This window comes from Roseovarius sp. W115 (assembly GCF_032842945.2).
In the GTDB taxonomy this organism is placed as follows: Bacteria; Pseudomonadota; Alphaproteobacteria; order Rhodobacterales; family Rhodobacteraceae; genus Roseovarius; species Roseovarius rhodophyticola.
Map to the genome: position 1 here is coordinate 3,500,848 of NZ_CP146606.1, position 56,619 is coordinate 3,557,466.

Annotated in this window: 56 protein-coding genes and 2 pseudogenes (2 of these 58 cut by a window edge); 26 read left to right on the plus strand and 32 right to left on the minus strand. The window is 57.4% G+C overall.

Going from position 1 to position 56,619, the window contains the following annotated elements; all coding sequences use genetic code 11:
- The 5 genes in view from RZS32_RS17805 to RZS32_RS17825 are tightly spaced (at most 22 nt apart) and all read left to right on the plus strand, a layout consistent with a single transcriptional unit that may run on beyond the window.
- Positions 1-473: the 3' portion of a maleate cis-trans isomerase family protein gene (locus tag RZS32_RS17805; RefSeq protein WP_317054888.1), read on the plus strand. It extends 319 nt beyond the left edge of the window; the window shows 473 of its 792 coding nt (coding positions 320-792); its start codon lies beyond the left edge, outside the window; it ends in the stop codon at positions 471-473.
- A 22-nt stretch (positions 474-495) separates the two neighbouring features.
- On the plus strand, positions 496-843 hold the full coding sequence (locus RZS32_RS17810; RefSeq protein WP_317054889.1) for a hypothetical protein: 348 nt from the start codon (positions 496-498) through the stop codon (positions 841-843).
- Positions 840-1,376 (plus strand): phytanoyl-CoA dioxygenase family protein, encoded by a 537-nt coding sequence (locus RZS32_RS17815; RefSeq protein ID WP_317054890.1) that lies wholly within the window; start codon positions 840-842, stop codon positions 1,374-1,376. Before RZS32_RS17810 ends, RZS32_RS17815 begins: the two co-directional genes overlap by 4 nt.
- A gap of 3 nt (positions 1,377-1,379) precedes the next feature.
- A complete protein-coding gene (locus RZS32_RS17820) occupies positions 1,380-2,555 on the plus strand; it encodes a M24 family metallopeptidase (RefSeq protein WP_317054891.1) in 1,176 nt (391 codons plus the stop codon).
- Positions 2,556-2,568: 13 nt separating this feature from the next.
- The gene (locus RZS32_RS17825) at positions 2,569-3,396 is read left to right on the plus strand and encodes a phytanoyl-CoA dioxygenase family protein (protein WP_317054892.1); all 828 of its coding nucleotides are present in this window, start codon (positions 2,569-2,571) and stop codon (positions 3,394-3,396) included.
- A gap of 265 nt (positions 3,397-3,661) precedes the next feature.
- Here RZS32_RS17825 and RZS32_RS17830 read toward each other — a convergent pair whose 3' ends face one another.
- The 10 genes from RZS32_RS17830 to RZS32_RS17875 form a co-directional block, all read right to left on the minus strand.
- Entirely contained in the window at positions 3,662-4,441 is a 780-nt protein-coding gene (locus tag RZS32_RS17830) for an enoyl-CoA hydratase-related protein (protein ID WP_317054893.1), read from the minus strand.
- Between the two features lie 80 nt (positions 4,442-4,521).
- A complete protein-coding gene (locus RZS32_RS17835) occupies positions 4,522-4,977 on the minus strand; it encodes a cytochrome c-type biogenesis protein (protein ID WP_317054894.1) in 456 nt (151 codons plus the stop codon).
- Positions 4,974-6,947 (minus strand): heme lyase CcmF/NrfE family subunit, encoded by a 1,974-nt coding sequence (locus RZS32_RS17840; protein WP_317054895.1) that lies wholly within the window; start codon positions 6,945-6,947, stop codon positions 4,974-4,976. The genes RZS32_RS17835 and RZS32_RS17840 overlap by 4 nt, the downstream gene beginning before the upstream one ends.
- 58 nt (positions 6,948-7,005) lie before the next feature.
- Complete coding sequence (locus tag RZS32_RS17845) at positions 7,006-7,596, minus strand: holin family protein (RefSeq protein ID WP_317054896.1); 591 nt, start codon at positions 7,594-7,596, stop codon at positions 7,006-7,008.
- A complete protein-coding gene (locus tag RZS32_RS17850; RefSeq protein WP_317054897.1) occupies positions 7,587-8,198 on the minus strand; it encodes a holin-associated N-acetylmuramidase in 612 nt (203 codons plus the stop codon). The genes RZS32_RS17845 and RZS32_RS17850 overlap by 10 nt, the downstream gene beginning before the upstream one ends.
- Before the next feature lie 60 nt (positions 8,199-8,258).
- Positions 8,259-8,705 (minus strand): cytochrome c maturation protein CcmE, encoded by a 447-nt coding sequence (gene ccmE / locus RZS32_RS17855; RefSeq protein ID WP_317054898.1) that lies wholly within the window; start codon positions 8,703-8,705, stop codon positions 8,259-8,261.
- A gap of 18 nt (positions 8,706-8,723) precedes the next feature.
- The gene (gene argC, locus RZS32_RS17860; RefSeq protein ID WP_317054899.1) at positions 8,724-9,752 is read right to left on the minus strand and encodes an N-acetyl-gamma-glutamyl-phosphate reductase; all 1,029 of its coding nucleotides are present in this window, start codon (positions 9,750-9,752) and stop codon (positions 8,724-8,726) included.
- 82 nt (positions 9,753-9,834) lie between these two features.
- Positions 9,835-10,647, minus strand: coding sequence for a glutamate racemase (locus RZS32_RS17865; RefSeq protein WP_317054900.1), 813 nt, complete (start codon positions 10,645-10,647; stop codon positions 9,835-9,837).
- 24 nt (positions 10,648-10,671) lie between these two features.
- Positions 10,672-11,535 (minus strand): lysophospholipid acyltransferase family protein, encoded by an 864-nt coding sequence (locus tag RZS32_RS17870; RefSeq protein ID WP_317054901.1) that lies wholly within the window; start codon positions 11,533-11,535, stop codon positions 10,672-10,674.
- 76 nt (positions 11,536-11,611) lie between these two features.
- Positions 11,612-15,031 carry an indolepyruvate ferredoxin oxidoreductase family protein gene (locus RZS32_RS17875; RefSeq protein ID WP_317054902.1) on the minus strand — a complete coding sequence of 1,140 codons (3,420 nt, stop codon included), beginning with the start codon at positions 15,029-15,031 and terminating at the stop codon, positions 11,612-11,614.
- Between the two features lie 168 nt (positions 15,032-15,199).
- On the opposite strand from RZS32_RS17875, the gene RZS32_RS17880 reads away from it, so the two are divergent.
- Both RZS32_RS17880 and RZS32_RS17885 read left to right on the plus strand, forming a co-directional pair.
- On the plus strand, positions 15,200-16,111 hold the full coding sequence (locus RZS32_RS17880) for a LysR family transcriptional regulator (RefSeq protein WP_317054903.1): 912 nt from the start codon (positions 15,200-15,202) through the stop codon (positions 16,109-16,111).
- 211 nt (positions 16,112-16,322) lie between these two features.
- Complete coding sequence (locus RZS32_RS17885; RefSeq protein WP_317054904.1) at positions 16,323-16,778, plus strand: GNAT family N-acetyltransferase; 456 nt, start codon at positions 16,323-16,325, stop codon at positions 16,776-16,778.
- On the opposite strand, the gene RZS32_RS17890 is transcribed toward RZS32_RS17885, so the two are convergent.
- Positions 16,771-17,898: a M24 family metallopeptidase gene (locus RZS32_RS17890; protein ID WP_317054905.1), complete on the minus strand. Its 1,128-nt coding sequence runs from the start codon at positions 17,896-17,898 to the stop codon at positions 16,771-16,773. The genes RZS32_RS17885 and RZS32_RS17890 overlap by 8 nt on opposite strands.
- Positions 17,895-18,923 carry a pyridoxal-phosphate dependent enzyme gene (locus tag RZS32_RS17895; RefSeq protein WP_317054906.1) on the minus strand — a complete coding sequence of 343 codons (1,029 nt, stop codon included), beginning with the start codon at positions 18,921-18,923 and terminating at the stop codon, positions 17,895-17,897. Before RZS32_RS17895 ends, RZS32_RS17890 begins: the two co-directional genes overlap by 4 nt.
- A 130-nt stretch (positions 18,924-19,053) precedes the next feature.
- Here RZS32_RS17895 and purL point away from each other — a divergent pair, with 130 nt between their 5' ends.
- The 7 genes from purL to RZS32_RS17930 all read left to right on the plus strand — a co-directional run bounded on the left by purL (position 19,054) and on the right by RZS32_RS17930 (position 23,930).
- A complete protein-coding gene (gene purL / locus RZS32_RS17900) occupies positions 19,054-21,219 on the plus strand; it encodes a phosphoribosylformylglycinamidine synthase subunit PurL (protein WP_317054907.1) in 2,166 nt (721 codons plus the stop codon).
- Positions 21,220-21,308: 89 nt separating this feature from the next.
- Complete coding sequence (locus RZS32_RS17905; protein WP_317054908.1) at positions 21,309-21,881, plus strand: type III secretion system chaperone; 573 nt, start codon at positions 21,309-21,311, stop codon at positions 21,879-21,881.
- A 70-nt stretch (positions 21,882-21,951) separates the two neighbouring features.
- The gene (locus tag RZS32_RS17910) at positions 21,952-22,194 is read left to right on the plus strand and encodes a BolA family transcriptional regulator (protein ID WP_317054909.1); all 243 of its coding nucleotides are present in this window, start codon (positions 21,952-21,954) and stop codon (positions 22,192-22,194) included.
- The gene (locus tag RZS32_RS17915; RefSeq protein ID WP_317054910.1) at positions 22,194-22,430 is read left to right on the plus strand and encodes a hypothetical protein; all 237 of its coding nucleotides are present in this window, start codon (positions 22,194-22,196) and stop codon (positions 22,428-22,430) included. The genes RZS32_RS17910 and RZS32_RS17915 overlap by 1 nt, the downstream gene beginning before the upstream one ends.
- A 75-nt stretch (positions 22,431-22,505) precedes the next feature.
- Positions 22,506-23,033, plus strand: coding sequence for a hypothetical protein (locus RZS32_RS17920; RefSeq protein ID WP_317054911.1), 528 nt, complete (start codon positions 22,506-22,508; stop codon positions 23,031-23,033).
- Positions 23,030-23,392 carry a Grx4 family monothiol glutaredoxin gene (gene grxD, locus RZS32_RS17925; protein WP_317054912.1) on the plus strand — a complete coding sequence of 121 codons (363 nt, stop codon included), beginning with the start codon at positions 23,030-23,032 and terminating at the stop codon, positions 23,390-23,392. The genes RZS32_RS17920 and grxD overlap by 4 nt, the downstream gene beginning before the upstream one ends.
- A 34-nt stretch (positions 23,393-23,426) precedes the next feature.
- Positions 23,427-23,930, plus strand: a complete 504-nt coding sequence (locus tag RZS32_RS17930; RefSeq protein WP_317054913.1) for a GNAT family N-acetyltransferase — start codon at positions 23,427-23,429, stop codon at positions 23,928-23,930.
- On the opposite strand, the gene glnT is transcribed toward RZS32_RS17930, so the two are convergent.
- The 7 genes from glnT to ndk form a co-directional block, all read right to left on the minus strand.
- The gene (glnT, locus tag RZS32_RS17935) at positions 23,927-25,261 is read right to left on the minus strand and encodes a type III glutamate--ammonia ligase (protein ID WP_317054914.1); all 1,335 of its coding nucleotides are present in this window, start codon (positions 25,259-25,261) and stop codon (positions 23,927-23,929) included. The genes RZS32_RS17930 and glnT overlap by 4 nt on opposite strands.
- On the minus strand, positions 25,258-25,518 hold the full coding sequence (locus tag RZS32_RS17940) for a DUF3303 domain-containing protein (protein WP_317054915.1): 261 nt from the start codon (positions 25,516-25,518) through the stop codon (positions 25,258-25,260). The genes glnT and RZS32_RS17940 overlap by 4 nt, the downstream gene beginning before the upstream one ends.
- Positions 25,518-26,855 (minus strand): FMN-binding glutamate synthase family protein, encoded by a 1,338-nt coding sequence (locus RZS32_RS17945; protein WP_317054916.1) that lies wholly within the window; start codon positions 26,853-26,855, stop codon positions 25,518-25,520. The genes RZS32_RS17940 and RZS32_RS17945 overlap by 1 nt, the downstream gene beginning before the upstream one ends.
- Before the next feature lie 12 nt (positions 26,856-26,867).
- Positions 26,868-27,545, minus strand: coding sequence for a GXGXG domain-containing protein (locus RZS32_RS17950; RefSeq protein ID WP_317054917.1), 678 nt, complete (start codon positions 27,543-27,545; stop codon positions 26,868-26,870).
- A 1-nt stretch (position 27,546) separates the two neighbouring features.
- Positions 27,547-28,440 (minus strand): class II glutamine amidotransferase, encoded by an 894-nt coding sequence (locus RZS32_RS17955; protein ID WP_317054918.1) that lies wholly within the window; start codon positions 28,438-28,440, stop codon positions 27,547-27,549.
- An 86-nt stretch (positions 28,441-28,526) separates the two neighbouring features.
- Positions 28,527-29,156, minus strand: a complete 630-nt coding sequence (locus RZS32_RS17960; RefSeq protein WP_317054919.1) for a helix-turn-helix domain-containing protein — start codon at positions 29,154-29,156, stop codon at positions 28,527-28,529.
- Positions 29,157-29,568: 412 nt separating this feature from the next.
- Positions 29,569-29,991: a nucleoside-diphosphate kinase gene (ndk, locus tag RZS32_RS17965; protein ID WP_317054920.1), complete on the minus strand. Its 423-nt coding sequence runs from the start codon at positions 29,989-29,991 to the stop codon at positions 29,569-29,571.
- A 136-nt stretch (positions 29,992-30,127) separates the two neighbouring features.
- Here ndk and RZS32_RS17970 point away from each other — a divergent pair, with 136 nt between their 5' ends.
- The 4 genes from RZS32_RS17970 to RZS32_RS17985 all read left to right on the plus strand — a co-directional run bounded on the left by RZS32_RS17970 (position 30,128) and on the right by RZS32_RS17985 (position 33,776).
- Entirely contained in the window at positions 30,128-31,981 is a 1,854-nt protein-coding gene (locus tag RZS32_RS17970; RefSeq protein ID WP_317054921.1) for an ABC-F family ATP-binding cassette domain-containing protein, read from the plus strand.
- A gap of 41 nt (positions 31,982-32,022) precedes the next feature.
- A complete protein-coding gene (locus RZS32_RS17975; protein WP_317054922.1) occupies positions 32,023-32,604 on the plus strand; it encodes a retropepsin-like aspartic protease family protein in 582 nt (193 codons plus the stop codon).
- A gap of 130 nt (positions 32,605-32,734) precedes the next feature.
- Entirely contained in the window at positions 32,735-33,172 is a 438-nt protein-coding gene (locus tag RZS32_RS17980; protein ID WP_317054923.1) for a hypothetical protein, read from the plus strand.
- Between the two features lie 13 nt (positions 33,173-33,185).
- Positions 33,186-33,776 (plus strand): rhodanese-like domain-containing protein, encoded by a 591-nt coding sequence (locus RZS32_RS17985; RefSeq protein WP_317054924.1) that lies wholly within the window; start codon positions 33,186-33,188, stop codon positions 33,774-33,776.
- A 53-nt stretch (positions 33,777-33,829) separates the two neighbouring features.
- On the opposite strand, the gene RZS32_RS17990 is transcribed toward RZS32_RS17985, so the two are convergent.
- Both RZS32_RS17990 and RZS32_RS17995 read right to left on the minus strand, forming a co-directional pair.
- Positions 33,830-34,291: a DNA polymerase III subunit chi gene (locus RZS32_RS17990; protein ID WP_317054925.1), complete on the minus strand. Its 462-nt coding sequence runs from the start codon at positions 34,289-34,291 to the stop codon at positions 33,830-33,832.
- Positions 34,291-35,762 (minus strand): annotated as a pseudogene (locus RZS32_RS17995) (leucyl aminopeptidase). Before RZS32_RS17995 ends, RZS32_RS17990 begins: the two are co-directional and overlap by 1 nt.
- Before the next feature lie 194 nt (positions 35,763-35,956).
- On the opposite strand from RZS32_RS17995, the gene lptF reads away from it, so the two are divergent.
- The 6 genes and pseudogenes from lptF (at position 35,957) to rsmA (ending at position 43,450) form a co-directional block, all read left to right on the plus strand.
- Positions 35,957-37,093, plus strand: a complete 1,137-nt coding sequence (gene lptF, locus RZS32_RS18000; RefSeq protein WP_339106911.1) for an LPS export ABC transporter permease LptF — start codon at positions 35,957-35,959, stop codon at positions 37,091-37,093.
- The gene (gene lptG / locus RZS32_RS18005) at positions 37,090-38,181 is read left to right on the plus strand and encodes an LPS export ABC transporter permease LptG (protein ID WP_317054928.1); all 1,092 of its coding nucleotides are present in this window, start codon (positions 37,090-37,092) and stop codon (positions 38,179-38,181) included. The genes lptF and lptG overlap by 4 nt, the downstream gene beginning before the upstream one ends.
- Entirely contained in the window at positions 38,178-40,385 is a 2,208-nt protein-coding gene (locus RZS32_RS18010; protein WP_317054929.1) for an LPS-assembly protein LptD, read from the plus strand. Before lptG ends, RZS32_RS18010 begins: the two co-directional genes overlap by 4 nt.
- Positions 40,386-40,390: 5 nt before the next feature.
- Entirely contained in the window at positions 40,391-41,635 is a 1,245-nt protein-coding gene (locus RZS32_RS18015; protein WP_317054930.1) for a peptidylprolyl isomerase, read from the plus strand.
- Positions 41,635-42,608, plus strand: a pseudogene (gene pdxA, locus RZS32_RS18020) (4-hydroxythreonine-4-phosphate dehydrogenase PdxA). The gene RZS32_RS18015 and the pseudogene pdxA overlap by 1 nt, the downstream one beginning before the upstream one ends.
- Positions 42,605-43,450 (plus strand): 16S rRNA (adenine(1518)-N(6)/adenine(1519)-N(6))-dimethyltransferase RsmA, encoded by an 846-nt coding sequence (gene rsmA / locus RZS32_RS18025; protein WP_317054932.1) that lies wholly within the window; start codon positions 42,605-42,607, stop codon positions 43,448-43,450. The pseudogene pdxA and the gene rsmA overlap by 4 nt, the downstream one beginning before the upstream one ends.
- Positions 43,451-43,529: 79 nt before the next feature.
- Here rsmA and RZS32_RS18030 read toward each other — a convergent pair whose 3' ends face one another.
- The 3 genes from RZS32_RS18030 to prfA all read right to left on the minus strand — a co-directional run bounded on the left by RZS32_RS18030 (position 43,530) and on the right by prfA (position 46,193).
- Positions 43,530-44,081 (minus strand): DUF4167 domain-containing protein, encoded by a 552-nt coding sequence (locus tag RZS32_RS18030; RefSeq protein WP_317054933.1) that lies wholly within the window; start codon positions 44,079-44,081, stop codon positions 43,530-43,532.
- 226 nt (positions 44,082-44,307) lie between these two features.
- The gene (gene prmC / locus RZS32_RS18035) at positions 44,308-45,147 is read right to left on the minus strand and encodes a peptide chain release factor N(5)-glutamine methyltransferase (RefSeq protein ID WP_317054934.1); all 840 of its coding nucleotides are present in this window, start codon (positions 45,145-45,147) and stop codon (positions 44,308-44,310) included.
- Complete coding sequence (gene prfA, locus RZS32_RS18040; RefSeq protein ID WP_339106744.1) at positions 45,144-46,193, minus strand: peptide chain release factor 1; 1,050 nt, start codon at positions 46,191-46,193, stop codon at positions 45,144-45,146. Before prfA ends, prmC begins: the two co-directional genes overlap by 4 nt.
- A 62-nt stretch (positions 46,194-46,255) precedes the next feature.
- Between prfA and RZS32_RS18045 the strand changes: the two genes are divergently transcribed.
- The gene (locus tag RZS32_RS18045) at positions 46,256-46,483 is read left to right on the plus strand and encodes a hypothetical protein (RefSeq protein ID WP_338548370.1); all 228 of its coding nucleotides are present in this window, start codon (positions 46,256-46,258) and stop codon (positions 46,481-46,483) included.
- Positions 46,484-46,489: 6 nt separating this feature from the next.
- On the opposite strand, the gene RZS32_RS18050 is transcribed toward RZS32_RS18045, so the two are convergent.
- From RZS32_RS18050 to RZS32_RS18060, 3 genes are read right to left on the minus strand one after another with little or no spacing between them, the layout of a single operon-like run.
- Positions 46,490-46,897, minus strand: coding sequence for a DUF1499 domain-containing protein (locus tag RZS32_RS18050; RefSeq protein WP_317054935.1), 408 nt, complete (start codon positions 46,895-46,897; stop codon positions 46,490-46,492).
- A gap of 30 nt (positions 46,898-46,927) precedes the next feature.
- The gene (gene speB / locus RZS32_RS18055) at positions 46,928-47,905 is read right to left on the minus strand and encodes an agmatinase (RefSeq protein WP_317054936.1); all 978 of its coding nucleotides are present in this window, start codon (positions 47,903-47,905) and stop codon (positions 46,928-46,930) included.
- Positions 47,906-47,920: 15 nt separating this feature from the next.
- Positions 47,921-49,096, minus strand: coding sequence for a M20 aminoacylase family protein (locus RZS32_RS18060; protein ID WP_317054937.1), 1,176 nt, complete (start codon positions 49,094-49,096; stop codon positions 47,921-47,923).
- Between the two features lie 64 nt (positions 49,097-49,160).
- Here RZS32_RS18060 and mazG point away from each other — a divergent pair, with 64 nt between their 5' ends.
- Positions 49,161-49,973, plus strand: a complete 813-nt coding sequence (gene mazG / locus RZS32_RS18065; RefSeq protein WP_317054938.1) for a nucleoside triphosphate pyrophosphohydrolase — start codon at positions 49,161-49,163, stop codon at positions 49,971-49,973.
- A gap of 36 nt (positions 49,974-50,009) precedes the next feature.
- On the opposite strand, the gene RZS32_RS18070 is transcribed toward mazG, so the two are convergent.
- The 5 genes from RZS32_RS18070 to RZS32_RS18090 all read right to left on the minus strand — a co-directional run.
- On the minus strand, positions 50,010-50,816 hold the full coding sequence (locus RZS32_RS18070; RefSeq protein ID WP_317054939.1) for a DUF2189 domain-containing protein: 807 nt from the start codon (positions 50,814-50,816) through the stop codon (positions 50,010-50,012).
- A gap of 56 nt (positions 50,817-50,872) precedes the next feature.
- Positions 50,873-52,282: an amidase gene (locus tag RZS32_RS18075; protein WP_317054940.1), complete on the minus strand. Its 1,410-nt coding sequence runs from the start codon at positions 52,280-52,282 to the stop codon at positions 50,873-50,875.
- Between the two features lie 36 nt (positions 52,283-52,318).
- Complete coding sequence (prfB, locus tag RZS32_RS18080) at positions 52,319-53,449, minus strand: peptide chain release factor 2 (protein WP_317054941.1); 1,131 nt, start codon at positions 53,447-53,449, stop codon at positions 52,319-52,321.
- Between the two features lie 143 nt (positions 53,450-53,592).
- Positions 53,593-56,112: a penicillin-binding protein 1A gene (locus RZS32_RS18085; RefSeq protein ID WP_317054942.1), complete on the minus strand. Its 2,520-nt coding sequence runs from the start codon at positions 56,110-56,112 to the stop codon at positions 53,593-53,595.
- A gap of 88 nt (positions 56,113-56,200) precedes the next feature.
- Positions 56,201-56,619 carry the end of an N-acetylmuramoyl-L-alanine amidase gene (locus RZS32_RS18090; RefSeq protein ID WP_317054943.1) on the minus strand. It continues 799 nt past the right edge of the window, so the window shows 419 of its 1,218 coding nt (coding positions 800-1,218); its start codon lies off the right edge, out of view — the gene reads right to left on this strand; its stop codon occupies positions 56,201-56,203.

A 56,619-nucleotide genomic window follows, 5' to 3' on the forward strand; every position in this document is an offset into this window, starting at 1 on the left:
TGGTGATCGGCTATGAGGCCATTTCCGATCACATCAAGGCCGTTCGCCCCGAGGCAGCCTGCATCACGCCGATCACTGCATCTCTGGCTGCGCTCGACACCTTTGGCGCGCAAAAGTTGGCGGTTCTGACGCCCTATGTGGATGAGGTCAACGCGGTCATCGCCGACTATCTGCAAACGGCTGGCAAGCAGATCTGCGCCTTCTCGTCGTTTCGGATCGAAGACAACGAAGAAATGGCCGCCCTGACCGGTGAGGCGATTTTCAAGGCTGCGGTGAAATCCGACAGGCCAGAGACAGACGCCCTGTTCATTTCCTGCACTGCAATCCGTGCAGTCGAGGTTGTGGACCGCATAGAACAGGCCTTGGGCAAACCGGTTGTCACCGCCAATCAGGCCATGTTCTGGCAGGCCCTTCGGGCAGCGGGCTGTGAGGACAAAGTCGAAGGCTATGGCACTTTGCTACGGCAGTTTTAGTCTGCATGTCGGGAGGTATGCGATGAACCACGAACAAATTTTGTCCAATCCCCCACGGGTTCTCAGTCAGGAAGAGCGGTCCTTTTATTTCGAACAAGGGTATGTCGTTAAAGAACGCGCCATCGGTCAAAACTGGCTCGACCGGCTCAACACCGCCATGGCCACACTGGTTGAGACGACGCGCAGCATGACATGCTCTACCCAGACATATGATCTGGACGCGGGCCACACAGCCGAAAACCCACGGCTGCGCCGCATTGCCTATCTTGATGACCTCGATCCTGTGTTCTGGGATTTCTGCAGAGACTCCCCCTCACCGATCTGGCCGCTGATCTGCTTGGCCCGAATGTTCGGTTTCGCGAGTGCATGATCAACTTCAAATGGGCTGGAGGCGGTCAGGAGGTGAAGTGGCATCAGGATTTTCCCTTCTACCCGCTGACCAACACCAACGTGGCGCAGTTTCTGGTGTGCCTGAACGACATTGGTCCCGATCAAGGCCCTTTGCAGGTTGTCCCCAAAAGCCACGAAGGCCCATTCTACAGCCACTATGACGACGACGACAATTGGCTTGGTTACATCCCGGATGAAAGATTGGCGGAGGCCGGACTGGACACGGCGGTAGATTTGACCGGCCCGGCTGGCACCGTCACGGTCCACCATTGTGCGGCACTGCACGCCTCACGCGCCAACCTCAGTAAGCTGGGGCGGCCGGTGGTGATTGTCACCTACTGCGCCTGCGATGCCATCGGCTACACCGCTGTGACGTATCCCACGTCAAATTGCCTGAAGGTCGTGCGCGGTGAAGAGGCAAAGTACGCGCGCCTTGAGCCTATGGAAATGCGCATGCCGCCGGACTGGTCCGATGGCTACACCTCCATCTTTGAGCATCAGGAAAAGGCCTAGACTATGGCACCACCGTTTTCCCGCGAAGAATATGCGGACCGTCTGACCCGCGTCAGAAACGCCATGCAGTCCAAGGAACTGGACGCTCTGGTGATTGGCGATCCGGCCAATATCAACTGGTTGACCGGCTATGATGCCTGGTCGTTCTACACCCCGCAGATCATGGTGGTTGGCCTGGAGCTAGAACCAACTTGGATGGGCAGGGAAATGGATGCAGGCGCTGCCGCGTTCACAACCTATTTGCCACCAGAACAGTTGGTCCCCTTTCCCGAAACGCATGTGCAGCAGACGACGTTCCACGCGGCGCAGTACATGGGCGACTGGATGAAATCGAAGGGGTTGAACGGTAAACGGATCGGTTATGAGAGTGACGTCTACTTTTTGACACCCGCCGCGGTGGGTCATTTAATGGAGCGCACACCCGACAGCGACTGGAGCGATTGCGGCTTGCTGGTAAACTGGCAGCGCTTGACCAAAAGCCCCGCTGAGATCGCAATGCTGCAACAGGCCGCAATCATTGCAGGCAAGGCCATGCAAACGGCCTATGACGGCGTGCGACCGGGGGTACGGCAATGCGATCTGATGGCCGATGTCGTCGCCGCTCAAATCCGTGGCACGCCAGACTTCGGCGGAGATCAGACCGCATTGCACCCGCTGGTTCTGGCAGGCGAGGCCGCTTCGACTGCCCATCCCATGTGGACCGACGCGCCATTTGAGAAGGACCAGACCATCGCATTCGAGCTGGGCGGATGCCGCAAACGCTATAACGCGGGCCTTGCGCGCACCGTGCATCTGGGTGAGCCGCCAAAGATATTGATGGACACCGCCAAAGCCGTGGGCGAAGGCATGGACGAAGTTCTGTCCGCCATGAAGGCCGGGGCGCTGTGCTGCGATGTGCATGCCGCCTGGCAGGCGGTTCTGGATCAGTACGGGCTCGAAAAGAAAAGCCGTATCGGCTATTCGATCGGGCTTGGTTATTCTCCCGACTGGGGGGAACACACGATCAGTTTCCGCCCTGATGACAGCACTGTTCTGCCAGAAAACGCCGTCGTACATATCATCCTGGGGATGTGGATGGACGGCTGGGGCATGGAGTTGAGCGAAACAATCCATGTACGTGCCAACGATGCTTCATGTCTCACGCAATTCCCGCGCGATGTTCACGTGATCGACGTGTGAAAGGACAGTAGACATGGGGAAAAAACTCACCCAGGCCCAGATCGACGCCTTCCACCGGGATGGGTTCGTCTCGCCCATAGATGTGTTTTCCGAAGCAGAGGCCCTGCGCCTGCGCAAGGAACTTGAAGCCGCCGAAGAAAAATGGCCCGAAGCCTTTCAGGGGGCTGCGCGCAACAATGCTCATCTGAACCTGATGTGTCTTGATGAGATCGTGCACAACCCGATCCTTGTGGATGCGATTGAGGATCTGATCGGCCCTGACATCCTCAATTATGGAACGGTTCTTTTCATCAAAGAGCCCAAGGACCCCGGTTTTGTCAGCTGGCATCAGGACGCTCGTTACATGGGGCTGGAACCTCATGTCGGCATCACCGCCTGGGTGGCCTTGACAGAGGCCAATGACGAAAACGGGTGCATGCAGATGATCCCTGGCAGCCATGGCGAGATCAAAGATCACACCGACACATTCGGTGAAGAAAACATTCTGACCCGCGGGCAGGAAGTGGAAGATGTGGATGCCAGCAAGGCGGTGTCCACGCCCCTGCGCCCCGGCCAAATGTCAATCCACAGCGCCCGGGTGATCCACAGCTCGCAACCAAACCGCAGCAATGACCGGCGCATCGGGTTTGTCATTCAACCCTATATGCCGCCACATGTGCAGCAGATGATCACGCCAACCGGTGCACAAATGGTGAGAGGCCGTGATCCTTTTGGGAATTTTGAACACTTGCCTCGTCCTTCATCCGATATGGATCCCGGTGACATAGAGAAACGAGATTGGGTGAATGAAACATGGGCAGACATTCTCTATCATGGCGCCAAGATGCGGCGAGACTATTAGCAAGGTCAATGAAACGCCTGGCTTGGCACCGCAAAAGGTAACAGTGTCCACAAAGCCCCAGTTCAGTCACGCCTCAACTTCGCGAATGCCGCGAACGTCCAGTATGCGGGTGCGATTGCAGCATCAAGGTGATGTTGCCAAAGACGGCTTAGGGCCATCCAGACATGTGCCAATGTCAGCGAACCGCACTTCGCAGCCATCCTTGCAAGGCGTAACACCTGGAACTTTGGGCTCAAAGCCGACTTTACATAACTCGCGGAAGCACCTACCGCCCCTCATACTCCGCCGGGCGCTTTTCAATGAACGCCAGCACACCTTCCTGAAAATCGCGACTGTTCCCACAATCGCCTTGCAACCGCGCCTCAAGGTCAAGCTGAGCCGAGAGATCGTTGTCCCAGCTGCCGCGGATGGCTTGTTTGAGGTTGGCGTAGGCCAGCGTCGGCCCCTTGGCCAGATGCACCGCACGGTCGCGCCAGCGGTCTTCAAACAGCGCCTCATCGACCGCTTCCCAGATCATGCCCCAGTCATCGGCCTGCCGCGCGCTGATGGGTTCGGCGAAAAGGGCTGCCCCCATCGCCTTGGCCGCCCCCATCTGGCGCGGCAGCCAGAAGGTGCCGCCGGCATCCGGGATAAGGCCGATGCGCGTGAAGGCCTGCAGGAAATAGGCGTTCTCAGATGCGATCACCACATCCGCCGTCAGCGCCAGGTTGGCCCCTGCCCCTGCCGCCGGGCCGTTCACGGCGCTGATTGTGGGCACCGGGCAATTTCCGATGGCGTGCAGCATGGGCACGTATTCGTCACGCAGCACCCGCTCCAGATCAAGCTCGGACACACGGCCGGTATCCGACAAATCCTGACCGGAACAAAACGCCTTGCCATTGCCGGTCATCACCAGAACCCGCGCCTTGCGCCCGGCCACGCGTGCTGCATCGGTGATCTCGGCGCGCATCTGTGCATTGAGCGCGTTCATCTTGTCTGGCCGGTTGAGCGTCAGCACCGCGATGTCATCGGTGATGTCGAACGTGATCGTGTTGTAATCTTTCAAAGCTCTGCCCTCCGGCACGTCGAGTTCATTCGCGCGCCACTCAACCCTTAATCAGGATCAAAGGCAACGCCGACGCACAGTCACTTGTCGAGAATTTGCCGAAGCCGCGCTTCTTCATCTTCGCTGAGCTTAGCCGCGCCAACAGTCTCAGAGGTCGCGCGACGTCGAACATACCCCCAGCCAAGCGCCCCTGCGAGTAAGAGCATGCCGGGCCCTGCCAGCCAGAGCACAAGGTTTGACCCGCTGGTCAGCGGGTTGAGCAGAACATATTCGCCATACCGATCCACGACAAAGTCAACGACCTCTTCATCGCTGTCCCCGGCCACAAGCCGTTCGCGCACCAAGAGGCGAAGATCGCGCGCCAGATCAGCATGGGATTCATCAATGCTCTCATTCCGGCAGACAAGGCAGCGCAACCCCGCCGAGATGTCCCGCGCCCGCTCTTCAAGCACCGGATCATCCAGGATTTCATCGGGTTGCACCGCGGCCACGGGAGCTGCCAGCAGGCACAGGATCAAGGCAAGCGCATGTCTCATTCGGCTGGCGTCGCTTGGGGTGTTGTGCGCGTTTTGCGTGCGCCTGCGGCCACGCGGTAGCGCCTGTCACTCAACGACAAGGCCCCGCCCAAAGCCATCAGGATCGAGCCACCCCAGATCCAGTTGGCCAGCGGTTTGTAATAGCTGCGCACCGCCCAGCCGCCATTCACCTGCGGGTCTCCGATCACAACATAGATGTCGCGCAAAAAGCCGTTGTCGATGGCCGCCTCAGATGTCGGCATGGCCGCTACAGGGTAGATGCGCTTTTCCGGCTTGAGCGAGACGATCGTCTGCCCGTTTTGACCGACATCTATCACGGCTGTTGTGGAGAGATAGTTGGGACCTTCCACGTCTTTCACATCGGCGAGAGTAATCTCATATCCTGCGAAGTCATAGGTTTCACCGATCTGAGCGACACGAATGTCCTCCTTCTCCCAGGCCATCATCGCAGAGACACCTGCAATGGTGATGCCAAAGCCTGCATGCGCCACCGACTTGCCCCAGTCCGCGCGCGGCAAACGGCGCAGGCGGCCAAAGCGATCATCACCCCGGCCCGTGCGGCTCCAGAGATCAACAGCAGCACCAGCGACCAGCCATGCGGCCAAAAAGAGACCCACGGGTCCAAGCGCGCTGCGCTCAGTCTGCATCGCCCAGACCAGCAGGCCAACTGCAACAGCCAAAACAAACGCGCCAGTCAGTTGTTTGATGGCTCGCGACAGGACACCCCGCTTCCACGGCATAAGCGCCCCGACCGGCAGGATCAGACCCAAAAGGATCATGAACGGCGTGAAGGCCATGTTGAAGAATGGCGCACCCACGCTGAGCTTGCGGTCAAAGAAAAGCTCGGACACGAGCGGCCAGATCGTGCCAACGAAGACCACAAAGGTGGCAACGCCCAAGAGCACATTGTTGGCCACAAGGAAAGACTCGCGACTGACCAGCCCAAACACGCCCTTGGCCTGCATCACATGGGCACGCGCAGCAAAAAGCGTCAGCCCCACCATCATGAAGAAGCCAAGAATGAGCAATAGGAACATTCCACGCTCAGGGTCTGTGGCGAAGGCATGAACAGAGGTCAGTACACCGGAGCGCGTGATAAACGCGCCCACCATGGAGAAGCCGAACGCGATGATGGCCAGAAGAATAGTCCAGGCTTTGAGCGACTCGCGTTTTTCCACCACGATGGCGGAATGCAGGAGAGCAGCCGCAATCAGCCAGGGCATGAAGCTGGCATTTTCGACCGGATCCCAGAACCAGAATCCGCCCCAGCCAAGTTCATAGTAGGCCCACCAGGAGCCAAGCGCGATGCCGATGGTCAGGAAAATCCACGCAGCCAGTGTATAGGGCCGCACCCAGCGACCCCAGGCCGCGTCCACACGCCCTTCGATCAAGGCCGCAACGGCGAAGGAAAACGTCATCGAAAGGCCGACGTAGCCCAGATAGAGAAACGGCGGGTGGAAGGCGAGACCGGGGTCCTGCAGAAGCGGGTTGAGGTCTTGCCCGTCAAAGGGCGGCACTGGCAGGCGTAGGAACGGGTTGGACGAGAACAGGATAAATGCAAAAAATGCAACGCCAACAGACGCTTGTACCGCCAAAACCCGAGCTTTCAACGTAGGTGGCAGGTTGCCTCCAAACCAAGACGCAAAGGCCCCGAATAGGGTTACAATCAACACCCAGAGCAGCATCGAGCCCTCGTGGTTGCCCCACACTCCGGTCACTTTGTAGAGCATCGGTTTCAGAGAGTGACTGTTCTGAGCCACCAACTGCACGGAAAAGTCTGATGTGACAAAGGCATAGGTCAATGCCGCAAATGACAGCGCCGTCAGGCCAAACTGCAGGTTTGCGGCGGGTTCCGCCGTGGCCATCCAGGACGACCAGCGGTTATGCGCGCCCACCAGTGGCACGATCATTTGAAAGATCGCCACAAAGAAGGCGAGGATGAGTGCGAAGTGCCCGAGCTCTGTAATCATAAGTTGAATATAAACAGCCGTTCGGGACTGGCCAATGATTTTGGTTAAGCCGACCGGTTCACATTGTCGCGGGGTGCGCGCGCTGACGCAGCCAATCGTCAAGCGCCGGATTGTCTGAGGGCTGCACCGCCGCCAACGTCAACGTGGAATCTGACTGCGTTTGGGCCACGCCCGGGCTGCGCGCATCCAGCGCGCGCAGGTCTTCCACAGCGGTGATCACTTGCGGCACACGTGCCAGTGTTGCGGCGATAGAGCGCTGAAATTCCTGGCCTTTTGCCTGATGGCGCGCGCCGAAGTAAAAGCTGACAATCGCACCCAAAAGCCACCAGAGCGGCTCTGGTACAAGGGCAATGCCCTGCATGCGTTCGGCAAACCAGACCGGGTCAACCATCGCACTCAGGAAGAGACCAAGCGTTCCAAGCGCCATGGCAGGGCGTGGGATGCGGTTCAACCCGTCGATGAAGCGATCATACCAAGACACTTTGACATGAGCGAATTCCGCTGAAAGCTGATCGAGTGCGGCCCCCTGCAGGCTGGCTGCACGCTGATCCGCCGCTTCTGCGTTGACGCGAAAGACTTCGGCGGTTTCGGCAACGACGTTGCGTTCACCGCCAAAGAGCACGGACAGAACTCTGCCAATCAATCCCATGACGCTGTCCTTTCGCGAAATTCCATGTTGCTCAGGTGATAGCGCTGCGAAATGAATTCTTCCGCGCGCTTGATCCAGCCGCCTTTGTCGCCCGAACGGCTGCGCGCGAATTTGCGGGAGGCGGCGCGCCGGTCGGCCAATCGGAAATAATAGTTCCGCCGTGCAATCCCGTAAGCATCCGCAATATGATCAGGTGCCGCCTTCGCCGCCTTGCGCGCGGCAACAAGCGTTTGCGGTCCGATCATTCCATCGACCGTCACGTCGTGGTTCATCTGTCTTAACAGCCGTTGCAGAATTTTAACGGCATTGCCCCCCGCATTGACATACATGTCAAAGACGCTGGCCTGCAGCACATCTGGCAGGTCAGCGATGCGCGGTTTGTGAAAATAATGACGCAGAAAAATATCCACGGCCTGATCGGGACGCAAAGCGCGCACATCGGCGATGTCCACCTTGTCATCCCCGGTTAGATCAAGTCCGAGGCGTCTCAGCGTCCCTATCGTGACACCATGTTTCGTGGCCCCGCCAGGATCATCGGGGTCATTGACGAAGCCGCCCTCTCGGGCAACGATCTGTCTGGCAATTTCTTGAACATTGAGCATCGCGGCATTCCAGTTGTTCTGGGTCCGCAAAAGGCTCAGCTGAAGGGGTTAAGAAAGCCTTCAGCTATCGCCCGGCTCTTTGTAGACACCCTGCTCCTTGAGGCTCTCGATCACCTCTTTAGGCATGTATTCCTCGTCGTGCTTGGCAAGGATCTCCGTCGCCTTGAACACCCCATCCTCATAGGTGCCGGTGCCAACCATGCCTTCGTTCTCTGAGAAAAGGTCTGGCAATACGCCCGTATATGTGACCGGGATCACAGCTCCACCATCGGTCACGCTGAAGCTGACAGTTTCGCCTTGTCCGCGCACGATGCTGCCCTCTTCGACCAAACCACCGATGCGAAACACCTCCGTTGGCAAGGGTGGTTCCTCGACGATCTGGCTCGGGGATCGGAAAAAGTTTATCCCGTCTTGCAACGCATACCCAATCAGCCCTGTGGACAGCACAAGCGCCACAGTAGCGATGGCGATAATCTGAACGCGACGTTTTTTCTTCAGCGATTTCATCAGCCTACCACATTTCCTCTACGGGAACACGGGGGCCAGCATCAGCCCCACGGTTTCATCCTCACCTAACATCAGATTGGCGTTTTGCAAGGCCTGCCCGCTGGACCCTTTGGTCAGGTTATCCAGCGCAGCAACGACGATCGCGCGCCCTTCGATCCGGTCCCGGCTGACGCCGATATGGCAAAAGTTGCTGCCGCGGATATGCCGCGTGCTTGGGGCCTCGCCCATGGGCAGTACCTCGATGAACGGCTCATCGGCATAGGCGTTTTGCAAGGACGCATAAACCGCATCCGGGTCGCCTTTGACATAGCCCGTGGCCAGAATCCCGCGGTTAGCGGGAATGAGATGCGGGGTAAACTGAATTTTCACCTCACGCCCGGCAATGGCGGAAAACTCCTGATCGAATTCTCCCAGATGCCGGTGCGTCCCGCCCAAAGCGTAGGCGTGATACCCCTCTGACAATTCGGCATGCAGCAGGTTTTCCTTAAGACTGCGCCCTGCCCCGGACACCCCGCATTTGAGATCCAGAATGATGTCATCCAGGTCGATCACACCATCCGCAATCAAGGGCCGGAGCACGTATTGCCCGGTCGCCGCATTGCAGCCCGTGCCCGCCACCAGGCGCGCCTTGGCAATGGCCTCGCGATAAAACTCGGTCAGCCCGTAGACCGCTTCGCCCTGCATTTCCACGGCGCTGTGCGGATTGCCATACCAGGTCTCATACGCCTCCGGATCGCGGAGCCGGAAATCGGCGCTCAGATCCACAATCCGCAGGTCATGTGGCAAGGCCGAAATCACCTCCTGGCTGGTCTTATGCGGCAACGCGCAAAAGCACAGATCAACCTTGGTAAAGTCGATATCCTCGATCTTAACCAAATCCGGCAGGTCGAGATGCCGTAGATGTGGAAACACCTGCGCCATGGATTGCCCCGCCTTGGAATTGGCCCCAAGGGCGATGATGTCCATGTTGGGATGCGTCGCTATAAGCCGGATCAGCTCCGCACCGGTATAGCCGGATGCGCCCAGAATGGCGATTTTGTGGGTCATGGTGACCTCTTTCATATGGTATTTGGCGTTTAGAAAAATTCTTGTGGTCCGGCAAGGGACCGCGATGTCACAGGGCTTGGCCTCAGGCCGCCTCAAACGCGATGCGTCGTCGCAAAAACAGCGTGGCTCGGTCTGAAACCGTCTTGGGATCACCTGTGGTCAAAAACCGCGTGCCACTCCCCTCACCGACCATATCAGGCCGCCGGTCCAGATAGTCGCTGAGGCTGTCGGCGACCAGTTTCGGTTGCGAATAAACCGCAACGTCCGACCCAAGCGCATCCTGAAACACATGCTCCATCAACGGGTAATGTGTGCACCCCAGCACGGCAGCTTGCGGGTCGGGCATCTTGCGTTTGAGCGCATCAACATGGCTGCGCACCAATGCCTCGGCCAAAATCATGTCGCCCTCTTCGATGGCATCCACCACCCCGCCACAGGCCTGCGCCTCGACATCAACGCCAATCGCGCGAAAAGCCAACTCGCGTTGAAACGCACGGCTGCTGACAGTGGCAGGAGTTGCAAACAGAGCTGCGTGTTTGACCGCAACTTCGCGCGGAGGAGAGTTATCCCCCCATTGCCGTTCGGTCAGTGCTTCGATCAAGGGTACAAACACGCCCAAAACGCGCTTGCCCTCTGGCACCCCTGCTTCTTGCATGCGCCGCAACGCCGCGGCTGAGGCCGTGTTGCACGCTAGGATCACAAGGTTGCAGCCCTCATCCCAAAGCCTGCGTACATGTGCATCGGTGAGTTTGAAAATGTCATCCGCATCCCGCACGCCATAAGGCGTATGCGCATTGTCGCCCAGATACAAAAGCGGCAGATCCGGCAGCCGCGCCTCGATCGCGTCAAGCACGGTTAACCCACCCAGACCGCTATCAAAAATGCCAACTGCCATCAGATATGTGCGCCGATAGCGCCCTTATTCGAATTCAAACCCAAGCGCGTTGGGATCAACCGCGCCATTGGCAAGCTCATACGTCTTATGGCGCAAAAAGGCCATGAGGGATTTCGCGTCTGTGGCACGCTCAGCAAATTCATGTTGCGCAATCGGCTTACCGATGGCCACCTCAACAGGTGTGTCCACACGTTTCCCGAATTCCTTGATCAACAATCCCATACGCAAGGTCGAGTGCAGATGGCTGGCTACCTGGAACAATCGGCTGGTATGACCTTCGAAGTAGATAGGCACCACCTTGGCCCCCGATTTCGCAATCATGCGCGCCGTGAAACTGCGCCAGCTGGGATCAAGCGGTTGCCCAAAAGGGCGTGCGCCCGTGCTGACGGTACCGCCGGGGAAAATGCCGATGGCACCACCTTGACCCAAATAGTTGAGTGCAGTTTTTCTTGTCTGAAGGTTGAGGGCCACAGCCTCCTTGGTTTCATCAAAACTCACCGGAAGAACCACACGGTTGAGATCTTCGGCTTTGCGAAACACCGAATTGGCCAGAATGCGGAAATCACCCCGCGTCTGGCTCAGGATGTGGCCCATCATCAGGCCATCAAGAATGCCGTAAGGATGATTGGCGATCACAATAAGAGGGCCTTCAGCGGGAATGTTGGCAAGGCTGCCGCCTGTGACTTCAAGGCTCAGACCGTAGCGTTCAACCATCACCTGCCAGAAATCACGCCCTGCCGCGACCTCATGCTCATAACCTTCGGCGCGTTTGATCAGGCGGATGCGTCCCGTCAGGTTCTCCATCGTGCGGATCATCGCCCGACCACCGCGCGTTTGCGCGGAATAGGCGTAGCTGATGTCGCGTGCGATATGGCGATCCTGACGCATATCCGATCTCTGCTCGATTCGTTTGCCGGGTTATAGGCCCGTTTTGTCATGCGCCCCTATGAAAACTTTGTGACAGTTATTCCGCGGCTTGCGACAGCGGTGTGCCCCCGGACTGGATCAAGGCCAGCAAGTCCTCACGCTGTTTGGCCGCCTTTTGGGCATTTGCCTCTTTCACCGGGCCAAAACCACGGATTTGTAGGGGAAGCTCTGCCAGTGCAACAATGGCATCCCTCGTTTGGTCATCCAGCTTGGGCAGAACCTTGGCCATATCCTTCTGATATTGCCTGATCAACTTGCGTTCCATGCGCCGTTCACGGCTATAGCCAAAGAGGTCGAAAGGCGTGCCGCGCAAACCCTTCAGCTTGGTTAACAAACGTAGCGGCGTTTCAACCCACGCCCCAAATTCGCGTTTCTTCGGACGCCCGTCAGGCCCTTTGCCACCAAAGATCGGCGGCGCAAGGTGGTAGTTCATTTTGAAATCGCCGGAAAACTCTTCTCCAGCCTTCTGGCGTGACGACAACAAAAGCCGCGCCACCTCATATTCATCCTTGTACGACAAGAGCTTGTGATACGCTCGCGCAACGGATTCCTTCACCCGAGCATCTTCGATCCCGTCCACCAGCTTGCGATATCTCTTGGCCAAGCGCAGCCCCTGATAGGCCGCCAAATGATCGGCGCGGAACGTAATCTTTTCCTCAATCGTCTTGGGCTTTTGCACCACTTCAGCGGTGTACAGATTCATAGCATCATCAGGATGCGTGGCTGCCCAGCGACCGACCTCAAAGGCCCTCAAGTTTTGCTCAACCGCCGCGCCGTTCAACTCAATCGCTTCATCAATCGACGCTTTCGACAAAGGCACCAGCCCCTTTTGCCAGGCCGCGCCGAATACCAGCATATTGGCATAAATCGCATCCCCCATGCTTGCCCGCGCCAGTTCATGCGCATCAAAGAAATGCACGTCTTTTTGCAACCGCGCCTCCAGCGCGAGCTGCAGGCGATCCGCAGGAATGGTGAATTCCGTATCCTGTGTGAAGGCGCCAGTGATGATCTCATGGCTGTTAACCACGGCCCCAGTGCGCCCCTGGCGCGTCAGACCAAGGGTTTTTGCCCCCGCACTGACCACAAGATCGCCGCCGATGAGCGCATCGCATTCACCGGTGGCCACACGAATCGCGCTGATGTCCTCTGGGCTTTCGGCCAAACGGCAATGCACATGCACCGCACCGCCCTTTTGCGCCAGACCGGCCATCTCCATCATGCCCGCGCCCTTGCCGTCAATTTGGGCCGCCTGCGCCATCACAGCCCCGATGGTCACAACGCCCGTGCCCCCGACCCCGGTGATCACCACGTTATAAGTTCCCTTGATCTTAGGCAGCGCGGGCGGCGCGATATAGGGCAGTTCAAGATCAACAGCCGAATCCTTGCGGATTTTTGCGCCTTCCAGTGTGACAAATGACGGGCAGAAGCCCTTCACACAGCTGAAATCCTTGTTGCAGCTGGATTGATCAATGGCCCGTTTGCGGCCCAGTTCGGTATCTTTCGGCACGATCGCCACGCAGTTTGATTGCACGCCGCAATCCCCGCAGCCTTCGCAGACATCCGAATTGATGAACACCCGCTTATCAGGGTCCGGAAAACTGCCGCGCTTGCGGCGGCGGCGTTTCTCAGCGGCACATGTCTGGATGTAAACAATGGCCGACACGCCCTTGATATTCTGAAATTTTTCCTGAACCGCAGGCAGCTCAGCACGTTCATGCCAGCCAATGCCAGACGGGAAGTCGCTTTTGCGTGGCTCCTCCTTGGCATCAAACACCACCGCGACATGCTCCACTCCCATGGCCTGCAATTCCCGAGCAATGCGATCTGGGGACAAGCCCCCTTCATTGCCCTGCCCGCCGGTCATGGCTACGGCGTCATTGAACAGAATTTTGTAGGTGATGTTCGTCCCTGCCGCGAGGGTCGCGCGAATGGCTTGGACGCCGGAATGATTGTAGGTGCCGTCGCCCAGGTTCTGGAAGACATGGTCGCGCTTGGAAAACGGTGCTTCCCCGACCCAGTTGGCCCCTTCGCCGCCCATATGGGTAAAGCCCACCGTATCGCGATCCATCCATTGCACCATGAAATGACATCCGATTCCGGCATAAGCACGGCTCCCGTCAGGCAGCTTGGTCGAGCTGTTATGCGGACACCCGGCACAGAAATACGGAAGCCGCGATGCCATATCTTTGGCATTATCGGCTTTCTTTGCTTCCTCAATAGCTTGCAGGCCTGCTTTCACGCGATCCGTGCCGCGCCCTTCCTCGACAAGAATACCGCCAATCTTTTCGGCAACCATGACAGGATCAAGCGCCATACGGGTTGGGAAAAGCTCTTCTTCATGCAGACCGCCGGCCCCGCCTTTGTACCATCCGTAAACACGGCGCCCCTGACGATTATCGAAAATCGCTTCCTTGATCTGGATTTCAATGAGTTTGCGTTTTTCCTCGACCACGACGATGAGGTCCAGCGCTTCGGCCCACTCGTTGAACCCTTTCATGTCCATCGGAAACGTCTGCCCGACTTTATATGTCGTCAGACCCAGCCGCTCGGCCTCATCCGCATCAATGCCCAGCAAATCAAGCGCATGCACAAGATCGAGCCAGTTCTTACCCGCCGCAACAAAGCCGATCTTCGCCCCGGGTTTGCCCATCATGCGCCTGTCGATCTTGTTGGCATGGGAAAACGCCTCAGCGGCAAAGCGTTTGTGATCGATCATCCGCGCTTCCTGCGCGATCCAGTGATCGGCGAGACGGATGTTCAATCCACCTTCCGGCATCTCAAACTCAGGCGTGACAAAAGACATCCGGTCGGTGCGCCCGTCCACAACGCTGGTGACTTCGACCGTGTCCTTCATGGTTTTCAGCCCACACCAGACCCCCGCAAAGCGAGACAGCGCAAAGCCATAAAGGCCAAAATCGAGGATTTCCTGAACACCTGCAGGCGACAAGACCGGCATATAGGTATCGACCATCGCCCAGTCGGATTGATGACACACAGTCGAGCTTTCTCCGGTGTGATCGTCTCCCATCGCCATAAGGACACCCCCAAGGGGGGACGTTCCAGCCATATTGGCATGACGCATCACATCGCCAGTGCGATCCACACCTGGCCCCTTGCCGTACCAAAGACCAAATACGCCATCATATTTGCCTTCACCGCGCAACTCGGCCTGTTGGGTACCCCAAAGCGCTGTGGCCGCGAGATCTTCGTTGAGACCCGGCTGGAATGTTACATTGGCCCCGGTCAGGGTTTTTTCGGCGCGAGCCATTTGCATATCGACAGCACCCAGCGGAGAGCCGCGATAGCCGGTCACATAGCCAGCCGTGTTGTGACCCGCCGCCTTGTCCCGCGCGGCCTGCGTCAGCATCAGCCGCACAAGCGCCTGTGTTCCATTCAGCAAAATGGGTGATTTCTCAAGATTCAGCCGATCATTGAGAGATATCTTCTGATCGCTCATCGATGTCCTCCCTGCCAACGTCTCGCGGGGCCGTTGATATCTCCACAATAGGTCATAAATTGTGACCTACCAAGTAAATTCTCGAAATCGTTAACTCGAGGATAGGAACCGCTTGTCGTTTTCTGCTATTGCGCAGATTAACAAATTTCAGTTTCGAAAGTTGCTCAAATGGATTGGGATAAATTACGGATTTTTCATGCGGTCGCAGATGCCGGAAGCCTCACCCATGCGGGCGATCAGCTTCATTTGTCGCAATCGGCCGTTTCAAGGCAGGTGCGCGCGCTGGAAGAATCACTTAATGTGACGCTTTTCCACCGTCATGCGCGCGGGTTGATCCTGACCGAACAGGGCGAGCTTCTGTTCGACGCCACACGCGCGATGATGAAACGATTGGACGCAGCCACTGCGCGCATTCGCGATAGCGAAGAAGAGGTGTTTGGCGAGCTGCGCGTGACAACCACGATCGGCTTTGGCACGCTATGGCTAGCGCCGCGTCTGCCGAAGCTCTTTGAAAAGTACCCCGACCTGAATATTGACCTCATGCTGGAAGAACGCGTGCTGGACCTGCCCATGCGCGAGGCGGATGTCGCCATTCGGATGAAAGAACCAAGCCAGGCTGATTTGATCCGCAAGCGACTTATGAGCGTGCATATGTGCCTCTTTGCGACGCCAGAGTACCTGCAAGAAAATGGCACGCCCCAGGAGCAAAAAGACCTCAGCAATCACCGCATTCTATGCCAGAACCCGCGCTCGGCTCAGGTGGGCGCGGCCGCGACACTCGTGGCAGAGCTCATGACCAATGATGTGACTTCAATGCTGACCGTGAACAACTATTTCGGCGTTCTGCAGGGGGTATTGCACAATATCGGCATTGGCGTCCTGCCTGACTATCTGAGTCGCGACTTTCCCGATCTGGTACGTGTCTTGCCGGACGTGCATTCCGTAGAAGTCCCGGTTTTTCTCGCTTACCCAGAGGAATTGCGGCATTCGCAGCGCATCGCGGCATTCCGGGATTTTGTTCAAGAAGAGATCGTGATTTATCGAAAAACGATGAAAGCACAATCCCTTACGTCTGCGTAACACCAGTGCGTATCTGAGGTATGCACGACACACATAACGGGATTGCTGCCTGTGTGACCTGTTTTTTCTTGAAACGTGAATTGGCCCTCTCTACTTCCCAAACATGAAGGCGCGCACTGAGGTGTCGCGCCATCATACCTCCCTGTTGGACTAAGGCCGAGCTTAGCGCTCGGCCCTTTTTTTGGCCCATACCCCGTATAGATGCGGAGGTATGACCATCACGCTTAGAAAGCCGTCTTTGGATGAATTGCCCGCCCTTTCGCTACTCTGCCAGCGGTCAAAGGCGCATTGGGGGTATGACGCTGCCTTCATGAAGGCCTGCGAAGCAGAACTGACATTGAGTGACGACGCACTCGACCAACCAATCATGCTGGCAGAAACAGGTGATGAAATTGCGGGCGTGGCGCAGCTTGACTGGGAAGGGTCGGATATGGATCTCGACCGGCTCTATATTGACCCGCCCTTTATCGGCCAAGGTGTTGGACGTGTCTTGTTTGACTGGTGCGTAACCACGGCCAAAAGCATGGACGCCGCGCGGCTTTTGATCGATGCGGAACCAAGTGCCGTTAAGTTCTATGAGAAAATGGGCGCCGTTCAGATTGGGATGCGCCCGTCCGGCTCCATCCCAGGTCGGTTTCTGCCACAGCTGGAGTTTGTGCTTAGATAACGGTCAACTCGCTGCCCGCCAAAGGTGACAACAGCCGGGGGGCACCGGTTGTTATGACGATGTTTTCTTCATGCACCATCATACGCCCCTCCACCGTTTCAATCCCCGGCTCTAATGTAATCACCATTCCTGGCTTGAGCTCGGTTTCATCGGCCTGAATGAGCGAAAGCCCTTCGGTCAGTTGCAGGCCCAAAGCATGTCCCAGCCGTCCGGTAGTCTCCCCTCCGCCCACAATATCGGCCATCACGCGCCACAGATCACAGGCACAGGCACCGGGACGTGCGGTCTCCAACCCAGCGGCCACGGCCTCCATCAGACGGCTATGCGCATTTGCGGCTTCTTGTGAGGGCTGGCCCACGGAAAAGTTTCGGTCATAGTCGCAGAAGTACCCGTCCTTCATCGCCCCAGTGTCTAGCATGAGCACATCCCCTGCCTTCAGGGGCGTGTCACTGGCCGGTGAGATCACATCGTCATATCCGTCTGGCCCGGCGCCACCCGAAAGATACGGCACCCAGTCCGCGCCTTCTTCGAGCAAAAGACGTTGGAAGTTACGAAATACCGTTGAGAGAGGAACGCCTTCGCCTGCGATCTCACCCATACGTGCAAAGGCACGACCCGCCACCGAACAAATGGTTTCGATCTTGGCAATCTCGGCCTCGGATTTCACCGCACGTGCGTTTGCGAGTATGCCGTGGTCTGGGCCGAACGACATCTGCGTCTGTGCTTTCAGCGCCTCAAAATCTGCCAAGGGCATACGCAGATGCGTTTCCAAATGCGACGGAATGCCAACCGGCCCACCAACCTCTTTCAGCGTCTGCGCCAATAAGCCCACCCCATCATCCCCTGGCACAGGCGCAGGCCAGGTGCGAATATCCTCGATCCACCCCCGCCCCATAAGCGCCGCCCCGATGGATGGGATGACGGCAATGGGTTTGCCACTGGCCGGGACCAACAGATACCAGGGCCGCGTCGGGCTTTGCCAAAACCGGGTCAAAAAGCCGGTGAGGTACAGGATGTCATGTTCTGTCGTCAAAAGTAGCGCGCCAAGCTCATGTTGCGCCATGCCCGCCTGGATAACTTTGAGCCGCGCGGCGTATTCGGCGTCAGGAAACAGGCTCACTGCGCCATCTCGCTGAGAATACACAGGCTAACGGCGTCCTCAGGCAGGTCCATCAAACGCAAAGCGGCAACGCCTGCACCGCCGGATTCTGTTGTCGCCAGACTTTGGCTTGCCAGTTCAGATAAAACTTCCTCAGCTTCAGCTTCTGTGACTGTGACAAACGCATCGGCATCGCGTGACAGACCTTTCAGTGCGATCAAAGATGCTTCCTTGCAGTCCAGCCGCCCCATGGCCGACACGCCACCCTCAGCCGTGACGAATTGCCCGGCCTCGATCGCGGCCTGAAGTGCGGGGGCCTCTGATGGCTCCACCACTAGTATCTGAGGTGCATCGCCCCAAGCCTTGCGGAAGTAAGCCGCACAGGCCCCAGCCAAGCCACCGACGCCGGCTTGCAAAAAGATATGGGTGGGCACCACTGGCATCTGGCGCGTGGCCTCGGCGGCCATGGCCAAGTAACCTTCCATTAACCTGTGCGGGCGCATCACATAGCCGGGCCATGACGTATCAGACAAAAGCACCCAGTTGTTTTCTACCGCTGCCTTCATAGCGGCCTCGACGCTAGCCTCATATTCGGCCCCTTCCCGCACCACACGCGCACCTTTGTCACGCAGACGATTCGCAAAGCTTTCTGGCACCGTATCGGCAAGATAGATCACCGCATCCGCCCCAAAGATGTGCGCGCCCGCGGCGACCGACATGCCGTGATTGCCCGCGCTTGCCGTCACATAAGTGCGCCCGGTCAAAGAGGTGCTGAGATCCTCGGTCTCTGCTTCCACAGCTTCACATGCGATCACGTAGGCCGCGCCAAGCGCCTTGAAGCTGCCAAGGCCCATACGCTCACGCTCATCCTTGATCCAGACGGACCCCGGCAATCCGCTGGCCTTGACCAACGGCGTTTCACTTGCCGAGGGGCATTGCTTCAACAATGCCTCAACAGCGTCGCCATCCGTACTGGGCATCGGAATTTCGTTCAGGATGTCATCTGGCAAGGCTTTACCCCGCCACGGGTTCTGGATGATCTTCATATGCCCTCTCTTTCAGCGCACTGGACTGCATTTGTCCCATTCGGTCAACCGCCTTCCACATCCCTCTTTCCCCTGCGAGATGGATGGCCTAAAGAGACGCCAACAGGCCACTCTCGGGGGATAATGTCTGATGCAGGAACCGGCGATCACGCAGGAATTGATCGAAGCGCACGGGCTGAAGCCTGATGAGTATGACCGTATTCTCGACATCATGGGCCGCACGCCCACCTTTACCGAACTTGGCATCTTCTCGGCCATGTGGAACGAGCATTGCTCTTATAAGTCCTCCAAGAAATGGCTGCGCACCCTGCCCACCGAAGGGCCACAGGTGATTTGCGGTCCCGGCGAAAATGCCGGTGTGATTGATATTGGTGACGGGCAAGCCGTGATCTTCAAAATGGAGAGCCACAACCACCCGTCCTATATCGAGCCCTATCAAGGCGCGGCGACCGGTGTGGGCGGTATTCTACGTGACGTCTTCACCATGGGTGCCCGGCCCATAGCATCGATGAACTCGCTCAGCTTCGGCGAACCTGCGCATCCCAAAACACGCCAGCTTGTGCATGGGGTGGTTGAGGGCATCGGTGGATATGGCAACTGTTTCGGGGTGCCCTGCGCGGGGGGCGAAGTGCGGTTTGATCCGGCTTACAATGGCAACTGCCTGGTGAATGCGTTTGCCGCGGGTCTCGCGGATGCGGACAAGATTTTCTATTCCGCCGCCTCGGGCGTGGGTATGCCCGTGGTCTATCTGGGGGCCAAAACCGGCCGCGATGGCGTCGGCGGGGCCACAATGGCCTCGGCTGAATTTGACGAGAGCATTGAGGAAAAGCGCCCAACGGTGCAGGTTGGCGACCCTTTCACCGAGAAACGGCTGATGGAAGCCACGCTGGAGCTGATGGCCACCGGTGCGGTGATTTCAATTCAGGACATGGGCGCGGCAGGCTTGACTTGTTCAGCGGTCGAGATGGGCGACAAGGGCGGGCTTGGCGTCAAGCTCAACCTCGACGCCGTGCCACAACGCGAAGAGAACATGACCGCCTATGAGATGATGCTCTCAGAGAGCCAGGAGCGGATGCTGATGGTGCTCAAGCCCGAGCTTGAGGCCGAAGCGCGCGCAGTTTTCGAGAAGTGGGACCTCGATTTCGCTATTGTGGGCGAGACCATCGCCGAAGACAGGTTTCTGATCGAGCATAAGGGTGAAATCAAAGCCGATCTGCCACTGGCCACGCTTTCAGGCAGCGCGCCGGAATATGACCGGCCTTGGGTTGAACCCGAGGCCGCCGCACGGCTGGACATGGCCAGTTTACCCCAGATTGACCCCATCGATGGCCTCAAAGCGCTCATCTCTGCGCCAAACTACTGTTCGCGCCATTGGGTCTATGAGCAATATGACACCATGGTCATGGCCGATAGCGCACGTTTGCCCGGTCAGGGCGCCGGGCTCATCCGCGTGCATGGCACCGACAAGCTTTTGGCCTTCACCTCGGATGTCACACCGCGCTACGTCAAAGCAAATCCCAAGGAAGGCGGCAAACAGGCGGTGGCCGAGGCCTATCGCAATCTCACCGCCGTGGGCGCAGTACCACTTGCCACAACCGACAACCTGAATTTCGGCAATCCTGAAAAGCCCGAGATCATGGGCCAGTTCGTGATGGCCATCAAAGGCATTGGCGAGGCTGTCGGTGCACTCGACATGCCCATCGTGTCGGGCAACGTGTCGCTTTATAATGAAACCGACGGCTCTGCGATCCTGCCGACCCCAACGATTGGCGCGGTGGGTCTGATCAAATCGCCTCAAGACGCAATCACAGGACAGGCTCAAGAAGGGCATGTCGCCGTCGTGATCGGGGAAACCTCCGGTCATCTGGGCCAATCCGCGCTTCTGGCCGAACTTCTGGGCCGGGTTGAGGGCGACGCCCCCGCGGTGGATTTGGCCACCGAAAAACGCCATGGCGATTTCGTCCGCGCGCAACGCAACAAGATCGTCGCCTGCACCGATCTGGGGGATGGCGGCTTGGCCTTGGCCGCGTTCGAGATGGCGGAAAGCGCCGGTGTCGGCGTTGAGATTGACACAGGAGACGCGGATGCGCTCTTTGGCGAGGATCAGGCGCGATACCTTCTGGCCACGACACCTGAACATGCCGAAACCCTTATCGCCGTGGGAGCAGACGCGGGCGTGCCTGTTGCAAAAGTCGGTCGGTTCACCGGCAACTCGGTCAGCTTCGGTGATGCATCTGCGCCATTGGATGACCTCAGCGCTACATTCCGCGAGGCATTTGCCAACACATTCGCCTGATCGCGAACTCTCACGATTGCATGAGTGGCGTTGGCGCGGCGCGTTCGGCATGCCATCGTCGGGGGACGCAACATGAAAGGTGCCCGCGCATGTCCCGCTTTCTATTCACTCTCGCCTTTATTGCCTTTCCGCTGTCTGTGACAGCACAGGAGGTCGAGCCAGACACAAATCCTGAGGAGACTGCTCCTGAGGTTCAGGCGGAGTCCGAAGCGCCTATGACCCTTGAGCGACTGGATGTCATCGTGCGCGCGCTTGACCCCGAGGCGGCGTCGGACGGACGGCGCTGGCGTCTGATGATCGCGGATGTACCGGTGTTGATCATCACCGATCCCAACAACGACCGAATGCGTGCCTTGGCCCCCGTGGAAAAAGTAGAAGACATCGAGGAAGGGGCGCTCAAACGTATGATGCAGGCCAACTTTGACAGCGCGCTGGACGGGCGTTACGCCATCGCCAACGACATGGTTTGGGCCACATACATCCATCCTCTCGCCGCCCTGGAGAAAGATCAACTGATCTCCGGTCTCGGGCAGATCATCAATCTTTCGAAAACATACGGCACTCTATACTCGGGCGGCGCCATGCAGTTTGGTGGCGGGGACAGCGGCGCTTTGCAGCGCGAACTGATCGACGAGCTGTCAAAGAAAGGTCAGGAGATCTAGGGCCTGCCATGCCTTGCCATCGGACACGTGGCTCTCTACATCTTGGACAAAGACCCAAGGAGTGCTCCGCATGCCGATGCAAGCGCAGGAAATCGAAGACCTGATCCGCGAAACCTTTCCCGAGGCGAAGATCACCATTACCGATCTGGCCGGAGACGGGAACCACTATGCCGCCGAGGTTGTCGATGAGAGCTTTCGCGGAAAAAACCGCGTGCAGCAGCAACGCGCCGTCTATGCCGCGCTCAAAGGCAAAATGGACGGCCCATCCGGCGATCTGCACGCCTTGGCACTGACCACGAAGGCGCCTGATTGATGGAATATGGGCTGCTTATCATAATTGGATTGATTGCGTTGGCCATAGGCGCTTTAGCGGTTCTGGGACAGCGTAAAGACCCCGGACGCCTGGGCAGCGACCCTGGCGAGGGTGATCATATTCTTGAGTCCGACTATCAATCCGGTGTGGGCGGAGGCAATGTCACACGGTGGACCGTTCCCAAAGATCCACAAGCCTACGCCAAACGCTTTGTTCCAAGGAACAAAACCAAGTGAGCGCCCTGCTCGTCTTCAGGTCTGACAGCCCGGTCCGCGTCATTTCACCAACTGTTGTTTTCAGGGACTAGGTCTGTGTCTCCATTGTTAAAGGCGCTTTTGATCGGCGCATTTGCGTTCAGCGTTCTGTTGGTTTTTGCTGTGCGAAATATCAATCGACGTAATGCTGCATTTCAAAAGGAACTGGACGCGCCCAAAGGCCATGTCTCACCAGCCCTTCTTGAAACTGCGCTATTTCAGGCCGAAACCCATCTTCAGACTGCGCGCGCCGGAAGTAACGTACGGTTTGAAGCGGCAGATCGGGGCGTGCTCACAATCATTCGGAAGCGTGATCGCGGCGGAAACGCAGGCTACACGCTTCGGTGCGAAGACCGGCGTGAGGACATGGTTTTTCTCGACGCCTTACGCGCCGCCGCCGAAGCGCAGAACCTACCTACCCAAGAGCTGTCGCAAAACAAACTGGAAATCACCTTCCCGGATGACTACTTGCGTTTGGAAACGTTTGTCGAAAGCACCTGCGACACGCTTGACCAGGACGACCTGCACACAGTACTAACTTGGGTCTGCAAAGGCCTGCGAACACAAGAGGATGCCGCGATATGAGCGACGCGAAGACCCAGATTGACGAGACCATCAAAGCCAATGATGTGGTGCTTTACATGAAAGGCACCAAGAGCATGCCGCAATGCGGGTTTTCGAGCCGTGTGGCAGGCGTTCTGAATTACATGGGCGTCGACTATCTCGACGTGAATGTGCTGGCCGATGACGCCATTCGTCAGGGCGTAAAGGATTTCGCGGACTGGCCTACTGTGCCCCAGCTTTATGTAAAAGGCGAATTTGTCGGTGGTTGCGACATCATCACCGAGATGACCCTTTCGGGTGAGCTGGACACGCTCTTTGAAGAGAACGGCGTCAACTATGACAAGGATGCGGCGGATAAAATCCGCGAGGCCAACGCCTGATACACGACCCTGCAGACCGTAGAGCCTGCTCGACGTGACCCGCATCCATCTCTCTCAGATCGAAACGCCTGACCAGATCAACGCTGTGCGCGATCTGGTCCGGGAGTTCTTTGATTTTGCCCTGACGCAGGACCCGGATGCCGGAAAGGCGCATGCGTTCGATGGCTTGGAAGATCAACTCGCTGCCCTTCCAGGAATGTTTGCGCCGCCCTCCGGAGGTTTTCTATTGGCCACTGTCGGCGAAGCCCCGGCAGGATGCGTTGCGTTCTTTGGTCATGACGCACAGATATGCGAGGTCAAACGCATGTATGTGCGCCCCGAATTTCGCGGATTGCACCTTGGGGAGACTTTGATTTCAAACCTGATCTCAATGGCGCGCACACAAGGCTATCAGAAGATCATTCTTGATACGTTTCATACACTCAAGGCGGCGCAGCACCTCTATGAGAAGGCCGGGTTCACTTTCGTGCCGCCACGTATCACCCTGCCCCCAGAACACGAGGGCAAAGTGGTTTTCATGGAGATGACGCTGACCTAAATGTCCAGCGTATTGTCCTTTTCCCACTGGCTGAAATGGGACGTAAAGGAATTCCATTCCTGCGTTTTCATCTTGATATACGCCGCCGAGAATTCGTCGCCTAGCATGGACTTGAGTTCCTTGTCCTTGTCATAGGTACGGATCGCATCAAGCATGTTGAGCGGCAGTTTCGGCGCGCCGCGCACTTTGTGACCTTCGGCATACATGTCGATATCGTGGCGTTTGCCCGGATCCGCCTTGGAACGCACACCGCTCAGCCCTGCGGCGATAATCACCGCTTGCAAGAGGTACGGGTTCACCGCCCCATCCGGCAGACGCAGCTCAAAGCGGCCCGGTCCGGGCACGCGCACCATATGCGTGCGGTTATTGCCGGTCCAAGTGACCGTATTGGGGGCCCATGTGGCCCCTGACATGGTGCGCGGGGCATTGATCCGCTTGTAGCTGTTGACCGTCGGGTTCGTGATCGCAGCCAGCGCACTGGCGTGTTTCATGATCCCGCCCAGGAAATGCGCGCCTTTTTCCGAGAGGCCCAGTTCAGCGGTCTGGCTTCCGCTGGTCGAGTCGGTGGCAAAGACATTGGTCTTGGCCTTATCGCCCGGCGCGTCCCAGACCGAGATATGTGCGTGACAGCCATTGCCTGTCAGCCCCTCAACCGGCTTGGGCATAAAGGTCGCGCGGAAGCCATGCTTTTCGGCCACTGATTTGGTCATGAATTTGAAGAAGGAATGCTTGTCCGCTGTCCGAAGCGCGTCATCAAATTCCCAGTTCATCTCGAACTGGCCATTGGCATCCTCATGGTCGTTCTGATACGGGCCCCAACCCAGATCGAGCATGTAGTCGCAAATCTCGCGCACCACATCATAGCGGCGCATCACCGCCTGCTGATCATAGCAGGGCTTTTCGGCGGTATCGAACTCATCGCTCAATGCCGATCCATCGGGGGTCAGCAGGAAATACTCCGCCTCAATGCCGGTTTTGACATGCATCCCCTCGCCTGCCGCTTCGTCAATTAGACGCCGCAGCACGTTGCGCGGGGCTTGGGCCACGTCCTCATCTTCCATGACCGGGTTGGCTGCAACCCACGCGACCTCGGGTTTCCAGGGCAGCTGGATAACAGAGCTTGGGTCCGGCACCGCGAGCATATCGGGATGTGCCGGGGTCATATCGAGCCAGGTGGCAAAGCCGGCAAAACCTGCTCCTTCCTCCTGCATATCTGCAATCGCCTGTGCCGGAACCAGCTTGGCCCGCTGTCCACCGAAAAGATCGGTGAAGGAAATCATGAAATACTTCACACCGCGTTCAGCGGCAAAAGCGGCAAGGTCGGTTGTCATCTCTGTCTCCCCGTGGGTTTTTCTTTTAGTTTTATAACTTCAAAATTCACCAGATCGTCCCAATTCGCAATCCAGCTGTCAAAGGTTTCGGGCGTTTGCGTTTCCATCAGCTGATAGCAGACATCATCATCCGCGCTGAGCCAGCTGTCGATATATCGCAAACCTTCGGGCAACATGCGGCCCTTTTCATGGTATCGCGCGTATACCGGGCCAGACTGCCCGGATTTGAATCGCTCAATCACCATGAAACGCGGCATCACATCCCGCCCTGCCCCGGAATCCAGGTTGTTCCAGCAAGAGGAACCTTGGCCATGGCTGCGGCTTCGACAGTCAAAGCCTGCAAATCTTCCGGCTCAAGGTTGTTGACGTGGTTCTTGCCACAGGCCCGCGCCAACGTCTGCGCCTCAAGCGTCATCACTTTGAGGTAGTTGTTAAGCCTGCGCCCCGCTTCCACGGGATCAAGCCGCTTGGCCAATTCCGGGTCTTGTGTTGAAATCCCTGCCGGGTCACGGCCTTCATGCCAATCGTCATAGGCGCCTGCGGTGCTGCCCAGAGCCTGATATTCGGCTTCCCATTTGGGGTCATTGTCCCCAAGGGCGATCATGGCTGCCGTGCCGATGCTGACCGCATCAGCCCCAAGCGCCAACGCCTTGGCCACATCCGCGCCCGAGCGGATGCCGCCCGAGACAATGAGTTGCACCTCACGATGCATATTCAATTCCTGCAGGGCCGCGACGGCCTCTCGGATGCAGGCCAGCGTCGGGATGCCGACATGTTCAATAAACACATCCTGTGTCGCTGCGGTGCCGCCTTGCATGCCGTCAATGACGACAACATCGGCTCCCGCTTTCACAGCCAATGTGGTGTCAAAGAAGGGACGCGCCGCGCCGACCTTCACATAAATCGGTTTCTCCCAGTTGGTGATCTCTCGCAGCTCCAAAATCTTGATCTCAAGATCATCCGGCCCCGTCCAATCGGGATGACGACAAGCCGATCGCTGGTCAATGCCCTTGGGCAACGTTCGCATTTCGGCCACGCGGTCAGAAATCTTTTGACCCAAGAGCATGCCGCCGCCGCCCGGCTTTGCGCCCTGGCCCACGACGACCTCAATGGCGTCCGCCTTGCGCAAATCAACGGGGTTCATGCCATAGCGGCTGGGCAGGTATTGATAGACCAACCGCTCGGATTGACCACGCTCTTCAGGGGTCATGCCACCGTCGCCCGTCGTCGTGGACGTACCCGCCATGGTCGCGCCGCGCCCCAGGGCTTCTTTTGCCTGTGCGCTGAGCGCACCAAAGCTCATCCCCGCAATGGTGATCGGAATTTTCAGCTCAATCGGCTTTTTGGCGAAGCGTGTGCCTAATGTGACCGATGTTTCACATTTTTCGCGATACCCTTCCAATGGATAGCGCGACATCGACGCCCCAAGGAACACCAAGTCATCAAAATGCGGCACCTTGCGTTTGGCGCCACCACCCCGAATGTCGTAGATCCCCGTCGCCGCCGCGCGCCGGATTTCGGCATTCACTTCGGGTGTGAACGTATTGGAATAACGCGGTAAAGTCTGTGGTGCGGTCTTGTCATCCTTGGCCATGATCGCCCTCTCTCAATACGCGTTGTCGATGTTGAAATTGTAAAGTTGCCTTGCTGAACCGTAGCGTTTGAAATCAGCCGGATCAGCATCCACGCCCGCAGCATCCAAAAGCTCGGTCAGTTTGGCGATATGCTCGGGGCGCATCTCTTTTTCGATGCAATCGGCTCCCAACGATTTCACGGAACCGCGCACAAAGAGTTGGGCCTCGTAGATGGAATCGCCCAAAGCGTCGCCCGCATCCCCGCAAACCACCATATGCCCTGCCTGCGCCATGAAGGCCGACATGTGACCGACATTACCACCCACGACAATGTCGATACCTTTCATGGAAATCCCACAGCGCGAGGATGCATTGCCCTTGATCACCAAAAGCCCACCATGCCCGGTGGCCCCAGCATATTGGCTGGCATCGCCATCCACGATCAGCTTACCGCTCATCATGTTCTCAGCAGCACCAGGTCCGACATTGCCTTTCACATGCACAGTGGCCTGCTGGTTCATGCCTGCACAGTAGTAGCCAGTTGAGCCATTCACCGTGACCTCAATGGGCGCATCCAGACCAACGGCAATCGCATGGCTGCCTCGAGGGTTGATCACATCCCAGGCGGTCTCATTGGTGGTCTGTGCTTGCGCCTGCAAGGTTTCATTCAGGGCGCGCAGGCCGTTGGCTTCAAGATCAAATGTCTGCATATCAGTGCTTCCAGAAATAAACGGTGGCCGGTTCAGGCTCCCAAACCTTGGCGTCCTCAATCCCTGGCAGATTCACCAAGGCGCGGTATTCGCTGCCAAAGGCCACATATTGATCGGTTTCAGCCATGACCGCTGGCTTGCAGGCAATCGGGTCCCGCACCACGCCAAAGCCATCTTTTGTGCCGACCACAAAGGTGTAGAACCCGTCGAGATCATCAATCCCCGCCTCCAGCGCCTCTCCAAGAGTGGCCCCTTCCTGCATCTTCCAAGTGAGATACGCGGCGGCCACCTCAGTGTCGTTCTCAGTTTCTACCGTCACGCCCTCACGCGCCAGTTTGCGGCGCAGAGAGTTATGGTTGGAGAGCGACCCGTTATGGACAAGACATTGATCCGCCCCAGTGGAAAACGGGTGTGCGCCCAAGGTTGTAACAGCACTTTCCGTTGCCATACGGGTATGGCCAATGCCATGGCTTCCGGTCAGTTCAGGAATGTCAAACCGCTTGGCAACCTCCCCTGGAAGGCCAACCTCCTTGTAAATCTCGATCACCTCACCGGCACTCATCACGCGCACATCCGGGCGCAGGTATTTGACCGTCCCTCGCACCTGAGCCAACTTGTCTTCGGGCAGGTCGAGCACGGCATGGGTGTCAATCGTCCGAAGTTTGACCGCGACACCACACTCATCCTCAATCTCACCTGCAAGGCCGTTAAAAAGAGCTGGATCTGCAGCTTGCAGTGTCAGCTTGGCACGTCCTTCATGATCCTCTCCATAGACCGCAATGCCCGCACTATCCGGCCCACGATCTGACATGGTGATCAGCATATCAGTCAACATCGCGCCAAGCTTTGGCTCCAGCGCCTTGACCTTGAGAAACAGTCCAACGATTCCGCACATGGCAGCCTCCAAAACCCGTCTGAACAAAGGCTAGTGCGGACGGCACAAGGTTTCAATAAGAGAATTTAATATTCTTACCAGGAAAATTATCCATTCCCCTGCGGATACGAAATCACCGACAGATAGCGCGCCGGAAGCTGGATCAGTTCTTCTGGTCCATGTGGCGCATCCGCGTCGAAAAATAAGCTGTCTCCGGGCTTCAAGTGAAAGGTTTCATCCCCGTGGCGATAAAGCACCTCACCGTCGAGCATATAGAGCAATTCGATACCTTCATGTTGAAAGGTGGGAAACACGTCCGATTCCTCGTTAAGCGAAATCAGGTATGGCTCAACCACAACACCACTGTTGTTGCCGCCGATATGGCCCAAAAGGTTGTACTGATGGCCCGCACGCGTGCCCTCTCGCTCGATCTCAAGCGCTTCACCCGCTTTCACATGCACCGCTTCGCGGCTTTCCTCGAACCGGCGGAAAAAAGCGGTGATCGGAACACTCAGCGCTGCCGATAAAACTTGAAGCGTGGTCAGAGACGACGATGTCACCCCGTTTTCAATCTTCGACAGCATGCCCACCGAAAGCCCAGTCGCCTTGGCAAGATCGGCTACAGTCATGTTCCGCCCTTTGCGAAACTCGCGCACCGCGCGTCCAATGGCTGTTTCAAGGTGCTTTTCCTTGGCTTCCCGCAGCTTGTGCGGATCTTGTTTCAACGAAGACGCCATGTGCATGTGCCCTTAAGACTATGTTCATTCTCAGCGCCGTCCCATTTGGGAATGCGCAACTGCCCGAACCGCCAATCTATAGCTTTTTAACAACACTTTCCATGGACTGCGCGTCTATGCCCCAATTTAGCCACAATTCGCGCAGAGCCTTGCCAAGCGGGGCGTTAAGACCCCGGTGTATTGTATGCCGGCGGTAGTGTCGGTGACAGAAAGTGCAGGCAAATGGCAATTTCAGCTTCAACCCCATCTCAGGGCGCGTCCACGTCCAGTTCAGCGCCTAAACCCGCCCCCGCGGCTCCGCCCAAAGTGATCTCGCGACAGGTTTTCAACGACTTTGCCTCTCTCTGAGAGACAATAAAAAACGGCGCGACCAGAAATGGCCACGCCGTTTTGGACATGCAACTCTTCGGGCTTAGCCGACGAGCTCTAGCCCCGAGAAAAAATATGCAATCTCGACTGCTGCGGTTTCTGGTGCATCAGAACCGTGGACGGAATTTTCACCGACGCTTTCCGCAAACTCGGCGCGCACCGTGCCAGGTGCCGCATCGGCAGGGTTCGTCGCCCCCATGACTTCACGGTTCTTGGCAATCGCGCTTTCGCCTTCCAGCACCTGTACCACAACTGGCTCAGAGGCCATGAACTCGCACAACTCATCGTAAAACGGACGCTCGGCGTGCACGGCGTAGAACACACCGGCTTGCGCCTTGGTCAGATGAATGCGCTTTTGCGCCACGATCCGCAGACCTGCGTCTTCGAACTTGGCGTTGATCTTACCGGTCAGGTTGCGTTTGGTGGCATCGGGTTTGATGATGCTGAGCGTGCGTTCGACAGCCATGAGAGCCTCTTTATCCTTTGGGAAATCCGGCCCAGGCCCCACGCCTGTGCCGCAGAATTGGCGCCCCACTAACATGCACGCCCCGCTTTGAAAAGCCGCGATTGACCTCCCCTCTGCGATAAGGCACCCAAGGGCCATGCTCAGGTTCGACAACATAAGCTACGCGGTTGCCGGGCGCCCTTTGATTGAAGGTGCGTCTGCTGTCATACCGGACGGCCACAAAGTTGGGCTTGTGGGTCGCAACGGCACAGGAAAAACCACGCTTTTCAAGCTGATCCGCGGCGAACTTGCGCTCGAGACGGGGGAAATTTCCCTGCCGTCCCGCGCCCGTATTGGCGGGGTGGATCAGGAAGTTCCAGGCAGTGACGTATCCCTTATCGACACAGTTCTGGCCGCGGATACCGAGCGCGCTGCACTCTTGACCGAATCTGAGACGGCCGTAGACCCGACGCGCATTGCGGATATTCAAACCCGGCTTGCTGATATTGATGCCTGGAGTGCCGAGGCGCGTGCGGCGTCGATCCTCAAAGGGCTTGGATTTACCAATGATGAACAATCCATGCCCTGCTCTGCCTTTTCCGGCGGGTGGCGCATGCGTGTGGCTTTGGCCGCTGTGCTCTTCACCGCTCCTGATCTTCTGCTCCTCGATGAGCCGACCAACTACCTGGATCTGGAAGGCGCGCTCTGGCTTGAGACCTATCTGGCGCGTTACCCGCACACAGTCATCGTCATCAGCCATGATCGAGGACTTCTGAACCGCGCGGTTGGCTCGATCCTGCATCTCGAAGACCGCAAGCTAACCCTCTATCAGGGGGCTTACGATACATTCGCCGAAACCCGCGCCGCGCGGCTGGCCAATGCCGAAGCCGAGGCAAAGAAACAAGACGCACGTCGCGCGCATCTGCAATCCTATGTGGATCGCTTTCGCTACAAGGCCGACAAGGCCAGACAGGCGCAGTCCCGCATCAAGGCTTTGGAGCGGATGAAGCCCATTTCGCGGCCACAAGAGGCAGCTTTGCGCCGGTTTACCTTTCCAGAGCCCGAAACACTCTCACCGCCCATCCTGCGCCTTGAGGGGGCCGCAACCGGCTATGGTGGCGAACCGGTTTTGCGCAAACTTGATCTGCGGATCGATCAGGACGATCGCATTGCGCTTTTGGGTCGAAATGGAGAGGGAAAATCCACACTTTCCAAACTCTTATCAGACCGCCTTGATGTTCTTGAAGGCAAGAAACACAACGCTTCCAAACTGCGTGTGGGCTATTTCGCCCAGCACCAAGTCGACGAATTGCGCATCAATGAGACCCCGCTGGATCATCTGCGCCGCCATGTCGATGAAACCGCACAAGCCAAGCTGCGAGCGCGTCTCGGGGGCTTTGGCATAGGCGCGGACCAGGCCGACACCAAGGTGGCGCAACTCTCTGGCGGGCAAAAAGCGCGATTGTCACTCATGCTCGCCACGCTTGATGCGCCGCATATGCTCATCCTCGATGAACCTACCAACCACCTGGATATCGAAAGCCGCGAGGCGCTGGTCGAAGCCCTGACCGCCTATACCGGCGCGATTGTTCTGGTGAGCCATGACATGCACCTGCTCAGCCTCGTGGCAGACCGGCTCTGGTTGGTCCATGATGGCACGGTGATGCCCTATGAGGGCGACCTGCAAAGCTATCGCGCGATGCTGTTGGAGCAAAAACCAAACGGAAAACCCAAGGCCGACGTCCCACCCAAACCCAAGCGCCCGTCGCGCGATGCCATTCTGGCTCTACGCCAAGAAGTTAAAACCTGCGAAGCACGCGTCGAAAAGCTAAACGATATGCGCGACCGGATATCGGCAAAGCTGGCCGACCCGGCCATGTACGACGACGCCAGCACCTCAGACATGGAGGCCTGGCAACGCAAATACAGCGAAGTGATGGAGGGCCTTGACCGCGCGGAAGCGCTTTGGATGGCGGCTCTGGAACGGTTGGAGGCGGTCGACCCACGATAAAGACGCTGGTGGCGCGCAAAAAGAGACCTTATATCAAACTCATGAGTGGTGACGATACAGCCCGCCTTTTGTACCTGGTCCTTCTGGGATGTGCCGTTGTGGGGTGGTTTTTCGCCCAGAACCGCACGTCCTGGGGCAAGAACGCGCAATATGCCGTGATCTGGGGGCTGATTTTCATCGGCGTGATCGCCGGTGTTGGGTTGTGGGGCGACATTCGCAACACCGTCTCCCCGGGCCAGTTCACCACTGTGGGCGAAAATCAGGTTGTGCTCAAACGCGATCTGGATGGGCATTATTACGTCACCGCCGATATCAACGGTCAGCCAGTGGATTTCGTCGTCGACACAGGTGCCACTCTCATCGTTCTGACACAAGAGGATGCGGACCGCGTTGGGCTCAGCACCGATAGCCTTGCCTTTGTCGGGCGCTCCAGCACAGCCAATGGCATGGTCACCACAGCACCAATCCGCCTCGACAGTTTCGTGATCGGCCCCATCGAAGACCGCGGCATCGCCGCCAGCGTCAATGGCGGCGAACTGGATCAATCCCTCTTGGGAATGAGCTACCTGGAACGCTTTTCCAGCGTCGAGATACGCGATGGTCGTCTGATCCTGACGCGTTAAATTCTCCCTTATATATATTCATATTTTTGAATTCGTTTGACTTAAATCAATGCCGACACGTACTCGGCACGCCTATCCTTGAGGACGTATCTCTTTCTTCACGCGGATACCCCAAAACAGGAGATTACCCATGCGACCAATCCTTACAGCATGTCTTTTGGCCGCCGCGACGGTCGCTTCCGCACCGGCACAGGCAGACGATCAGAAGAACCTTGTGACCATCGTGACCACTGACGAGCCGCAAACCCAGTTAATGAGCATGGTTCTGACCATGCAGTCGATCCAGCAAGGTGTCCGGTCCCACATTCTTTTGTGCGGCCCAGGCGGAGATCTGGCGCTCAAGGATCCGCCTCAGACCGCAACGGCCCCGCAGGAACCGAAAGGTATGAGCCCGCAAGGGTTGATGCAAAAGATCATGGCCGCGGGTGGCACTGTGGAGGTGTGCGCAATCTACCTGCCCAATAAGGGAACTGATGCCAGCGCGCTGATCGACGGTGTCGGTATGGCCAAACCGCCTGCCATGGCGGCACGGCTTTTGGCCGATGACACACGTATCATGTCGTTCTGACTAGGGGTTCATCATGACACGCATCACACTCGCCACTATTCTGAGCCTCGTGTTGTTACAGCCCGTGACAGCGCTGGCTGCGCCAGAGCCGGAAGACCCCAACAAACAGACCAGTTGGGGCTTGTACCTGACGGCGAAGGAAGCCTTCGACATGAAACAGAGCGAAGGCGACGCCGTTTTGTTTCTCGATGTCAGAGAACCCATCGAGATCATGTTTGCCGGCTATACCGACATGATCGATGCCAACGTGCCCTTTTTGCTGGTCAACCCGGCCAAATGGCACCCGGAGAAGCCAAGATTCGCGATGGAACCGAATCCAGATTTTGCCGCCGGTGTCATGGCGGCGTTGGAGGCGCGTGGACTGAGCAAATCAACACCGGTGCTGGTGATGTGCCGGTCGGGTGGGACGCGCGGCGCACCAGCCGCCAACGCGCTGGCACCGCTGGGGCTTGAAAAGGTTTACGTGGTGGTTGACGGGTTTGAAGGCAGCACGGTCGAAGACCATCCGAACGGTCCTTGGCGACTGAAGAACGGATGGAAGAATTCCGGCTTGCCGTGGAGCTATGACCTGAATCTGGAAAAAGTGTACACACGCCCAGAATAAAAGGCGCCGCGCCTGTCTGGCCGGTCGTTCACAGGCAGGCGCTTTTTTTTGGCTCAGACCTCAGCCTTCTTCTCCCAACGGCCTGATGCCTCAGACCAGTATTGCGCGGCACACCCCGCTTCTGTCAGAGTCTTCCACTGCCCGCGGGCATGGTCGAGCGCGCTTTCATCATTGCCATCAAAGAGAACACAGGTCCGCTCTAACGCATCCACTTCCTCAGCGCTGACCTCGGCGCCATCAACGGCCATGAGACACTGCGCGCTATTGGCCGATTGCCCAGTCTCACGACTGAGCAAGATTGGCTGACGGGCATCATGCGGCCCACCGGCCCGGCCATGAGGCAGAAAGCTTTCGTCCGGCCCAAGCCACAGTTTTTCATCCAGCCAGTCGAGACGTGCATCCTCGACCCCGCGCACCAAAACGCGCCATCCGGCACCACGCGCCTTGCCTAAAAGCTGCGGCAAGGTCACTTCCAGCGGGTGCCGTGTCAGATGATAGAAGTAAACGGCCCCCATCACGCGCCTTCGAAATGGTCCGCCACAAGCCGGTTGAGCGTCATCACACCCCAACCGGTCGCGCCCTTGGGGGCGAAATCCGTGTCCTTGCTGACCCGCGCTGTGCCCGCGATATCCAGATGGATCCACGGCATACCTTCCTCGATAAAGCGTTGCAGGAACTGTGCCGCTGTAATCGAGCCTGCGGGCCTGCCACCTACATTCTTCATGTCGGCAATGTCGGATTTGAGCTGCTTGTCATAGGCCTCTCCCAAGGGAAGGCGCCATGCCCCCTCGCCCTCGGCCTCAGCGGATTTCAGCAGTTTGTTGCAAAACCCGTCATCATTGGAAAAGACGCCTGTGTTTTCATGCCCCAGGGCGATGATCACGGCCCCGGTCAGCGTGGCCAGGTTCACAATCGCAGCGGGGTTGTACGCCTTTTGCGCGTGCCAGAGCACATCCGCCAACACCAAACGCCCTTCGGCATCTGTGTTGATGATCTCCACCGTATCGCCTTTCATCGACGTTACAACATCTCCGGGTCGCGTCGCCTGCCCCGATGGCATGTTTTCCACGAGCCCAACGAGACCCACAACATTGGCCTTCGCCTTACGCAAAGCCAGCGCTTTCATCGTGCCAACGACAACGCCTGCGCCGCCCATGTCCATGGTCATTTCTTCCATGCCTGCGGCCGGTTTGAGGGAAATACCGCCGGTGTCAAAGACAACACCCTTGCCCACCAAAGCCAGTGGCGCATCGCCTTTCTTGCCACCCGACCATTCCATGATCGCCACTTTGGAGGGCGTGACAGATCCATGCCCGACCGACAAAAGCAGGTGCATGCCGAGCTTTTCGAGGTCTTTTTCCTCCAGCACAGTGATCTTCAGCCCCAGATCAGCCAGCCCCGAGATACGGTTGGCAAATTCCACTGTTGTCAGATGGTTGGCTGGTTCCGACACCAGATCACGTGTCATCAACACGCCTTCTGCCACGGACAAAAGCGGCGCCGCAGTATCGCTGACGTCATTGGCCTGAGTGACCATCATTGTAACGGGTGCCTGCAATTTCGGTGGCTTGGATTTGCGCTCTGTAAAGGCATAGGCGCGCAGCGCGATCCCTTGGGCCAAATCCGCAGCACGTCGGACTTGGGGCGCTACAACCAAAAGCGCGTCTTCGCCCTTGGATTTGGCCAGCGCCGCGCCCCCTTGCGGGCCTCAATGTCGCTTGCGTTCCGTTCAAGACAGAGCACATCCAACGCCTTGGCCCCCAAGCCGACGGGCCATGCGAGCGTTGTGACTTCTCCGTCCTTGGCCTTTTCCCAGGCCTCACTTTCCAAAAGCCGCTTCAACGCGTTTTTCGTCAATCGGTTCACGCGGCGCGCGCCTGCGTCCATTTTACCAGAAGCCGGAATGACCACCGCAACACGGCCTTCAAAACTGGCAATAGCCTCAAGGTCGAGTTCAGAAAATTCAATGGAAACGGGTTGGGTCATGACGGCAAATCTCCCGGGCGCTGTCTGGTTGTTGACCCTAGACCTAGCCTGTGCGCTGACCCTTGACCAGAGCCTCTCCGCCAGCGACTAAAAACGTGAAGGATTGACGGTTTCCCCCGCCTTGCAAATCCATTACTTTGCTTCCCAGTACGGCTGAGTTTGGGGGATTGTTTGTGACCAGATTCGACAGATACATGCTGTCGCAATTCATGGTGCTCTTTGGGTTCTTTGCCCTTATCCTTGTGTCGATCTTCTGGATCAACAAGGCAGTGCGTATGTTTGACCGTCTCATCGGCGACGGCCAGCCTGCTTGGGTATTCCTGGAATTCACCGCTCTGACCCTGCCCGGCGTGATCGGTGTTGTCCTGCCCATCGCGGCTTTTGCTGGGACGGTTTATGTCACCAACCGGATGACCACGGAAAGTGAACTGACGGTCGTACAGGCGACGGGCTATTCGCCTTGGCGGCTCATTCGTCCGGTTCTGATCTATGGGATTTTCATCGCGTTGATGATGTCGGTCCTGAGCCACTATCTTATTCCCAAAAGCCTGGGCCAACTGAAACTTCGTCAGACTGAGGTGAGTCAAAACATCACCGCCAAGCTTCTGACCGAAGGCGAATTTCTGCACCCTGCGCCAGGCATCACATTCTATATTCGTGAAATCACCCCTGAAGGTGAACTTCAAGACGTCTTCCTGTCAGATCGCCGAAACGAGGAAAACCCGGTCACATATACCTCTACCCAAGCCTACCTTGTTCAAGAGGGCGGCGGCACGAAACTCGTGATGGTCGACGGCTTGGCGCAGAATTTGCGCGGCGACGGAAACCGCCTCTTCACCACACATTTTGACGATTTTTCTTACGACATCAGCACGCTGATCACCCGGGATCCAACGAATCTTAATCGTGTGACCTTTACGCTCACCAGTGACCTGCTGTTTCAACCAGATGTGGTTGCTGCTGCAACAGGTGCGACAGAGCCGCAGATTCTCTACGAGGCGCATGGCCGGTTCGCACAGGCTCTGATGTGTATTGTGGCTGCCCTGATAGGCTTTGCCATGTTGCTGGTCGGCACTTACAGCCGTTTTGGCGTCTGGTGGCAGATCGTTGCAGCCTTCACTCTATTGATCTTTATCAAGCTCATTGAAGGCGGCGTCAGCGGTGCGGTTTTGGCCCGGGCCAGCGCGTGGCCTTTGATGTATCTGCCAGCCGCTACAGGTGCGTTGCTGACCGTTATTCTTCTCTATCTTGCAGCACGGCCTGGTATGCTGCGCCGGATTTGGCGAGGACGGCACAATACCAGTCCCCCCTCTGCGGAGGGTGCGGCATGATCTTGCACTACTATTTCGCACGCAAATTTTTCTGGATTTTCATGGCGATCACGACGGTCTTTGTGATCCTCCTTGCGCTGATAGACCTCGTGGATGAGCTACAGGATTTCCCGGAGCTGCCCTTTGGTGACGTGCTGGAAATCGTACTGCTCAACATTCCTCACGCAAATTATGAGATTCTACCGCTTGTGATGATCCTTGCGGCTGTTGCGCTCTTTCTAAGACTGGCGCGGTCATCCGAACTCGTTGTCGTGCGAGCCGCAGGGCGTTCAGCCTTGCGCAGTCTCCTTGCACCCGTCGTTGTGGCCGCGTTGATCGGTGTGCTGGCGATTACCCTTTTCAACCCGATCGTTGCCGCGGCTTCGAAACGCTACAACGACGTCGTCAGTGGGCATCTAGGTGGAGGCACGAGTGTTTTGGCAATTGCCTCAGAAGGCCTCTGGCTTCGCCAAGGCAGTCGTGATGGGCAAACCGTTATTCATGCTGTGCGCGCAAGCTCGGATGTCAGCACACTTTTTGGCGCGACCTTCATCAGCTTTTCAAGGGACGGCCAGCCTGAGGAACGTATCGTGGCAGAAACGGCGCGGCTGGCGGACGGCGAATGGCAACTGTCGAACGCCAAGGTTTGGAACCTTTCTCAGGGTGTGAACTCTGAAGCTGAAGCAGAGATCAAATCAAGCCTCTCAATCCCTTCTGCCCTTACGCAGGACCGCATAATCGACAGTTTTGGAAAACCCGAATACATTGCCCTTTGGGACATGCCCCGGTTCATCAACCAGCTTGAAGAGGCCGGGTTTTCCGCACGTCGCTATGCTGTATGGTTCCAAATGGAACTCGCCAGACCTCTCTTTCTCGTGGCGCTGGTGATGGTCGCAGCCGCCTTCACGATGCGTCACTCGCGTCTGAGCAATACCGGGCTGTCGGTGCTTATTGCTGTTATGCTGGGATTCACCCTGCATTACATTCGCAATTTCGCGCAAATCCTAGGAGAAAATGGCCAAATCCCAATTTATCTCGCGGCATGGGCGCCACCTTTGGCATCTTTCATGCTGGCAATTGGGATTTTATTGCATATGGAGGACGGGTGAGAATCCGGATCATCATATCCTGCCTTGTGGCCGTCTTGCTGTTGTCTGCGCCTGCCGCTTTGGCGCAATCCGAAACGCTTGAAACTGCACCTCAACCTCCCAGCCCGGCGATCCTGGTCGCGGACGATGTCTATCTTGATGGTAGCGAGCAACTGGTTGCGACCGGCAATGTCGAAGCGCTTTACAATGGCCGTAGGCTCTATGCGAGCGAAGTGGTTTATGACCGAACCCAGGAGCGGTTGATTATCAAAGGCCCGATACGCATTGAAGAGGCGGATGGAAGGTTCTTCGTGCTCGCCAACAGTGCAGCCCTGGACCGAGATTTGAACAATGGCATCTTGCGCGGCGCTCGCATCGTGATGGACGATCAGATCCAGCTGGCTGCCAATGAGATTGCAAGGGTCAACGGGCGGTATAATCAACTTTACAAGGCAGCAGTGACCTCTTGCCGAGTCTGTGAAACCGGTCGTCCACCGCTCTGGCAGATTCGTGCGCGACGGGTTGTGCATGACCAGCAGGAAAGACAGCTCTACTTTGATGATGCGCAACTGCGCGTTCTGGATACGCCAATCCTGTATCTGCCGCGTTTGCGCTTACCGGACCCAACGTTAGAACGCGCCACCGGGTTCCTCGTGCCGTCGATCCGCAATTCTTCGCTTTTGGGTTTTGGCGTGCGCGTACCCTATTTCATCAAGATCGGGGATAATAAGGACCTGACGCTCACACCATATCTCGCAACGCAGACGCGCACACTTGAATGGCGCTACAGACAAGCCTTTGCCAACGGCAACATAGAATTCAATGGTGCGTTCAGTAATGACGACGTCGGACCGGATGAAAACAGAGCCTATGTGTTCGCCAATGGGACCTTTCAGCTCCCGCGCGACTTTGTTCTCAGGTTTGATATCGAAGCAACGAGCGACGACACGTATCTTCTGGACTACGATTTTTCTCAAAAAGACCGCCTAGACAGTGAGCTTGAGATCGAGCGCGCACGCCGAGATGAATATATTCGCGGTGCAATCACCGTGTTTCAGTCTTTACGCGACGGTGAGAGCAATGAAACCCTGCCCACCGGTGTGATCAATGCCGAATACGAACGCCGCATACCTGTCAACTACTCAGTGGGCGGCGAAGTGCGGCTTGGCTTTGAGGGTCACGGACATTTCCGCAATTCCGGCCTCAACATTGACGGGCCTGATTTTGATCCTTTCGCTGACGGTCGGGACGTTGCCCGAATGACTTTTAGCGCGGAATGGCATCGCGCCTGGACTTTGCCAGCAGGCGTTCTCGCCGAGGTTGAACTAGGTTTATCCGCCGACTTCTTCCGCATTCAGGACGTCGGCATCACCAGCAGTTCTGACGCCTCGGAACTCACGCCAGAAGCGGCTGTTCAACTCCGCTGGCCTCTGCTCAAGACAACCCAGGCCGGATCGACACATATCATTGAACCGGTGCTGCAAGTGGCCTGGGTCGGCGGCAGCAATCCTTTTGTGCCCAATGATGAAAGCACGCTGATTGAATTCGATGAGGGCAATCTCTTTGCCACGTCTCGTTTCACGGCCCCCGACCGTCGAGAACGCGGATTGAGTGCCGCCTACGGTTTGAGCTGGACGCGATATGGTGTGGACGGGTGGCAGACATCCTTAGCAGTGGGTCAAGTGATACGAGACGAACTCCAGGTGGATCCAGCGGGCGGCACAGCCTTCACCAACTCTTCGGGCCTGCAAGATCGTTATTCTGACCTGTTGGTTGCTGGACAAATCAAAACGGACAATGGATTGACGCTCACCGCGCGTGGTTTGTTTGATGACGATCTCTCGACCACCAAGGCAGAGGCCCGTGCCAGTCTGATCAACAAGGTTGCGAGTATCGGAGCCACATATATCTGGTTGCGCGAGGATCCTGCAGAAGACCGACCCGGCAACGTCTCAGAATGGGCTTTTGACGCAAATTATCGCATCTCAAAACATTGGTCAGGCCAGGCAGATTGGCGCTTTGACGTGGCCAGTGATGAAACTGTCTCGGCAGGTCTTGGAATCACGTATGCAAACGAATGTGTTGACGTGACACTTTCGGCCTCGCGTCGCTTCACCTCTTCCACTATTCTTGAACCAACAACCGATATCAATCTTACCGTGGGGCTTCGCGGCTTCACCACAAAAACACGCGATAAAAGCTACGTGCGAACATGCGAAAACTGAATATCATGAAACATACACCCCAAACGGCTCTGAAACGACTGGCAGTTGCTGCGAGTTTCGTCTTCGTCGGAGCAATGTCCTTTGCTTCAATGGCGCAGGCGCAAAACCTTTTCGATACCGCGATTAAGGTCAACGATCTGTCCATAACGCAATATGAGATCGACCAGCGGGCGCGCATGCTTTCAGTGTTTCGTGCACCCGGTGATCCAGTGAAACTGGCACGGGAACAATTGATCGAAGACCGGTTGAAGATTGATGCTGCGAATTCTCTGGGGTTTCAGCTTGAACCGGAACAAATTGAGGCCGGTATGGAAGAATTTGCCTCCCGGGTGAACCTCTCTTCCGAAGAGCTGATTCAGGGTCTTTCGCAACAGGGCGTTGACCCCCTCACATTTCGCGAATTTGTCGCGGCAGGTTTGACCTGGCGTGAATTTACCCAAGCCCGTTTCGGATCGCGCGTTTCTGTAGACGAAGACGATATTGAGCGTGCGCGCAATGCAACATCCGGGACATCTGGTGTTCGCGTTCTTTTGTCTGAAATCATCTTGCCGGTTCAACCTGGTCAAGAGCAGCAAGTCCAAGAACTTGCAAACCGGATCAGCGAATTCACATCAGAGGCGCAGTTCGCTCAGGCCGCTCGCGAGTTTTCGGCGTCACGCACCGCAGCGCAAGGTGGGCGCATGGACTGGATTCCGATTACACAGCTGCCTCAAGGACTGCAGGCCGTCGCCCTCGGATTAGGTCCTGGCGATGTGAGCGATCCGTTGCCCTTGGAAGGAGCAGTTGCCCTCTTTCAGTTGCGCGATATTCAAGAAACTGAAGCTCCAAACCCAGAATACGAAGCCATCGAATACGCCGCCTATTACATCAATGGCGGGCGCAGTGATCAGGCATTGGCACGCGCACGTCAAATCGCCAACGATGTCGATACCTGCGATGATCTATATGGTGTCGCCTTTGGCCAACCACCGGAAGTGTTGGAGCGCGGGAGTAAAGCGATCAATGAGATTCCGTCTGATATTGCTTTGGAATTGGCCAAGCTGGATCGCGGCGAAGTTTCGTATTCTCTGACACGCGCGAATGGCCAGACCCTTGTCGTTCTCATGCTCTGCGGCCGGGTGCGTTCGATCGAAGGCGAAGGCCCGAGTGCTGAACAACTCACGAATTTCATTAGCAGCCGCAGGCTTGAGTCCTTTGCCAATGGGTTTCTCGAGCAACTACGCGCCGAGGCGCGGATCGTCGAATTCTGATGACAGGGGCACAGGGCCGGCGCATTGCTGTCACCTGTGGTGAGCCTGCCGGGATCGGACCAGAAATCATCGTCAAAGCGTGGCAGGCGCTGCGTGGTGAACTTGAGCTTTTCGTTATTGGTGATCCCGCACATTTTGCAGACTTGGCACCCTTGCAGGAACTGACTGATCCGGGCGTGAACTTGTCTGACGATGCATTGCCAATCCTCGCACATTCTTTTGACGCGCCCCGCATCCCCGGCTCACCTGACCCGTCCAATGCACAAGGGGTTGTAGACGCGATTGCGCGCGCTGTGGATTTAGTACGCACAGGCCAAGCAGGCGCTCTGTGCACGGCACCAATCCACAAGCAGGCTTTGCAGGACGGCGCTGGTTTCATCTACCCGGGCCACACAGAATACCTGGCTGCACTGGCCGAGGTCGATACTGTTGTGATGATGCTTGCCAGCGAGCAATTGCGCGTTGTGCCCGTTACTATTCACATAGCACTTGAAGAGGTGAAAGCCGCCCTGACGCCAGAGCTTCTTGAAGACACAATTCGGATCGCCCATGCCGGTTTGATCCGCGATTTTGGCATCCCGCTCCGCGCCTGGCCGTTGCGGGGCTCAATCCCCATGCCGGTGAAGGCGGCAAGATGGGACGTGAGGAAATCGACTTAATTGCGCCTGTTCTGCACCGCCTGCGCCAAGAGGGGCTCGACCTGAGCGGCCCAATGAGTGCCGATACACTATTTCATGCCGCCGCACGCGAAACTTACGACGCGGCACTCTGTATGTATCACGATCAGGCCCTTATCCCAATCAAGACATTGGATTTCGACCGGGGCGTGAATGTCACGCTGGGCCTGCCCTTTGTGCGCACCTCGCCCGATCATGGCACGGCGTTTGATATCGCGGGGCAAGGCATTGCCAACCCCAGCTCCATGATCGAAGCACTGCGGCTTGCAGATCGTATGGCGCAGGCTCGGGCATGAGCGGGATCGATACGCTGCCCCCGCTGCGAGAGGTGATTGCGACGCATGATCTGTCAGCACGCAAATCCCTTGGCCAGAACTTTCTGCTCGATCTCAATCTCACCGCCAAGATTGCCCGCGTCGCAGGAGACTTGACTGGTTCAGACGTGCTTGAAGTCGGCCCCGGTCCCGGTGGTTTGACACGAGGTCTGCTGGCTGAAGGCGCAAGGCGGGTTCTGGCGATTGAGAAAGACACACGATGTCTGGCTCCGCTTTCCGAAATTGCAGAGGTTTATCCGGGGCGGCTTGAGGTGATCAACGCGGACGCGTTGGAGTTGGATGCAGCGCAGCATCTCAACGCCCCTATCAAGGTGGTGGCCAACCTGCCCTACAATGTCGGCACAGAGCTTTTGATCCGCTGGCTGACACCACCGTCTTGGCCGCCTTTCTGGCAAAGCCTGACATTGATGTTCCAACGTGAAGTGGCGGAACGCATCGTGGCGCAACCCGGTTCAAAAGCCTATGGAAGACTGGCAGTGCTGGCGCAATGGCGCACTGAGGCCAAGATCGCGCTGAGCCTGCCACCTGAAGCCTTTACGCCACCGCCAAAGGTCTCAAGCGCCGTAGTGCATCTAACGGCCCTGCCTCAGCCTCGCTTTGAAGCTGATCAGAAGATCTTGGAGCACGTGGTGGCGAAAGCCTTCAACCAGCGGCGCAAAATGCTGCGCGCAGCACTCAAGGGGCTGGCGCCTGACATCGAGGATCGGCTGATCGCTGCGGGGATTAAACCTACGGACCGGGCGGAGACGGTGGGTCTGGAACAGTTTTGCGCGTTGGCGCGCGCGATGAAGTCACCTCTGTAGGGTGGGTTTTCAACCCACCAAACCAAAACAGCATTTTGCGTTACAAGCGGGATGAAATCCCGCACTACCGAGGTGAATTTTACTCTGCCGCCTCAGAGGGCTCGCCCCCTGCATCCATCACCGGGGCCTCATCGCTCTCAGCCTGCTTTTTCGGCTTGCGCGGGCGCTTGGGTTTGGGAGGTGGTGCGTCAGACTGGCTTTCGGGCGTCTCGACCAACCCGCTTTCGGTGTCCGGCACATCCGGCTGCGCAAAATCAGGTTGGGGTGCATCGGCGAGGTCACCGCCATTCGACTCCCTTTCCTGCCGATGCGCGCGCTCGCGGTCCCGTTCGGCTTGGCGCTCGCGGTTCTGGCGTTCTTGTTCTTCGCGACGCGCGTCCTGCTCTTTTTGAGCGACGCTCAGAAGTCGCAGGTAGTGTTCCGCGTGTTGCTGGAAATTCTCCAGAGCGACCCTGTCGCCAGACAGTTGCGCATCGCGCGCAAGCTGATTGTACTTATCAATGATTTGCTGCGGTGTTCCGCGCACTTTGCCTTCCGGGCCTGAACTGTCGAACACACGGTTGACGACATTGCCCATGGACGAACGGTTGCGGTTTGACTTGTTCCGCGAACGTGACTTCGATGATCTCATAACTAAATTGACAGCCTTATTGCTCTAAGCGCCTTTTCCAACCGGCTGGCGCCCCCTGCGCCAAGAATGAACCGGTCTGATGTGCTGGCTTGGCGTCGCGCCCGTTGCTGAGTGCAAACTCGCTGCGACACCATCTAGTAAGCATGCCAACGTCGGCAGCACAAGGGTTAAGCACAGTTTTTAAGAAAAAAGCGCTGAAATCAGCCGGATTTGTGGGGAAAACTCCTCAAGCCCCCTGCCAGACGCCACTTACAACACGATCCCGCCCATCCATATCAGAGGTGATGTTAATATCGGTAAACCCTGACTGCTCATACAAACCGACGACCGGTGTGCGTTGAGTCCAGCCAATTTCCACCAAAAGTCGCCCATTTGGGCGCAAATGTGCCCCCGCACCTGGTATGATGCCGCGATACGCTGAAAGACCGTCCATCTCGTCGGTAAGCGCCATACGCGGCTCATGCGTAAGTTCAGGCTGAAGATTCTCCATCTCCTGAGCAGAAATATAAGGCGGATTGGACACGATCAGATCGAATTGCCCTTCGACATCCGAATACCAGTCAGATCTCAAGAAAAGGCATCGGTCCGTCACCCCAAGACGTGCGGCATTTTCAAGCGCCACATCCAGTGCCCTGGGAGATTTATCCGTGCCGACCCCCGCCGCTTCGGAACGTGCCGCCAGCAAAGACAGCAAAATACACCCTGACCCCGTACCGAGATCGAGCACATGCTGGAAGTCACTCTCAAGCGCGGTCTCAATCAGCGTCTCGGTTTCGGGACGCGGATCAAGAACATCGGGCGTGACAGTGAATTCGTGTGCATAGAATGCCCGCGTACCCGTAATATGTGATAGCGGCATACGAAGGACTCGAGAGGCAATGAACGCTTCAAGTTTTGATTGCGCCTCACGCGCTACGACCTCCTGGAAAGACAAAGAGGCGCGATCCACTGGAATATCCGCCGCCTTGGCCGCAAGAATACGCGCTTCGCGCGCGGCGCCCTCAATCCCCGCGCGTTCCAGTGCATCCTTGGCCTGTTGCACCAGGTCACCGAAGACTTGGCTCACCCGTTCATCTCCGCCAACAGTTTAGCCTGCGCATCAGCTGTGAGCGCATCAATCGTCTCATCCAGATCTCCCTGCATGATCTGATCGAGCTTGTAGAGCGTGAGGTTGATCCGGTGATCCGACATGCGCCCTTGCGGGAAATTATAGGTGCGAATGCGTTCGGATCTATCGCCAGAGCCCACTTGCGCGGCGCGGTCGGCCGAGCGTTCGTCATGCGCGCGTTGGCGTTCCATATCGTAGAGCCGCGTCTTCAGCACCTGCATCGCAATCTCTCGGTTGCGGTGCTGGGATTTCTCCGAAGACGTCACCACAATGCCCGACGGAATATGCGTGATCCGTACGGCGGAATCTGTGGTGTTAACGTGCTGCCCGCCTGCACCCGAGCTGCGCATGGTGTCGATGCGGATGTCATTTGCGTCAATATGAATGTCCACATCCTCAGCCTCTGGCAACACCGCCACTGTCGCTGCGGACGTATGAATGCGCCCGCCTGACTCAGTTTCGGGCACACGCTGCACTCGGTGCACACCGGATTCGTATTTCAGGCGGGCAAAGACGTTTTCTCCGCGCACATTGGCCACCACTTCCTTGATGCCGCCAAGTTCGGTCTGATTGAGTTCGATGATGTCAAAGGACCAGCCCCGCGCCTCGGCATAGCGCTGATACATACGCAAGAGATCCCCGGCAAAAAGGGCTGCCTCTTCGCCTCCGGTTCCAGGACGAATCTCAACAATCGCTGGGCGCGCATCGGCCTCATCGCGCGGCAGTAAAGCCAATTGCAGCGCTTCTTCCATGCGCGGCAATTCGTCCTCCAACTGAGCCAGCTCCTCTGAAGCAAGCTCCTTCATCTCGGGATCATCAAGAAGAGCTTTGGCTCCCTCAATGTCGTCAAGAGTAGCCTGATACGCACGGATTTCCTCAACCACCGGGCGCAATTCCGCATATTCCCGGCCCAGCTTGGCGATGTCCCCACCGCCCTCAGCCATTTGCGCCTCGATAAACTCGAAGCGTTGCGTGATTTCCGCTAATCTCTCTAGAGGCACCATAGGCGGGGTGTCTCGCATTCCTTGGTATTGGTCAAGCCGCAACACTGTGCTAAATAAGGGTCATGACACGTATATTCTTTCTTTCAGTGCTGATGCTGCCTGCGATGGCGCAGGTCGCAGCCGCAACCAAGACGGTCGAATGCTATTGCACGGACAAATCCGGTGCGCGCGTTGAGCTGGGTGAAACGATTTGTATGCAAGTGGACGGCCGGAGCTTTTTGGCGCAATGCCAGATGTCGCTGAACAATCCCATGTGGCGGGAAGTAAGCGACGCCTGTATTTCGTCCTGAAGAGGCTCAGAGCTGAGACAGCCAGCCGTCAAGCCGTTTGGCATTGACGCCCATATCGTATTTTCCAAACCTCAACCTGCCAAACAGCGTGATTTGATCACCGCTGAAAGCCACTGTCGTGTAATCGGGAAATCCAAAAAGCGCAGAACGCGTGATGTAGGTGAGCATGCCTTCTTCGACGCTGCCAGCCAGAACTTCAGTACGCGGTGTGTTCAGTATGATCTCATCAAGTCTGGAAAAGGTACCGCCCTCTGCCTCGACCACGCGCACAGCCTGCCCGGCACTATCCCCCGGCGTCGCCCCCTCTGGCATGACATGCCAGCGTGCGACATCTGACGGAGCAAGTCGCGCGTAAAGCCCAACGCCCACAAGCGCCACCAACAGGATCACAACAAGCCACATCACCTTGCGCACCAAACCCGCCTTTCATCGTTCTGAAAATACTCAAGATGCTCCGGTTTCCCGCCGCGTCCAGCCCCAGAGGCACAAAAGCTCGGTCACCACATGCGCCCCTGCAATGGCGGTGGCCCCTGTCGTGTCAAACGGAGGGGACACTTCGACCATGTCACCCCCCACCATGTTGATGCCTGCAAGATCGCGCAGGATCGCCGCCGCCTGCCAGCTGGAAAGCCCGCCCCAGACCGGCGTGCCCGTGCCCGGCGCAAAGGCCGGGTCCAGACCATCGATGTCAAAACTGACATAGGTGGGATTGTCTTTCAGGACGGACTTGATCTTCTCCGCCACTTTGGCAGGTCCCATCTCATGCGCCTCGCGGGCGGTGATCGTGGGCACGCCAAGATTGTCGGCATTGACCGTGCGAATGCCGACCTGCACGGACCGTGCGGGATCAATCAGACCTTCCTTCACCGCTTTGTAGAACATCGTGCCATGATCCACCCGGTCCATGTCATCGTCCGGCCAAGTGTCAGAATGGGCATCAAACTGCAAGAGCGACAGTGGCCCGTATTTCTCGGCATAGGCGCGCAGGATGGGGAAGGAAATGTAATGATCTCCGCCAATCGCAATGCTCGCGGCACCGCCCTCCAGAATGGTGCGGATATGATCGGTCAGGGCCTTTGGAAAGGCCGGGATATTGGCGTAATCAAAGGCCAGATCGCCGTAGTCCACGATGGCCATCTCTTCCAAAGGGCTGAACCCATCCCAATACATCGGCGGATCAAACGCCTGCAGGCAAGAGGCCTCACGCACGGCTCGCGGACCAAACCGGGTGCCGGTCCGGTTGGTCACGGCCTGATCAAATGGAATGCCAGTGATGGCGACATCCACACCCGTGAGGTCCTTGCTGTAACGGCGACGCAGAAAAGATGTGGCGCCCCCGAAGGTGTTCTCAAAGGATAGCCCCTTCAGATCATCGCGCGTGAACGCCTGATCCACTTGTTCCTTTGCCTCTTCCAGTCCCATGAGTATCCCCCTTGTTTAGTCTTTGGCGCCCACCGGCTGAGCGTTCTCAACAAGCCGCGCGAAATAAGATGCGCCAACAGGTGCCACCGCATCGTTGAAGTCAAAACTCGGATGATGCAGCATTGGTCCCTCACCTTGCCCCAGCAAGAGATACGCTCCGGGTCGGGCATTGAGCATGAAGGCAAAGTCCTCTGCCCCCATTTCGCGGGATCGGTCCGTGCGCACTTGTTCCGATCCAGAGATTTCACTGGCCACCCTTGCGGCAAATTCTGTTTCCTCTGGATGGTTCACAGTGGCCGGATACCCGTCTTCGATGCGCAGCTCAGCCGATACGCCATAAGACGAGGCCTGCCCTGCTGTCACCTCGGTCAACCGGGTGTGGGCCATGCGCCGGACATCCTCATTAAAGCTGCGGATTGTGCCGTTCACATAGGCCGTTTCGGGCACGATATTCTCGGCACTGCCTGTATGGATTTGCGTGACGGACACGACCAGATCCTCAAGCGCGTAATGATTCCGGCTCACAATCGTCTGAATGGCCTGCACCATACCTGCGGCCGCGATGACGGGATCGCGAGTTTCATGCGGGAAAGCCCCGTGTCCGCCTTGACCGGTGATATCAATATGAAACGTGTCCACCGCTGCCATAAACGGCCCCGGAGAGGTGGAAAAACTGCCCTCGTCCTCGCCGGGCATGGTGTGCAGGGCATAGACCTGATCAATGTCGTAACGCTCCATGATCCCGTCTTCGACCATCAGGCGCGCACCGCCCGGATTGGCCTCTTCGCTGGGCTGAAAAATGAGCGCCACACGGCCTTTGAAATTGCGTGTCTCCGCCAGATACCGCGCCGCGCCTAAAAGCATCGTGGTATGCCCGTCATGACCACAGGCATGCATCACGCCGGGCCGGGTTGAGCTGTGTTCAACACCGCTGGTTTCCTCCAAAGGCAGCGCATCCATATCCGCGCGCAAACCAATTGTGGGGCCGTCTCCTTGCCCTTCGATGACGGCCACAACGCCTGTTTTGGCGATCCTTGTCTCAATCTGCGTGATGCCAAATTCACGTAACCGCTCGACCACAAAAGCAGCCGTATCATGACATTCCAACCCAAGCTCTGGATGGGCGTGCAGATGCCTCCGCCAGGCGGTCATGTCCTCGGCAAAGCCGGCGATGCGATTGATGATGGCCAAGTCTCTGGACTCCTTGCGTGCGCAACGTCAGGGTCCACTCAACGCCAGAAAGGAGGCCAGTGCAATGGCTGATGAGCTGATCCAAGACCCCAAAGGTGGGATGCCGCGCCTGCGCGAGATCATGCGCCGTTTGCGCGATCCTGATACGGGCTGTCCCTGGGATATTGAACAGGATTTCGGCACCATCGCCCCCTATACGATTGAAGAGGCCTATGAGGTGGCAGATGCCATTGAACGCGGAGCGTTTGATGAGCTGCGCGATGAGTTGGGCGATCTGCTGTTGCAGGCGGTGTTTCATGCGCAGATCGCCGAGGATCGCGATCTGTTTGATTTCGACGATGTGGCCAATGGTATTTCCGACAAGATGGTCGCGCGCCACCCACATGTGTTTGGCTGCGAGAGCCGGGACAAATCCGCCGAACAGCAAACTCGCGACTGGGAGGCGGTGAAGGCCGCAGAAAGGGCGGCCAAGGCGCAGACAGGGGTTCTCGACGGCGTGGCCGTTGGGCTTCCTGCGCTGTTGCGGGCGGTCAAGCTTCAGAAACGCGCGGCACGGGTCGGGTTTGACTGGCCCGATGCAGGACATGTGATCGACAAGATATCCGAGGAGGCAGAAGAATTGCGTGAGGCTGCTGACGATCTGGGCCCTGACAAGGTCGAGGAGGAATTCGGAGACCTCTTGTTCGTCATGGCCAATCTGGCGCGACATATGAAGGTCGACCCCGAACAAGCCCTGCGCCGCGCCAATGCCAAGTTTACTCGGCGCTTCGAGCGGATTGAGGCCTTGTTGACCGCGCGAGGCAAACGCCCCGAGGAGTCAGATTTGGAAGAGATGGATGCGCTTTGGGATCAGGCAAAGGCAGAAGAGCGCGCGTAATGTGCTTGCAATCCCGTGCGTTTTAAAAAGGCGGCCTTAGGCCTCAACTTCTGCGCCCACGGTTTCCCGCGCCCCCGCCTCGACAATCAACCGGTAAAGATGCCATGTGGCATGCCCCAAAAGCGGCAGCACCACAAACAACCCAAGGAATGCAGGTAGCATCGCCAGAAATGTCAAAACAGCGATCACTATACCCCAGACAATCATCGGCACCGGATTTTGCAGAACCACCTGCACACTGGTGATCATCGCGGTGACGAAATCCACTTCGCGATCCAGCAAAAGCGGCAGGGCAATGACCGTGATGCTGTAGAGCAGGAGTGCAAAACCAGACCCGATGACCGTGCCAAAGCCCAGCATCATCAGCCCGTCTTGTGAGACATAGATTTCATACGAGGAGGATATGTTGGTCATTGTTGAAAAGCCCAGAAAGAGCGCGAAAATCATGTGCCCAACAAAAAACCAAAAGAGAAACATGACGATGATGACGGCACAGATCGACGGCAGTTGTCGGTTGCGCTGATCAAAGATAACGCCAAAAACCTCTCTTGGTGTCAAAGACATGCGCTGTTCCAGCCTGTGACTGACTTCATAAAGCCCCACCGCTGCAAACGGTCCGACAAGTGGAAAGCCTACGGCGGCAAAGACAAGCCAGTAGCTATGCCCCGTCACCCATGTCACCCACGCCATGATCCAGCCAATCACCACATAGACACCGGCAAAAATCACCGCATAGCCCGGTGCCTGTCGGATATCCTGCCAGGCCCGAGACAAGGCCATGCTCAACATTGAAAACGTGACATGGCCCAGGTCGGGTACACCCAATGGTCGTGTTTCGGTCATTTCCGCCTCCCCGTTCACAGCCTAACGGCGGGGGGCGGTGTGCGCAAAGTAGAAAATCAAAGCTGCGGCGGACGCGTTTGAGGCCACTGGGTCGCTTCGTGATATCCCATCGCCATGTTCAGCAAGGCCCCATCGTTCCCGTGCGCCCCAATGAGTTGCAGTCCCATTGGCAGACCCGCCTGCCCAAAACCGGCTGGCACGGCCACGGCGGGAAGGCCAGCCAGGCTCGTTGGGATCATCACCTCCATCCAGCGGTGGTAGGTGTCCATCTGGCGACCAGCGATCTCACGCGGCCAGGTATTTTCCATCGGGAATGGCCAGATTTGCGCGGTGGGAAGCGCCAGCGCGTCGTACTCCTGCAAAAGCTGCGCGGCGGTGCGATACCAATCAGACCGGATTTCGCTGGCGCGGTGCACGTCGAGCCCCGAAAGCTTGCGTCCAGCCTCGATTTCCCACACCGCCTCTGGTTTGAGTTGGTTATGTGTCGCCGGGTTGTCCAGAACCGACCCCAGAGATGCGGCCATGGACCAGCTGCGCAAGGTCGTCCAGCTTTCCCATAAAAGGTCCCGATCAAAAGGGGCAGGAAGTGTCTCAACCTGCGCGCCTTCTTTGGCGAAAGTGTCCAGCGCGGTTTCGCAGAGCGCCAATATACCCTCTTCAAAGGCCCAGGCCTCGGACCAGTCACCAAGCCAGGCGATGCGTTTGCCTTTGAGATCGGATGTTGGCCTTCCGACCTGCGCGAACCCCTGCGCATATGGCGCATGGTCGCCTTTGCCGGACATCACATCCAACAGCAGCGCCAGATCTTGGGGCGTGCGCGCCATAGGGCCGTTGGTGGAAATCCGGTGCAGGAACATGTCACCCCCAGCATCCCCCGGTACCCGCCCCCAGCTGGGGCGCATGCCATAGACATTGTTCCAGCCTGCCGGATTGCGCAGGCTGCCCATCATGTCAGAGCCATCGGCAATCGACAGCATGCCTGTCGCCAACGCCACCGCTGCACCACCCGACGATCCACCGCAACTGCGCGAGGTGTCATAGGGGTTGGCGGTCGTACCATGCACCGGGTTATAAGTGTGGCTGCCCAATCCGAATTCGGGCGTGTTGGTCTTGCCGATAATGATGGCCCCGGCCTCGCGCAAGAGCGTCACGTAGGGGCTGTCCACATCTGGCATGTGCCCGGCAAAGGCGGGTGAGCCTTGCGAGGTGGGAAACCCCTTGGCATCCTCAAGATCCTTGATGGCGATGGGAAGACCATGCAGAGGACCTTTGGTTGCTGCGCCATCAGCCTTGCGCGCGTCGGCCAAGAGCACCTCTTCATCCCCCATAGAGACAATGGCATTCACCGTGCCGTTGACTTCGCCAATCCGCGCCAGAGTGGCCTGCATCAACGCCTCAGCACTTAGGTTGCCGTCACGGATAGACGCGACCTGCTCTACAGCGGAGAGCTTCAACGGATCAGACATGCTAATATCCCTTCAACAGAGCCCGAAAGGCGACCCTTACGCGTCATCGCCCTGCGCTTCGGCGCGGCTCTTGCCGCTGACATTCATGGCAAGCGTTGCGGCCATAAAAGGATCAAGATCTCCATCCAGAACGCCTTTGGTGTCACTCGTCTCGTGACTTGTCCGCAGGTCTTTGACCATCTGGTAAGGCTGCAAGACATAAGACCGGATCTGATTGCCCCATCCCGCGTCACCCTTGGCTTCGTGCGCTTCGTTGATGGCCTGATTGCGCTTGTCGAGCTCCAGTTGATAAAGCCGCGATTTGAGGGCTTTCATCGCAATATCCCGGTTCTGATGCTGTGACTTTTCTGATGAGGTCACGACGATCCCTGTGGGATGGTGAGTAATCCGCACCGCCGAGTCCGTCTTGTTGACATGCTGTCCGCCTGCGCCCGAGCTGCGGTAGGTGTCGATGCGGATATCACTGGGATTGACGTCGATCTCGATGTTGTCGTCCACCACCGGATAGACCCAGACCGAGGTAAAGGACGTGTGCCGCTTGGCCGCAGAATCAAAGGGCGAAATGCGCACCAAACGGTGCACGCCGGATTCTGATTTGAGCCAACCATAAGCGTTGTGTCCCGAAATCTTGTATGCGGCGGATTTGATCCCGGCCTCGTCACCCGCCTGCTCGGATTGAAGCTCGACGGTGTACCCCTTAGCTTCGGCCCATCGCACATACATCCGCGCCAGCATCGAGGCCCAGTCACAGCTCTCCGTGCCGCCTGCCCCGGCATTGATCTCAAGGAAGGTATCATTGGCATCAGCCTCACCATTCAAAAGCGCCTCGAGCTCTTTCGCAGCGGCTTTCTTGGCCAACGCCTTCAGCGCGTTTTCCGCCTCCGTCACGACCTCATCGTCCTCTTCCATCTCGCCCAGCTCGATGAGGCCGGTGTTGTCCTCCAGATCGGCCTTGATGGAATCATGCGTGTCCATCGCATCGACCAGAGCCTGCCGCTCGCGCATCAGGCCTTGCGCCTTGGCTGGGTCATCCCAAAGGTTGGGGTCCTCCACCCGCGCATTGAATTCCTCCAACCGATGCTGGGCGGTCTCCCACCCCATCCGTTGGCGCAGAAGCTCCAGCGAATTCTCGATCTCAGAGACAAGCGTTTGAATTTCAGCGCGCATGTGGGTGATGTCCTTGGTCTGCTCAGAGCAAGGTGATAGCAAGCACCGCGCGGCGCGACAAGACGAAGGCGTTGTATGGGCTGTCGGGTGCCGCCTACTCTACAGGAATGGCACAGGTTGGGTGAAACCTTACGTTTCCACGATCAATAAAGCCCACCGGAACTCAGGTTGCCGAAGCTGGATTTCTCCCCCACTTGACCCGTGTCCCCGGTTGAGGTGGTGACTTCGCGGACCTGCTCTGTTTCGCCTGCTGCGAAGAGATCAAAGTCGCTGCCCATGCCAAATCCGCCGTCAAAGAGCAGACCGAAAATCGCCTCTTCTCCGGCACGGAAACACTCGGGCACAACATAGTCTCCATACGTGCCTTCGGGCAAACGCGCACCTGTGAACCGGTCGATGTTGATAAACTCACACTCATCAGGAACGCGGAAACTTGCACCACCATACTTCTCAATGGCCTTGGACATAAACGCCTGAAACACCGGACCGCACATGGTTGAGCCAAATGCGTTGGGGCCAAGCCCGCGCGGTTGATCATAGCCAATGTAGCAGCCTGCAGCGATGTTGGACGAAAACCCGACAAACCAGACGTCACGCGCATCATTGGTCGTGCCGGTCTTGCCCGCAATCGGAACTGGCAGGTTGATCGCCCCGGATGCTGTGCCACGATCCACCACGCCCTGCATCATCGAGGTGATCTGGTAGGCCGTGACGGCATCCATCACACGGCGGCGATCCGAGGTGATCTTGGGCGATAGGTTGCGCGCGATACCGGGATCGTCGCATTCCTCGCAATTGCGCGGATCGTGGCGATAGACGGTTTTGCCATACCTATCCTGCACCCGGTCCACGAGCGTCGGGCGCACCTGTTCACCTCCATTGGCAAACATCGCATAAGCCGAAACCATTTTGTAAAGCGTGGTTTCTTCGGACCCCAGCGAATTGGCCAGAAACGCGCCCATGCGATCATAGACGCCAAAGCGTTCGGCATAATAAGCCACCGTGTCCATACCGACCTCTTGAGCAAGGCGGATGGTCATCAGGTTGCGTGATTGTTCAATCCCCGTGCGCAGCGGCGTGGGGCCATAAAAGCGATTTGACGAGTTCTTAGGCCGCCACAGGCCCTGCGGCGTATCGATTTCAATCGGCGCGTCCACTACGATGGTGGCTGGCGAATAGCCGCTGTCGAGCGCTGCGGCATAGACGAAAGGCTTGAAGCTCGACCCCGGCTGACGCTGGGCTTGTGTGGCGCGGTTGAAAACCGAGTGCTGGTAAGAAAACCCACCTTGCATCGCCAGAACGCGGCCGGTGTTGACGTCCATCGCCACAAAGCCGCCCTGCACCTCGGGTACCTGACGCAGTGACCAGCGGGCAAAATCGCCGTCGTCGTTCAGAAGGCGGCGCACATAAACCACTTCGCCCTTTTCAAAGGTTTGTTGGAAGTTGCCAGGAAGCCAGCCGATATCTTTACGCGGTACAATTTGCGGCTCGGCCTCAGATTCGCGGATGCGGTCTACGCCGATACGCATCTGCTGATCGCCAATTTCCAGGATCACCGCTGGGAACCACGGGCCGTTCAATACAATATCCCGCGCCACATCGGCCTCTTCCAATGCCGCACGCCAATCCTCTTCCGAGGCAAGCGTCTCTTGCGGCAGGATGATTTCAGTGCCGCGCCATTTGCCGAGCCCACGATCGTAAATCTCAAGTTGGCGACGCAGCGCCTCTGCAGCCTCTTCTTGCAATTCGGGGTCAATCGTTGCCCGCACGGTCAGGCCGCCGGTGAAAAACTCGCCTTCCCCAAAATCACGGCTCAGCTGACGGCGGATCTCATCGGTGAAGTAATCACGCGGCGGAAGCTGGGCCGAGAATGGCTCAAAATCCCCGTTCTGCACCGATAATAGCGGCGCTTCGATTTCGCTCTCGTAAGTCGCTTTGTCGATATAGCCGTTCTCGTACATCTCTTCGAGCACGAAGTCGCGGCGCTCTTTCAGCCGGTCTTTTTGGCGCACAGGGTGAAAATCAGACGGCGCTTTGGGCATAGACGCCAGAAAAGCCGCCTCGTGCGGGGCCAGTTCGCTGAGCGATTTGTTGAAGTAAGTCTGAGCAGCAGCCGCCACTCCGTAGGAGTTTTGCCCTAGGAAAATCTCATTGAGGTACAGCTCAAGAATATCATCTTTCTCTAGCGTGCCCTCGATCCGCGTCGCCAGGATGATCTCTTTGATCTTGCGTTCAATGCGCCGGTCCCCGGACAGCAGGAAATTCTTCATCACCTGTTGCGTGATCGTCGAAGCACCACGCACAGTAGCGCCACGGGTTTGCACCGCCTCATACATGGCCGCCGCAATTCCGCGCGCATCATAACCTTTGTGGTTGTAAAAATTCTTATCCTCGGCGGAGATGAACGCCTGTTTCACCAGATCGGGAATATCCTCAGCGGGCGTAAACAACCGTCTTTCGCGCGCAAATTCGTCAATGATCACACCTTCGCCGGAATAGATGCGGCTGATCGTAGGTGGGGCATAATTGGCCAAAGACTCGTGGCTTGGCAGATCTCGGCCATAGACATGAAAAATCGCGCCGATGCTAACAGCCACCACCACCACGCCCAGCGTTGCCAAGCTGAAAATCGTACCAAAGAAGCTTAGGATAAGTCTCAACACGTCTGAATATCCTTTGAATTGATCTTCATATAGGCATCCCGATTTGCAGCGTCAAAACACATTCCGGCAGCGGCAAAGCGCGGGCGGGTCATTGCCGCACCAGATCGGCTTGGGCTGCGTCCGAGATACGCCACGCCTGTATGGCTTGAACAACTGCCTTGGCCATTTCGTTCCGCCAGCCAGGATCAGTGATGTTAGTGCGGTCCCGTTCCGAGGACAAAAATCCCAATTCCAGCAAAACTGACGGAATATCTGGTGACTTGAGCACCGAAAACCCTGCGGACCGTAGGGGACGAGAGTTGAGCGGCAAGCCCTGTTCTTCAATTCCGGCTTTCAGGCTTTTGGCGAATTCTTCTGCGCGTGGCTGGGTTTCCTGCCGCGCCAGATCCATAAGAACGTCGGCCACGACATCATCGCTTTCGCTCAGGTCAATACCTGCGAGAATATCCGCCCTGTCGTGACGCTCGGCAAGTGCGGCAGAAGCCTTATCCGACGCGCTGTCCGACA

Excerpts from the sequence above, each read along its gene's own strand:
- RZS32_RS17970 (WP_317054921.1), top strand. The coding sequence starts at position 30,128 with ATGCTCAGGTTCGACAACATAAGCTACGCGGTTGCCGGGCGCCCTTTG.
- RZS32_RS17985 (WP_317054924.1), top strand. The coding sequence starts at position 33,186 with ATGACACGCATCACACTCGCCACTATTCTGAGCCTCGTGTTGTTACAG.
- RZS32_RS17895 (WP_317054906.1), bottom strand. The coding sequence starts at position 18,923 with ATGAAGATCATCCAGAACCCGTGGCGGGGTAAAGCCTTGCCAGATGAC.
- RZS32_RS18030 (WP_317054933.1), bottom strand. The coding sequence starts at position 44,081 with ATGAGATCATCGAAGTCACGTTCGCGGAACAAGTCAAACCGCAACCGT.
- lptG (WP_317054928.1), top strand. The coding sequence starts at position 37,090 with ATGATCTTGCACTACTATTTCGCACGCAAATTTTTCTGGATTTTCATG.
- ccmE (WP_317054898.1), bottom strand. The coding sequence starts at position 8,705 with ATGAAATCGCTGAAGAAAAAACGTCGCGTTCAGATTATCGCCATCGCT.
- RZS32_RS17955 (WP_317054918.1), bottom strand. The coding sequence starts at position 28,440 with ATGTGCGGAATCGTTGGACTGTTTCTCAAGGTCAAGGCGCTGGAGCCA.
- RZS32_RS18070 (WP_317054939.1), bottom strand. The coding sequence starts at position 50,816 with ATGACCGAAACACGACCATTGGGTGTACCCGACCTGGGCCATGTCACG.
- RZS32_RS18015 (WP_317054930.1), top strand. The coding sequence starts at position 40,391 with ATGAAACATACACCCCAAACGGCTCTGAAACGACTGGCAGTTGCTGCG.
- speB (WP_317054936.1), bottom strand. The coding sequence starts at position 47,905 with ATGGGACTGGAAGAGGCAAAGGAACAAGTGGATCAGGCGTTCACGCGC.
- mazG (WP_317054938.1), top strand. The coding sequence starts at position 49,161 with ATGGCTGATGAGCTGATCCAAGACCCCAAAGGTGGGATGCCGCGCCTG.
- RZS32_RS17870 (WP_317054901.1), bottom strand. The coding sequence starts at position 11,535 with ATGCGTCAGGATCGCCATATCGCACGCGACATCAGCTACGCCTATTCC.
- ndk (WP_317054920.1), bottom strand. The coding sequence starts at position 29,991 with ATGGCTGTCGAACGCACGCTCAGCATCATCAAACCCGATGCCACCAAA.
- RZS32_RS17880 (WP_317054903.1), top strand. The coding sequence starts at position 15,200 with ATGGATTGGGATAAATTACGGATTTTTCATGCGGTCGCAGATGCCGGA.
- purL (WP_317054907.1), top strand. The coding sequence starts at position 19,054 with ATGCAGGAACCGGCGATCACGCAGGAATTGATCGAAGCGCACGGGCTG.
- RZS32_RS17835 (WP_317054894.1), bottom strand. The coding sequence starts at position 4,977 with ATGAGACATGCGCTTGCCTTGATCCTGTGCCTGCTGGCAGCTCCCGTG.
- RZS32_RS17915 (WP_317054910.1), top strand. The coding sequence starts at position 22,194 with ATGGAATATGGGCTGCTTATCATAATTGGATTGATTGCGTTGGCCATA.
- RZS32_RS17885 (WP_317054904.1), top strand. The coding sequence starts at position 16,323 with ATGACCATCACGCTTAGAAAGCCGTCTTTGGATGAATTGCCCGCCCTT.
- RZS32_RS17815 (WP_317054890.1), top strand. The coding sequence starts at position 840 with ATGATCAACTTCAAATGGGCTGGAGGCGGTCAGGAGGTGAAGTGGCAT.
- RZS32_RS18075 (WP_317054940.1), bottom strand. The coding sequence starts at position 52,282 with ATGTCTGATCCGTTGAAGCTCTCCGCTGTAGAGCAGGTCGCGTCTATC.
- RZS32_RS17960 (WP_317054919.1), bottom strand. The coding sequence starts at position 29,156 with ATGGCGTCTTCGTTGAAACAAGATCCGCACAAGCTGCGGGAAGCCAAG.
- RZS32_RS17825 (WP_317054892.1), top strand. The coding sequence starts at position 2,569 with ATGGGGAAAAAACTCACCCAGGCCCAGATCGACGCCTTCCACCGGGAT.
- RZS32_RS17910 (WP_317054909.1), top strand. The coding sequence starts at position 21,952 with ATGCCGATGCAAGCGCAGGAAATCGAAGACCTGATCCGCGAAACCTTT.
- RZS32_RS18045 (WP_338548370.1), top strand. The coding sequence starts at position 46,256 with ATGACACGTATATTCTTTCTTTCAGTGCTGATGCTGCCTGCGATGGCG.
- RZS32_RS17940 (WP_317054915.1), bottom strand. The coding sequence starts at position 25,518 with ATGCCGCGTTTCATGGTGATTGAGCGATTCAAATCCGGGCAGTCTGGC.
- RZS32_RS17990 (WP_317054925.1), bottom strand. The coding sequence starts at position 34,291 with ATGGGGGCCGTTTACTTCTATCATCTGACACGGCACCCGCTGGAAGTG.
- prfA (WP_339106744.1), bottom strand. The coding sequence starts at position 46,193 with ATGGTGCCTCTAGAGAGATTAGCGGAAATCACGCAACGCTTCGAGTTT.
- RZS32_RS17905 (WP_317054908.1), top strand. The coding sequence starts at position 21,309 with ATGTCCCGCTTTCTATTCACTCTCGCCTTTATTGCCTTTCCGCTGTCT.
- argC (WP_317054899.1), bottom strand. The coding sequence starts at position 9,752 with ATGACCCACAAAATCGCCATTCTGGGCGCATCCGGCTATACCGGTGCG.
- grxD (WP_317054912.1), top strand. The coding sequence starts at position 23,030 with ATGAGCGACGCGAAGACCCAGATTGACGAGACCATCAAAGCCAATGAT.
- RZS32_RS17865 (WP_317054900.1), bottom strand. The coding sequence starts at position 10,647 with ATGGCAGTTGGCATTTTTGATAGCGGTCTGGGTGGGTTAACCGTGCTT.
- RZS32_RS17945 (WP_317054916.1), bottom strand. The coding sequence starts at position 26,855 with ATGGCCAAGGATGACAAGACCGCACCACAGACTTTACCGCGTTATTCC.
- RZS32_RS17845 (WP_317054896.1), bottom strand. The coding sequence starts at position 7,596 with ATGGGATTGATTGGCAGAGTTCTGTCCGTGCTCTTTGGCGGTGAACGC.
- rsmA (WP_317054932.1), top strand. The coding sequence starts at position 42,605 with ATGAGCGGGATCGATACGCTGCCCCCGCTGCGAGAGGTGATTGCGACG.
- prfB (WP_317054941.1), bottom strand. The coding sequence starts at position 53,449 with ATGCGCGCTGAAATTCAAACGCTTGTCTCTGAGATCGAGAATTCGCTG.
- RZS32_RS17840 (WP_317054895.1), bottom strand. The coding sequence starts at position 6,947 with ATGATTACAGAGCTCGGGCACTTCGCACTCATCCTCGCCTTCTTTGTG.
- RZS32_RS17875 (WP_317054902.1), bottom strand. The coding sequence starts at position 15,031 with ATGAGCGATCAGAAGATATCTCTCAATGATCGGCTGAATCTTGAGAAA.
- RZS32_RS17810 (WP_317054889.1), top strand. The coding sequence starts at position 496 with ATGAACCACGAACAAATTTTGTCCAATCCCCCACGGGTTCTCAGTCAG.
- RZS32_RS17975 (WP_317054922.1), top strand. The coding sequence starts at position 32,023 with ATGAGTGGTGACGATACAGCCCGCCTTTTGTACCTGGTCCTTCTGGGA.
- RZS32_RS17850 (WP_317054897.1), bottom strand. The coding sequence starts at position 8,198 with ATGCTCAATGTTCAAGAAATTGCCAGACAGATCGTTGCCCGAGAGGGC.
- RZS32_RS17980 (WP_317054923.1), top strand. The coding sequence starts at position 32,735 with ATGCGACCAATCCTTACAGCATGTCTTTTGGCCGCCGCGACGGTCGCT.
- glnT (WP_317054914.1), bottom strand. The coding sequence starts at position 25,261 with ATGACAACCGACCTTGCCGCTTTTGCCGCTGAACGCGGTGTGAAGTAT.
- RZS32_RS17820 (WP_317054891.1), top strand. The coding sequence starts at position 1,380 with ATGGCACCACCGTTTTCCCGCGAAGAATATGCGGACCGTCTGACCCGC.
- RZS32_RS17950 (WP_317054917.1), bottom strand. The coding sequence starts at position 27,545 with ATGCAGACATTTGATCTTGAAGCCAACGGCCTGCGCGCCCTGAATGAA.
- lptF (WP_339106911.1), top strand. The coding sequence starts at position 35,957 with ATGCTGTCGCAATTCATGGTGCTCTTTGGGTTCTTTGCCCTTATCCTT.